This window comes from Ramlibacter sp. (assembly GCF_041916345.1).
Lineage (GTDB): Bacteria > Pseudomonadota > Gammaproteobacteria > Burkholderiales > Burkholderiaceae_C > Ramlibacter.
Genome location: NZ_JAYRZR010000006.1, coordinates 1 through 53,827, shown reverse-complemented (window position 1 = coordinate 53,827; position 53,827 = coordinate 1). Strand labels below are relative to the sequence as shown.

At 69.6% G+C, this 53,827-nt stretch carries 57 protein-coding genes and 1 pseudogene (1 of these 58 cut by a window edge); 35 read left to right on the top strand and 23 right to left on the bottom strand.

Annotated elements, in window-relative coordinates; translation table 11 throughout:
- From fusA to ACE3T5_RS03215, 4 genes are all read right to left on the bottom strand, one after another.
- Positions 1-1,427 carry the 5' portion of an elongation factor G gene (fusA, locus tag ACE3T5_RS03230; protein ID WP_374664382.1) on the bottom strand. It extends 628 nt beyond the left edge of the window, so the window shows 1,427 of its 2,055 coding nt (coding positions 1-1,427); it begins with the start codon at positions 1,425-1,427; its stop codon lies beyond the left edge, outside the window.
- 104 nt (positions 1,428-1,531) lie between these two features.
- Positions 1,532-2,197 carry a 2-C-methyl-D-erythritol 4-phosphate cytidylyltransferase gene (locus ACE3T5_RS03225; RefSeq protein WP_374664380.1) on the bottom strand — a complete coding sequence of 222 codons (666 nt, stop codon included), beginning with the start codon at positions 2,195-2,197 and terminating at the stop codon, positions 1,532-1,534.
- The gene (locus ACE3T5_RS03220; RefSeq protein ID WP_374664378.1) at positions 2,190-3,074 is read right to left on the bottom strand and encodes a hypothetical protein; all 885 of its coding nucleotides are present in this window, start codon (positions 3,072-3,074) and stop codon (positions 2,190-2,192) included. The genes ACE3T5_RS03225 and ACE3T5_RS03220 overlap by 8 nt, the downstream gene beginning before the upstream one ends.
- Before the next feature lie 135 nt (positions 3,075-3,209).
- A complete protein-coding gene (locus ACE3T5_RS03215) occupies positions 3,210-4,091 on the bottom strand; it encodes an NAD(P)-dependent oxidoreductase (RefSeq protein WP_374664376.1) in 882 nt (293 codons plus the stop codon).
- 79 nt (positions 4,092-4,170) lie between these two features.
- Between ACE3T5_RS03215 and ACE3T5_RS03210 the strand changes: the two genes are divergently transcribed.
- Entirely contained in the window at positions 4,171-4,569 is a 399-nt protein-coding gene (locus ACE3T5_RS03210; RefSeq protein WP_374664374.1) for a hypothetical protein, read from the top strand.
- Positions 4,570-4,662: 93 nt separating this feature from the next.
- Here the strand turns inward: ACE3T5_RS03210 and ACE3T5_RS03205 are convergent, their stop codons facing one another.
- The 5 genes from ACE3T5_RS03205 to ACE3T5_RS03185 are packed head-to-tail and all read right to left on the bottom strand — an operon-like array spanning position 4,663 to position 11,373.
- Positions 4,663-7,077 (bottom strand): FAD-dependent oxidoreductase, encoded by a 2,415-nt coding sequence (locus ACE3T5_RS03205; RefSeq protein WP_374664372.1) that lies wholly within the window; start codon positions 7,075-7,077, stop codon positions 4,663-4,665.
- A gap of 39 nt (positions 7,078-7,116) precedes the next feature.
- Positions 7,117-7,962 (bottom strand): EamA family transporter, encoded by an 846-nt coding sequence (locus tag ACE3T5_RS03200; RefSeq protein ID WP_374664370.1) that lies wholly within the window; start codon positions 7,960-7,962, stop codon positions 7,117-7,119.
- A gap of 4 nt (positions 7,963-7,966) precedes the next feature.
- Complete coding sequence (gene phnY / locus ACE3T5_RS03195) at positions 7,967-9,433, bottom strand: phosphonoacetaldehyde dehydrogenase (protein ID WP_374664368.1); 1,467 nt, start codon at positions 9,431-9,433, stop codon at positions 7,967-7,969.
- Between the two features lie 4 nt (positions 9,434-9,437).
- Positions 9,438-10,652: a phosphonoacetate hydrolase gene (gene phnA, locus ACE3T5_RS03190; protein WP_374664366.1), complete on the bottom strand. Its 1,215-nt coding sequence runs from the start codon at positions 10,650-10,652 to the stop codon at positions 9,438-9,440.
- Positions 10,653-10,671: 19 nt separating this feature from the next.
- On the bottom strand, positions 10,672-11,373 hold the full coding sequence (locus ACE3T5_RS03185; RefSeq protein ID WP_374664364.1) for a phosphonate utilization associated transcriptional regulator: 702 nt from the start codon (positions 11,371-11,373) through the stop codon (positions 10,672-10,674).
- 176 nt (positions 11,374-11,549) lie between these two features.
- Here ACE3T5_RS03185 and ACE3T5_RS03180 point away from each other — a divergent pair, with 176 nt between their 5' ends.
- From ACE3T5_RS03180 to ACE3T5_RS03105, 16 genes are all read left to right on the top strand, one after another.
- Entirely contained in the window at positions 11,550-12,605 is a 1,056-nt protein-coding gene (locus ACE3T5_RS03180) for a putative 2-aminoethylphosphonate ABC transporter substrate-binding protein (protein ID WP_374664362.1), read from the top strand.
- Positions 12,606-12,750: 145 nt separating this feature from the next.
- Positions 12,751-13,806: a putative 2-aminoethylphosphonate ABC transporter ATP-binding protein gene (locus ACE3T5_RS03175; protein WP_374664360.1), complete on the top strand. Its 1,056-nt coding sequence runs from the start codon at positions 12,751-12,753 to the stop codon at positions 13,804-13,806.
- A gap of 95 nt (positions 13,807-13,901) precedes the next feature.
- Positions 13,902-15,644: a putative 2-aminoethylphosphonate ABC transporter permease subunit gene (locus ACE3T5_RS03170; protein ID WP_374664358.1), complete on the top strand. Its 1,743-nt coding sequence runs from the start codon at positions 13,902-13,904 to the stop codon at positions 15,642-15,644.
- A gap of 34 nt (positions 15,645-15,678) precedes the next feature.
- The gene (locus ACE3T5_RS03165) at positions 15,679-16,797 is read left to right on the top strand and encodes a 2-aminoethylphosphonate--pyruvate transaminase (protein ID WP_374664475.1); all 1,119 of its coding nucleotides are present in this window, start codon (positions 15,679-15,681) and stop codon (positions 16,795-16,797) included.
- A 16-nt stretch (positions 16,798-16,813) separates the two neighbouring features.
- Positions 16,814-18,172: a glutamine synthetase family protein gene (locus tag ACE3T5_RS03160; RefSeq protein ID WP_374664356.1), complete on the top strand. Its 1,359-nt coding sequence runs from the start codon at positions 16,814-16,816 to the stop codon at positions 18,170-18,172.
- Positions 18,173-19,582, top strand: a complete 1,410-nt coding sequence (locus ACE3T5_RS03155) for an aspartate aminotransferase family protein (RefSeq protein WP_374664354.1) — start codon at positions 18,173-18,175, stop codon at positions 19,580-19,582. It begins immediately after the preceding gene.
- A gap of 14 nt (positions 19,583-19,596) precedes the next feature.
- On the top strand, positions 19,597-20,901 hold the full coding sequence (locus tag ACE3T5_RS03150; RefSeq protein WP_374664351.1) for a M20/M25/M40 family metallo-hydrolase: 1,305 nt from the start codon (positions 19,597-19,599) through the stop codon (positions 20,899-20,901).
- Between the two features lie 4 nt (positions 20,902-20,905).
- Entirely contained in the window at positions 20,906-21,415 is a 510-nt protein-coding gene (locus ACE3T5_RS03145; RefSeq protein ID WP_374664349.1) for an N-acetyltransferase family protein, read from the top strand.
- Complete coding sequence (locus tag ACE3T5_RS03140; RefSeq protein ID WP_374664347.1) at positions 21,412-22,545, top strand: iron-containing alcohol dehydrogenase; 1,134 nt, start codon at positions 21,412-21,414, stop codon at positions 22,543-22,545. The genes ACE3T5_RS03145 and ACE3T5_RS03140 overlap by 4 nt, the downstream gene beginning before the upstream one ends.
- A 13-nt stretch (positions 22,546-22,558) precedes the next feature.
- Positions 22,559-23,338 carry a gamma-glutamyl-gamma-aminobutyrate hydrolase family protein gene (locus tag ACE3T5_RS03135; protein ID WP_374664345.1) on the top strand — a complete coding sequence of 260 codons (780 nt, stop codon included), beginning with the start codon at positions 22,559-22,561 and terminating at the stop codon, positions 23,336-23,338.
- Positions 23,335-24,708 (top strand): aldehyde dehydrogenase family protein, encoded by a 1,374-nt coding sequence (locus ACE3T5_RS03130; RefSeq protein WP_374664343.1) that lies wholly within the window; start codon positions 23,335-23,337, stop codon positions 24,706-24,708. The genes ACE3T5_RS03135 and ACE3T5_RS03130 overlap by 4 nt, the downstream gene beginning before the upstream one ends.
- Positions 24,705-25,385, top strand: coding sequence for an HAD family hydrolase (locus ACE3T5_RS03125; protein ID WP_374664341.1), 681 nt, complete (start codon positions 24,705-24,707; stop codon positions 25,383-25,385). The genes ACE3T5_RS03130 and ACE3T5_RS03125 overlap by 4 nt, the downstream gene beginning before the upstream one ends.
- A 12-nt stretch (positions 25,386-25,397) precedes the next feature.
- Positions 25,398-25,781 (top strand): DUF1016 N-terminal domain-containing protein, encoded by a 384-nt coding sequence (locus tag ACE3T5_RS03120; protein ID WP_374664473.1) that lies wholly within the window; start codon positions 25,398-25,400, stop codon positions 25,779-25,781.
- Entirely contained in the window at positions 25,709-25,999 is a 291-nt protein-coding gene (locus ACE3T5_RS03115; RefSeq protein ID WP_374664339.1) for a DUF1778 domain-containing protein, read from the top strand. Before ACE3T5_RS03120 ends, ACE3T5_RS03115 begins: the two co-directional genes overlap by 73 nt.
- A complete protein-coding gene (locus ACE3T5_RS03110; protein ID WP_374664337.1) occupies positions 25,996-26,499 on the top strand; it encodes a GNAT family N-acetyltransferase in 504 nt (167 codons plus the stop codon). The genes ACE3T5_RS03115 and ACE3T5_RS03110 overlap by 4 nt, the downstream gene beginning before the upstream one ends.
- A 36-nt stretch (positions 26,500-26,535) precedes the next feature.
- Positions 26,536-27,849, top strand: coding sequence for a DUF2130 domain-containing protein (locus ACE3T5_RS03105; RefSeq protein WP_374664335.1), 1,314 nt, complete (start codon positions 26,536-26,538; stop codon positions 27,847-27,849).
- Here ACE3T5_RS03105 and ACE3T5_RS03100 read toward each other — a convergent pair.
- The 3 genes from ACE3T5_RS03100 to ACE3T5_RS03090 all read right to left on the bottom strand — a co-directional run bounded on the left by ACE3T5_RS03100 (position 27,846) and on the right by ACE3T5_RS03090 (position 30,020).
- Complete coding sequence (locus tag ACE3T5_RS03100) at positions 27,846-28,523, bottom strand: nitroreductase (protein ID WP_374664333.1); 678 nt, start codon at positions 28,521-28,523, stop codon at positions 27,846-27,848. The two genes, ACE3T5_RS03105 and ACE3T5_RS03100, sit on opposite strands and share 4 nt — an antisense overlap.
- Before the next feature lie 153 nt (positions 28,524-28,676).
- Entirely contained in the window at positions 28,677-29,573 is an 897-nt protein-coding gene (locus ACE3T5_RS03095) for an alpha/beta hydrolase (RefSeq protein WP_374664331.1), read from the bottom strand.
- A gap of 123 nt (positions 29,574-29,696) precedes the next feature.
- Positions 29,697-30,020, bottom strand: a complete 324-nt coding sequence (locus tag ACE3T5_RS03090; protein ID WP_374664329.1) for a DUF938 domain-containing protein — start codon at positions 30,018-30,020, stop codon at positions 29,697-29,699.
- A 101-nt stretch (positions 30,021-30,121) separates the two neighbouring features.
- On the opposite strand from ACE3T5_RS03090, the gene ACE3T5_RS03085 reads away from it, so the two are divergent.
- Together ACE3T5_RS03085 and ACE3T5_RS03080 are read left to right on the top strand one after the other, a co-directional pair.
- A complete protein-coding gene (locus tag ACE3T5_RS03085) occupies positions 30,122-30,667 on the top strand; it encodes a hypothetical protein (protein WP_374664327.1) in 546 nt (181 codons plus the stop codon).
- Positions 30,649-31,188: a hypothetical protein gene (locus ACE3T5_RS03080; protein WP_374664325.1), complete on the top strand. Its 540-nt coding sequence runs from the start codon at positions 30,649-30,651 to the stop codon at positions 31,186-31,188. Before ACE3T5_RS03085 ends, ACE3T5_RS03080 begins: the two co-directional genes overlap by 19 nt.
- Before the next feature lie 154 nt (positions 31,189-31,342).
- Here ACE3T5_RS03080 and ACE3T5_RS03075 read toward each other — a convergent pair whose 3' ends face one another.
- Positions 31,343-31,936 (bottom strand): hypothetical protein, encoded by a 594-nt coding sequence (locus ACE3T5_RS03075; RefSeq protein WP_374664323.1) that lies wholly within the window; start codon positions 31,934-31,936, stop codon positions 31,343-31,345.
- Positions 31,937-32,073: 137 nt separating this feature from the next.
- Positions 32,074-32,424 (bottom strand): RNA recognition motif domain-containing protein, encoded by a 351-nt coding sequence (locus tag ACE3T5_RS03070; protein WP_374664321.1) that lies wholly within the window; start codon positions 32,422-32,424, stop codon positions 32,074-32,076.
- A 260-nt stretch (positions 32,425-32,684) separates the two neighbouring features.
- Here ACE3T5_RS03070 and ACE3T5_RS03065 point away from each other — a divergent pair, with 260 nt between their 5' ends.
- From ACE3T5_RS03065 to ACE3T5_RS03045, 5 genes are read left to right on the top strand one after another with little or no spacing between them, the layout of a single operon-like run.
- The gene (locus ACE3T5_RS03065) at positions 32,685-33,548 is read left to right on the top strand and encodes a hypothetical protein (protein ID WP_374664319.1); all 864 of its coding nucleotides are present in this window, start codon (positions 32,685-32,687) and stop codon (positions 33,546-33,548) included.
- Between the two features lie 44 nt (positions 33,549-33,592).
- Positions 33,593-35,002 (top strand): 3-isopropylmalate dehydratase large subunit, encoded by a 1,410-nt coding sequence (locus ACE3T5_RS03060; protein ID WP_374664317.1) that lies wholly within the window; start codon positions 33,593-33,595, stop codon positions 35,000-35,002.
- Positions 35,002-35,628, top strand: a complete 627-nt coding sequence (gene leuD, locus ACE3T5_RS03055; protein WP_374664315.1) for a 3-isopropylmalate dehydratase small subunit — start codon at positions 35,002-35,004, stop codon at positions 35,626-35,628. Before ACE3T5_RS03060 ends, leuD begins: the two co-directional genes overlap by 1 nt.
- Positions 35,629-35,668: 40 nt before the next feature.
- On the top strand, positions 35,669-36,628 hold the full coding sequence (locus ACE3T5_RS03050) for a Bug family tripartite tricarboxylate transporter substrate binding protein (protein WP_374664313.1): 960 nt from the start codon (positions 35,669-35,671) through the stop codon (positions 36,626-36,628).
- Positions 36,625-37,356, top strand: a complete 732-nt coding sequence (locus ACE3T5_RS03045) for a transporter substrate-binding domain-containing protein (protein WP_374664311.1) — start codon at positions 36,625-36,627, stop codon at positions 37,354-37,356. Before ACE3T5_RS03050 ends, ACE3T5_RS03045 begins: the two co-directional genes overlap by 4 nt.
- A 97-nt stretch (positions 37,357-37,453) precedes the next feature.
- Here the strand turns inward: ACE3T5_RS03045 and ACE3T5_RS03040 are convergent, their stop codons facing one another.
- Together ACE3T5_RS03040 and ACE3T5_RS03035 are read right to left on the bottom strand one after the other, a co-directional pair.
- The gene (locus ACE3T5_RS03040) at positions 37,454-37,663 is read right to left on the bottom strand and encodes a hypothetical protein (protein ID WP_374664309.1); all 210 of its coding nucleotides are present in this window, start codon (positions 37,661-37,663) and stop codon (positions 37,454-37,456) included.
- Between the two features lie 105 nt (positions 37,664-37,768).
- On the bottom strand, positions 37,769-38,530 hold the full coding sequence (locus ACE3T5_RS03035) for an IclR family transcriptional regulator (protein ID WP_374664307.1): 762 nt from the start codon (positions 38,528-38,530) through the stop codon (positions 37,769-37,771).
- A gap of 108 nt (positions 38,531-38,638) precedes the next feature.
- Here ACE3T5_RS03035 and ACE3T5_RS03030 point away from each other — a divergent pair, with 108 nt between their 5' ends.
- The 8 genes from ACE3T5_RS03030 to ACE3T5_RS02995 all read left to right on the top strand — a co-directional run bounded on the left by ACE3T5_RS03030 (position 38,639) and on the right by ACE3T5_RS02995 (position 46,507).
- A complete protein-coding gene (locus tag ACE3T5_RS03030) occupies positions 38,639-39,607 on the top strand; it encodes a Bug family tripartite tricarboxylate transporter substrate binding protein (RefSeq protein ID WP_374664305.1) in 969 nt (322 codons plus the stop codon).
- Positions 39,608-39,704: 97 nt separating this feature from the next.
- Positions 39,705-40,385, top strand: a complete 681-nt coding sequence (locus ACE3T5_RS03025; RefSeq protein ID WP_374664303.1) for an RraA family protein — start codon at positions 39,705-39,707, stop codon at positions 40,383-40,385.
- On the top strand, positions 40,382-41,317 hold the full coding sequence (locus ACE3T5_RS03020; protein WP_374664301.1) for an NAD(P)-dependent oxidoreductase: 936 nt from the start codon (positions 40,382-40,384) through the stop codon (positions 41,315-41,317). Before ACE3T5_RS03025 ends, ACE3T5_RS03020 begins: the two co-directional genes overlap by 4 nt.
- A 13-nt stretch (positions 41,318-41,330) precedes the next feature.
- The gene (locus ACE3T5_RS03015; RefSeq protein ID WP_374664298.1) at positions 41,331-42,398 is read left to right on the top strand and encodes a cyclase family protein; all 1,068 of its coding nucleotides are present in this window, start codon (positions 41,331-41,333) and stop codon (positions 42,396-42,398) included.
- 36 nt (positions 42,399-42,434) lie between these two features.
- Entirely contained in the window at positions 42,435-43,409 is a 975-nt protein-coding gene (locus ACE3T5_RS03010; protein ID WP_374664296.1) for a Bug family tripartite tricarboxylate transporter substrate binding protein, read from the top strand.
- An 11-nt stretch (positions 43,410-43,420) separates the two neighbouring features.
- The gene (locus ACE3T5_RS03005; RefSeq protein WP_374664294.1) at positions 43,421-44,431 is read left to right on the top strand and encodes a Bug family tripartite tricarboxylate transporter substrate binding protein; all 1,011 of its coding nucleotides are present in this window, start codon (positions 43,421-43,423) and stop codon (positions 44,429-44,431) included.
- 39 nt (positions 44,432-44,470) lie between these two features.
- Positions 44,471-45,403, top strand: a complete 933-nt coding sequence (locus ACE3T5_RS03000; protein ID WP_374664292.1) for an SMP-30/gluconolactonase/LRE family protein — start codon at positions 44,471-44,473, stop codon at positions 45,401-45,403.
- 48 nt (positions 45,404-45,451) lie between these two features.
- Positions 45,452-46,507: an MBL fold metallo-hydrolase gene (locus ACE3T5_RS02995; RefSeq protein ID WP_374664290.1), complete on the top strand. Its 1,056-nt coding sequence runs from the start codon at positions 45,452-45,454 to the stop codon at positions 46,505-46,507.
- A gap of 15 nt (positions 46,508-46,522) precedes the next feature.
- On the opposite strand, the gene ACE3T5_RS02990 is transcribed toward ACE3T5_RS02995, so the two are convergent.
- Positions 46,523-46,717 (bottom strand): hypothetical protein, encoded by a 195-nt coding sequence (locus tag ACE3T5_RS02990; protein ID WP_374664288.1) that lies wholly within the window; start codon positions 46,715-46,717, stop codon positions 46,523-46,525.
- 14 nt (positions 46,718-46,731) lie between these two features.
- Entirely contained in the window at positions 46,732-46,878 is a 147-nt protein-coding gene (locus tag ACE3T5_RS02985; RefSeq protein WP_374664286.1) for a hypothetical protein, read from the bottom strand.
- Between the two features lie 194 nt (positions 46,879-47,072).
- On the opposite strand from ACE3T5_RS02985, the gene ACE3T5_RS02980 reads away from it, so the two are divergent.
- Positions 47,073-48,371 carry a UDP-N-acetylglucosamine 1-carboxyvinyltransferase gene (locus ACE3T5_RS02980; protein ID WP_374664284.1) on the top strand — a complete coding sequence of 433 codons (1,299 nt, stop codon included), beginning with the start codon at positions 47,073-47,075 and terminating at the stop codon, positions 48,369-48,371.
- A gap of 14 nt (positions 48,372-48,385) precedes the next feature.
- Here ACE3T5_RS02980 and ACE3T5_RS02975 read toward each other — a convergent pair whose 3' ends face one another.
- Genes ACE3T5_RS02975 through ACE3T5_RS02960 form a run of 4 tightly spaced genes read right to left on the bottom strand, consistent with a single transcriptional unit; the run spans position 48,386 to position 52,363 of the window.
- Positions 48,386-49,336: a tripartite tricarboxylate transporter substrate binding protein gene (locus ACE3T5_RS02975; RefSeq protein WP_374664282.1), complete on the bottom strand. Its 951-nt coding sequence runs from the start codon at positions 49,334-49,336 to the stop codon at positions 48,386-48,388.
- Positions 49,333-50,730, bottom strand: coding sequence for a sensor histidine kinase N-terminal domain-containing protein (locus tag ACE3T5_RS02970; protein WP_374664471.1), 1,398 nt, complete (start codon positions 50,728-50,730; stop codon positions 49,333-49,335). Before ACE3T5_RS02970 ends, ACE3T5_RS02975 begins: the two co-directional genes overlap by 4 nt.
- Entirely contained in the window at positions 50,711-51,376 is a 666-nt protein-coding gene (locus ACE3T5_RS02965) for a response regulator (RefSeq protein WP_374664280.1), read from the bottom strand. The genes ACE3T5_RS02970 and ACE3T5_RS02965 overlap by 20 nt, the downstream gene beginning before the upstream one ends.
- A 12-nt stretch (positions 51,377-51,388) precedes the next feature.
- On the bottom strand, positions 51,389-52,363 hold the full coding sequence (locus ACE3T5_RS02960; protein WP_374664278.1) for a Bug family tripartite tricarboxylate transporter substrate binding protein: 975 nt from the start codon (positions 52,361-52,363) through the stop codon (positions 51,389-51,391).
- Between the two features lie 127 nt (positions 52,364-52,490).
- Between ACE3T5_RS02960 and ACE3T5_RS02955 the strand changes: the two genes are divergently transcribed.
- Together ACE3T5_RS02955 and ACE3T5_RS02950 are read left to right on the top strand one after the other, a co-directional pair.
- A complete protein-coding gene (locus ACE3T5_RS02955) occupies positions 52,491-53,177 on the top strand; it encodes an ankyrin repeat domain-containing protein (protein ID WP_374664276.1) in 687 nt (228 codons plus the stop codon).
- Between the two features lie 63 nt (positions 53,178-53,240).
- A complete protein-coding gene (locus ACE3T5_RS02950; RefSeq protein WP_374664274.1) occupies positions 53,241-53,516 on the top strand; it encodes a hypothetical protein in 276 nt (91 codons plus the stop codon).
- A 207-nt stretch (positions 53,517-53,723) separates the two neighbouring features.
- On the opposite strand, the pseudogene ACE3T5_RS02945 reads toward ACE3T5_RS02950, so the two are convergent.
- Positions 53,724-53,827: pseudogene (locus ACE3T5_RS02945) on the bottom strand (electron transfer flavoprotein subunit alpha/FixB family protein); the annotation flags it as partial.

Here is a 53,827-nt window from a genome sequence, read left to right as displayed (position 1 = left end):
GGGGCGGTGATCGTCTCGCGGTAGGCAATGCGCGGCGGCCGTGTCTCCACCTGGCAGTTGTGCACGTCGGTCAGTCGTTCCAGCAGCGTGCGCAGGTGCAGCTCGCCCAGGCCGTAGACCACGGTTTCGTTGGTGTCGGCGGCGTGCTCCAGCTTCAGGCAGGGGTCTTCGCTCACCAGCTTGGCCAGGATGTCGTGCAGCCGCTGCTCATCCCCGCGCCGCTTGGGCGAGATGGCCAGGCCGTGCACGGGCACCGGAAAGGCCAGCGGCTTCAGGTGCAGGTGCGCGTCTTCCGCCGCGTCGTGCAGCACGGCATCGAAGTGCAGTTCATCCACCTTGGCGATGGCGCACAGGTCGCCGGGTACGGCGCTTGGCACCTCCTTCAGCTCCTTGCCCTGCAGCATGAACAGGTGGCCCACCTTGAAGGGCCGGCGCCCGTCGCCCACGAACAGCTGGCTGTCGCGCGTGATGGTGCCCTGGTGCACGCGGATCACGCCCATCTTGCCCACATAGGGGTCCTGCGTGATCTTGAACACGTGCGCCACCACGTGCCGCGAGGGATCCACCTCGATGGGGTGCGGCTTGGCGGCCTCGCCCTCGCCCTCCAGGAAGGCGGGTGGGTTGCTCTCGGTCGGGTCGGGCAGCAGCTTCTCGATCACGTCCAGCAGCTCGGCCACGCCGGCGCCGGTGCGCGCGGAGACGAAGCAGATGGGCACCAGATGCCCCTCGCGCAGCGCCTGCTCCAGCGGGGCGTGCAGCTCCGACGGGTCCACGTCGCCCTCGTTCAGGTAGCGCTCCACGAAGGCGGCGTCCACCTCCACCACCTGCTCCACCAGTTTGCGGTGGGCCTCCTCCACGCTGGAGAAGTCGGGCTGCGGCCCGTCGGCATGCAGCTTGTAGAAGCAGTCGAGCACGCGCTCTCGCTTCTGCGAGGGCAGGTTCACCGGCAGGCATTCCTTGCCGAAGGTGGCCTGGATCTGTTCCACCAGCGCGCCCAGGTCCACGCCCTGCGCGTCGATGCGGTTCACGATGATCAGGCGGTCGCGCTCGCGCTCCTTCGCCCACTCCATCATGCGCACCGCCATCGGCTCGATGCCGGTGGCCGCGTTGATCACGATGGCGGCCGTCTCCACCGCCTCCAGCGCGGGCAGCGACTGGCCCAGGAAATCGGGCGCGCCGGGCGTGTCGATCAGGTGGGTGCGGATGCCCAGGTGCTCAAAGTGAACGAGCGCCGCATTCAGGGAACGCAGCGCTCGTTTTTCGAGGGGGTCGAAATCGGCGACGGTGGAACCTTTCTCCACGCTGCCGGGGCTGCCGATGGCCCCGGCCCTGGCCAGCAGCGCCTCCGTCAGGCTGGTCTTGCCCGCGGCGCTGGGGCCCACGAGGGCCACCGTGCGGCGGGCGGCGATGTCACGATGTGCAGGCATGACGACCTTCCATCCCAGGTTGATGGGGCCATCCTATTCCTGGGGCGGGCACGGCGCAACTGCGTCAACCCGTCGTCCTCGCGCAGGCGGGGACCCAGGAGGTCTTACGCCCGCAAGCGATGCGTCAGCGCCTGCGCCAGCACCCAGTCATCCGCCGTGGTCAGCTTGATGTTCAGCGCCTCCCCCTCCACCCACGCCAGCGGCAGGCCGGCGCGCAGCACCATCTCGTTTGCGGATTGCGGCTGCCAGCCCTCACGCGCGGCCTGCGCGCACAGTTCGCGCAGCAGGTCCGCGCGAAAGGCCTGGGGCGTCTGCGACTGGCCGGCCTCGGTGCCGGGCAGCGCCTCGGTCACGCGGTCGCCCTCCACGCGCAGCCACCGCACCGGCGCGCGCAGGCAGGCGGTGGCCGCGCCCGTCGCTTGTGCCGCCCCGAGCACGCGCCGCGCAAGGGCCACCGAGGCGAACGGGCTGCATGCATCCCACAGCAGCACCCAGGGCCGCGTGGCGGCTGCGACCAGTTGCGTCAGCGTCGCTTGCCGCGTGGTGCCGCCCTCGACGCGCGTGCTGGCCGGCGGCGCGGCCATGCCTGGCGCGCAGCCCACAAGCACCTCGGCGCCGAGCGGACGCGCCTTCTCCACCAGCCAGTCGATCACCGGCCGGCCGGCCAGCGGCAGCAGAGCCTTCGGGCCGAGCCCCAGGCGCTCACCCAGGCCGGCGGCGGGGATGAGCACGCTCACGTCCTCGGCGACCGGGCCGGGGTCTTCAGCCATGGCCCGGCTTCGGAGGTGGCGCCACGGCCGCATCGAGCACGGCGCACCACGCATCCAGCTGCGGCTGGGCCCCGCAGCGCGCGCGGATCTGCTGCGCGAGGCGCTGCGTGCGCGGCAAGTCGCCGGTGAGCCAGCATTGGCACAGCGCCTTCCAGGCGAGGCAGGTCCAGCTCAGGTTCATGGCCACCAGCGCGCGGTTGGAGATCTGCGTGTCCCACTCCGGCTGCGGCGTGCGCCAGTCGCCATAGAACGCTTCGAGCAGCGCCTCCGCCGGATCGGGCCACCACACCAGCCCGGCCGGGCTGGGCCGCTCGCGCAGCGCGAACCATGGCAGGCGCAGCACGCGCTGATGCGAAGGCGGGCGGTCATACAGCCAGGCGCCGCCCTCGATGCAGCCGCGGGCGGGATCACGCCGCAGGCCGAACACATCGATTGAGTAGCCGGTGTCGCCATCGACATAGGTCGCCACGTTGCCGAAGGGCGGCACGTCCCGCGCGCGGCGCAGGCCCAGGCCTTGCAGCAGCCGGCCGGCCAGGCTGAAATCGTCCAGCCAGACGGCGATGTCGGCGTCCTTGTCATTCGGCAGCAGCGCGCCGTCGCGCTGCAGGCCCAGCAGCGTGCCCGCATAGGGGAAGGCGGGGCAGCCGGCCGTGCGCAGCTCCGCCAGCACGTGCCACACGAGGCGCAGCGCGCGTGGGCCGTCCCACGGCGCGGCCGGCCGCTGCTGACGCGGCACCAGGCCCTCGGCCGTCACGCGCGCCAGCGCATCCAGCGTCATCTGCAGGCGCGCCCGCAGCGTCTCGAAGTCACCCGCCAGCAGCGCCGTCTGCGCGCCGGCCAGGCCGGACTCGATCAGCGGCAGGGCGGGGTGGGTCATGCGGAGGGACTCTAGCAGCGTGGGAGCCGCTGGGGTTCCCTTCGGTCACCGCCAGCCTACGGGGTCAACCAGGGTGGGCGGGACTTCGTAGACTGGGGTGGAGCGTCAGCGCAACCCCAGCGATCCCTGCACGCCTCAGCGCCGCGCCCCACCCAGCAGCGTCACCAGCTCCGGCACCAGCGCCTCGTTCCCGCCCTGCGCCAGCGCCTGCTCCAGCGTGCCCAGCACGGCCTGCGCCACCTCACGCGCGGCGCCGGCATCGGTGGCCATGGTGGTGTAGTAGTCCAGATCCTTGCGGGCGTTCGCGATGGAGAAGCGCAGGCCGCTCGTGTCGCGCGCCAGCAGGTAGGGCTTGATGCGCTCCAGCGCGATGCCGCCGCCGCCGCCCTTGGCCAGCACGTCGACGAAGGCCTCGGGCGCCACGCCGCTGCGCTCGGCGCAGGCGCCGGCCTCGGCCAGCAGCGTGATCATGCCCAGCGATACGTAGTTGTGCAGCAGCTTCATGCTGTGCCCCGCGCTCACCGGCCCCACGTGGGTGATGTTCTCGGCGAAGCACTTCAGCAGCGGCCGCACCTCCTCCAGCAGGGCTGCATCACCGCCCACCAGCAGGTTCAGCCGGCCCTCGGCGGCCTCCTTCGGCGTGCGCGTCATCGGCACATCCAGGAAGCGCGAACCGCCCGCCTGCACCGCCTGCGCCATGCGCTGGGTGGAGGAGGGGATGGCCGTGGAGCAGTCGATCACGATGCTGCCCGGCCGCAGGCCCTCCAGCACGCCGCCGGCGCCGGTGAGCACCGCCTCCACCTGGGGCGAACCGGTGACGACGAGGATCACCACGTCGGCCCAGGCGGCGAGGTCCTTCGCAGTGGTGAAGGTGCGTGCACCGCCGGCCTTGAGCGCATCCAGCGGCTGGTTGCCGGGGTGTTCCAGCACGCCCAGCGGCCAGCCGTGCTTCTGGATATTGCTGGCGATGCCGTGGCCCATGAGGCCGATGCCGATCATGCCGATGTTCTTGTTCATGTCTTGCTCCGTCGATGCGTGTCCTGCGGTGGCTTCAAGTCTACTTGGCACGCGACGCGCGCGCCGGCATCATGGGCCCATGCTGAAGCAGGAAGTGGCCATGGGCCCGGGCGGCCGTGTGCTCATCATCGATTCCATCACCAAGGTGGACCCGCGGGACGAGGGCGCCATCGTCGTCTCGGCCTCGCACGGCGGTGTGAGTTCCGGTGAGTTCGCGCTGGCGGTGCCGCTGCGGGCCGTGTTCTTCAACGACGCCGGCGTCGGCAAGGACGATGCGGGCATCGCGGCGCTCGCCATGCTGCAGGCGCGCGGCGTGGCCGCCGGCACCGTGTCGCACACCAGCGCGCGCATCGGCGACGCGCAGGACATGTGGGACCACGGCGTGATCTCGCATGTGAATGAGGCCGCGCGGGCGATGGGGCTGGCGCCGGGGCAGCGGTTGCAGGCCGTGCTGCAGCGGCTGGTGCGGGGCGATTGAAGCGCTGGGGTTCCCTTCGGTCACCGCCAGCCTACGAGGCCACGGTCGCTGCGCTCTCGTGGGCTGGGGTGGAGCGGAGCGCAACCCCAGCGGTCAGGCCGCCACCCGCGCGGGCCACTGATCGTGCAGCGTCACCGGCACGCGCTCACCCCACAGCAGGATCTCCGCGGCCGTGCCTTCATGCGGCACCCGCGCCGCATCGCCGCGCACATAGCCCAGCGCCACGCAGGCGCCGGCCAGCGGGCTCCAGCCGACGGAACTGAGCTCGCCCACCGGCTCGCCGGCCAGCAACACCGTCTCGCCGCCCCACGCATACCGCGTCGCGTCGCCCAGCACCACGCTGACCAGCTTCTTGCGCAGCGGCAGATGCTGACTCGCCACCAGCGCATCGTGGCCGATGAAGCCGCCAGGCTTGTCCAGCTTCACGCTGAAGCCCAGGCCGGCCTGCCAAGGTGTCTCGTCCGGCCCCAGCTCGGCGCCCCAGGCGCGGCGGCCCTGCTCGATGCGAAGCGCATCCAGCGCGTAGTAGCCGGCATCGCGCAGGCCCAGGTCCTGCCCCGCCGCCATGAGCGCGAGGTAGACGTGGCGCGTCATCTCCACCGGCACATACAGCTCGAAGCCCGGCCCGCCTACGTAGCTCATGCGCGCCGCGCGCACGCGGGCATGACCCAGGTCGATCTCCTTCGTCCAGGAGAACTTCAGCCCGGCGGGGGACAGGTCATCCGGGCTCACGCGCGCCAGCAGCTCGCGCGCCTTCGGCCCCATGACCGACAGCACGCAGGTGAGCGCCGACACGTCGGTCAGCACCGCATGCTGGTCGGCCACGATGTGACGGCGGATCCAGTCGGCGTCCCGCGTGGCCTGGGCCGAGCCGGTGACGATGTGGAACTGGTCCTCGGCGAGCCGGGTGACGGTGAGGTCGCTCTCGATGCCGCCGCGCGCGTTGAGCATGGGCGTGTAGACCATGCGGCCGACCGGCACGTCCATCTCATTGCCGCACAGGCGCTGCAGCACGTGCAGCGCGTCGCGGCCCTGCAGCAGCAGCTTGGAGAACGAGGTCTGGTCGTACAGCGCCACCGCTTCCCGCGTGGCCCGCTGTTCCTCGATCATCCAGGGCAGCCAGCCGGGCGTGCCGAGGGTGTGGGCGGCGGAGGGAGTCTCGGGGCGAAAGTAATTCACCCGCTCCCACCCATTCTTGCTGCCGAACTCCGCGCCCTTGTCCTTCAGCAGGTCATACAGCGGCGAGGTGCGCAGCGGCCGCACGGTGCGCAGCTCCTGCCGGGGCCAGCGCATGGCGTAGTGCAGGCCCAGTGTCTCGCCGGTGCGCTCGGCCAGCGCGCGGCGGTTACCGGTGAAGGGTGCGAAGCGGCGGATGTCCACCTCCCACACGTCGCTGGCGGGCTCGCCGGCGGCCACCCACTCGGCGATCAGCCGGCCCGCCCCGCCGCTGTTGGCGATGCCGGCGGAATTGAAGCCGGCGCAGACAAAGTAGTTGCCCAGCTCCGGCGCCTCGCCCAGGATGAAGTTGCCGTCGGGCGTGAAGCTCTCCGGCCCGTTCAGCAGCATCTTCACCTGCGCCGTCTCCAGGCAGGGCGTGCGGTGGATCGCATTGGTCATCAGCGGCTCGAACTGGTCCCAATCCTCCCCCAGCAGCTCGAACTGGAAGGTGGAGGGAATCGGGTCCACCTGCCACGGCTTGGCTTCCAGCTCGAAGCCGCCCATCACCAGGCCGCCCACCTCTTCCTTGTAGTAGATCAGGCCGTCCGGATCACGCACCACCGGCATGTCGGGCGTGACGCCGGCGATGCGCTCGGTGACGATGTAGAAGTGCTCCGCCGAGAAGAGCGGCACGTTCACCCCGGCCAGGCGGCCGAACTGCCGGGACCACTGGCCACCGCAGTTGATGACCACGTCGCAGCTCACCGTGCCCTGCGCGGTGACGACGCCGGTGACGCGGCCGCGCGCCTGCGTCACGCCGGTCACTTCCACCCCCTCCATGATCTTCACGCCGCGGTTGCGCGCGCCCTTGGCGAGCGACATGCACAGGTCCGCCGGATTCGCTTTGCCATCGCCCGGCAGCCACAGGCCGCCTTGCAGGTCATCGGTGCGCAGCACGGGCACGCGCCGGGCAATCTCCGCCGGCGTGATCTCATGGCACTCCACGCCGAACGCGCGGGCCATCGCGAGCTGCTTGCGCAGCATCTGCATGCGCTCGGGCGTCTTGGCCACGTTCACGCTGCCGCACTGCTTCCAGCCCGTGGCGAGGCCGGTCTCGGCCTCCAGCGTGGCGTACAGCTCGATGCCGTACTTGCTCATCTGCGTCATGCTGCGGTTGGGCCGCATCTGCCCCACCAGGCCGGCGGCGTGCCAGGTGGTGCCGCTGGTGAGCCGGCCCTGTTCCAGCAGCAGCACGTCGGTCTTGCCCAGCTTCGCCAGGTGGTACGCGGTGGAGCAGCCGGCGATGCCGCCGCCGACGATGACGATTTCGGCGTGGGAGGGGAGGGTCATGGATCGTCTTTCAGGTCGGGAGGCAGGGCCGTGCAGCCCTCACCCCAGCCGCAGTGCCATCACCCCCGCCACGATGGCCGCCGTGCCGATGGCCCGGCGCGGGGTGAAGGCTTCCTTCAGGAACCAGGTGCCGATCAGCGCGGCGAACAGCACCGAGGTCTCGCGCAGGGCGGCCACCAGGGCCACTGGCGCGCGGGTCATGGCCCACAGCGCAATGCCGTAGGAGCCGAGTGAGGCGGCCGCGGCCACGCAGGCCACCGGCGCGCGGGCGCGGGCATAAACCCAGGTGGTGGCCCAGCCGCGGCGCCACAGCACGATCAGGCCGAAGGGCCAGCCGTCCAGCACGAAGAGCAGTGCCACGTACTGCAGCGCGTTGCCGGAGGCACGCACCCCCAGGCCATCCACCACGGTGTAGAGCGCGATGATCACCGCGTTGCTGAGCGCGAAGGCCACCGCGCGCGGCGAGTCGAGCGCATGGCGCGACAGGCCGAGCGAGAGCACGCCCGCGCTCACGCCCAGCACGCCTGCCCAGGCCATGGGCGAGAGCGTCTCGCCCAGGGTGAAGCTCGCCGACAGCGCCACCAGCAGCGGCGCGGTGCCGCGCATCAGCGGGTAGGTGAGGCCCAGCTCGCCATGCTTGTAGGCACCGGTCAGCGCGACGTAGTAGCCGATGTGGATGACGATGGAGCCAGCTAGGTAGGGCCATGACTCGGGTTTCGGCAGGCCCGCGATCAGCACCAGCGGAATGCCGATGAATGAGCCCACGATGTGGATCACCGCCGTGTCCAGCGCCTTGTCGGGGCTGGACTTCACCAGGGCGTTCCAGCTCGCGTGCAGCAGGGCGCCGAACAGCACCGCGAGCAGGACAGGCCATGTGATCGCCAATCGCCTACACCCAGGGCAGCGAGTAGGTCTTGAGGTTGGTGAAGCTCTTCATGGCCTCCTGCACGCCCTCCTTGTAGCCCAGGCCCGAGTCCTTGATGCCGCCGAAAGGCGTGAGCTCCAGCCGGTAGCCCGGCACCTCGCGCACGTTCACCGTGCCCACGTGCAGTTCGTTGATGAAGCGCGTGATGTAGTCCAGCCGGTTGGTGCACACCGCGCTGGACAGGCCGTAGGCCGTGCCGTTGGAGAGGCGGATGGCCTCATCGATGTCCTTGAAGCGGATGATGGGCGAGACGGGGCCGAAGGTCTCCTCCCGCACCACGGTCATGCGGGGGTCCACCTGGTCGATGACGGTGGGCGCGTACAGCGCGCCGCGCCGCTGGTTGCCCGCGAGCAGCCGCGCGCCCTGGGCCACCGCCTCGTTCACGCGCGACTCGAACAGCATGGCGGCGGGCTCATCGATCACCGTGCCCATGTCCATCGCCGGGTCGCTAGGGTCCCCGTGCTTCCACGCGAGCGTCTTCTCCACCACCAGCTCGGTGAAGCGCGCGGCCACCGACTCATGGACCAGCATGCGCTTGATGGCGGTGCAGCGCTGGCCGGAGTTCTTGTAGCTGCCCTGCACCGCGAGCGACGAGGCCTCATCCAGATCGGCATCCTCCATCACGATGATCGGGTCGTTGCCACCCAACTCCAGCACCACGCGGCGATAGCCGGCCTTGGAAGCGATGTACTTGCCGATGCTCACGCCGCCGGTGAAGGTGATGAGGTCCGCCCGCTCGTTCGTGATCAGCTCGTCGGCGATCTCGCGCGGATCGCCCGTCACCACGTGCAGCATCTCCGGTGGCAGCCCGGCCTGGTACAGCAGGTCGGCGAAGAAGATCGCCGAGAACGGCACCTTCTCCGAGGGCTTGAGCACCATGCGGTTGTTGGTGGCGACGCTGGGCACGACCTTGTGCGCCACCTGGTTCATCGGGTGGTTGAAGGGCGTGATGGCGGTGATCACGCCCAGCAGCGGCGAACGCTGCGTGTACACGCGGCGCTTCTTGCCGTGCGGCGTGAGGTCGCAGCTGAAGATCTGGCCGTCGTCCTTGAGCACCTCGTTGGCGCCGAAGAGCAGCACGTCGCTCACGCGGCCGGCTTCATAGATCGCGTCCTTGTGGCACAGGCCGGCCTCGGCGGTGATGAGCGCGGCGATGTCGGCCAGCCGATCACGCACCAGCGCCGCGGCCTTCTGCAGGATGCCGGCCCGATCAGCGCGCGTGAGCTTCGGCTGGCAGGCATGCGCCACCTCGAAGGCCTCGCGCACCTCCTCCAGCGTGGCCTTGGGCACGCTGCCGATGCGCTCGCCCGTGTAGGGGTTGAAGACCGGAATGACGCGGTCGCCCTCGCGGCCATCGCCCACGCGGCGGCCGGCGATGCGCATGCGGTCGAGCCCGTGCGCGCGGATGAATTCGGAGACAGATGCGCTCATGACATCACTGCGCGTGATTCAACGCCAGGTCGAACGCGTCGAAATTGCGGAAGCGCCGGTTGCGGTCGATGCCCGGCAACGGCCGGTTCACCACCAGCGGCACCTTCTGCTCGCTGATGCCGCCGTGCGAGCGCAGCGGTGCGTCCAGGCCCGACAGGTCATGCCGGCTGGCGGAGGTGCCGATGACGGTGAAGCGCTCCGACACGCAGACGATGTCACCGATGCGGTCGGCCGGCAGCTCGAAGCGCTCGGCCGCGCCCGCGCGGTCCAGCACCGCCTCCATGCCGCGTAGCGCGCGCAGGTCGCCGATCACCGAGGCGGCGCTCACGCCCGCCGGCAGGTACACGGTGGCGAACGAGCCCAGCGCGCCGTGGTGCACCACATACGGATCGGTGATGGGCAGGATCACGCGCGCGGCGGCCGGGCCCAGGCGCGCATCGAACCAGTCCTGCAGGTAGATCACGTCCGGCCGGCCGTCCATGCCCACCTTGGCGTTCATGCCGTGATCCGCGGTGAGCGCGATCACGCAGCCCAGGCGGTCCAGCTCGCCCAGGTAGCCGTCCATCATGGCGTAGAAGGCATTCGCCCCCGCGGTGCCGGGCGCGTGCTTGTGCTGGATGTAGTCGGTGGTGGAGAGGTACATCACATCCGGCCGGCGCGTCTGCATCAGCTTGACGCCGGCGGCGAACACGAACTCCGACAGGTCCGCGCTGTAGACACTGGGCACGGGTTTGCCTACCAGCGCCACCACGCCGGTGATGCCGTTCACCGCCTCGGTGCACTGATCCGCCTTCTCGGAGGAGAAGCAGATGCCCTTCATGCCGTGGCCCAGCAGCGCGCGCAGCTTGTCCTTGGCGGTGACCACGGCCACCGAACAGCCCGCGTCCGCCAGCGCCGCCAGCAGCGAGGGCGCGCGCAGCCACTTGGGGTCATTCATCATGACTTCGGTGCCGCTCGCGGTGTCGTACAGGTAGTTGCCGCAGATGCCGTGCACCGACGGCGGGGCGCCGGTGACGATGGACAGGTTGTTGGGGTTGGTGAAGCTGGGCACCACGCAATCGGCCACCAGGCCGGTGCCTTCAGCCAGCGCGCGCTTCAGCCAGGGCATGTGGCCGCCGGCCACGGCCTGGCCCAGGTAGTCGGGTTCGCAGCCGTCCACGCACACCACCACGGTGGGCTGGGTGGGCGCGCGGTAGCTGCGCTGGTTCACGGTGAGCATGGGCATCCTTGTGCGGGCGTCAAGCCGCTTCGGTGGCGCGCGCCTGGCGGCGCAGGTCGTTGGCGATGGTGCGTTCCTTGCTGTCCATCACGTGCTGGAACATGGCGCGGCCGGCGGCATCCGCATCACCGGCGGAGATGGCCTTCAGGATCTGCCGGTGCTCGTTGGCGGAGATGGGCAGCAGCCAGCCATCCGCCAGGTTCAGGCGGCGGAACAGCGACAGCTCCTTGATCAGCTTGCGGTAGATGGCGGTGAGCTTGCGGTTGCCCGCCATCTCCACCAGGCGGTCGTGGAACTGCAGGTTGAGCAGGTGGTAGTGGTAGGCGTCCTCGGCCTTCACAGCCTTCTCCATCGCCTCCACCAGGCCGCGGATCTCCTTCAGCTGCGCGGTGGTGATGTTCGACGCCAGCTGGCGGCCCACCAGCTCATCCATCGCGGCGCGCAGATCGAAGATCTCCACCGCCTCGTCGATCGGGATGTCGCGCACGAAGACGCCGCGGTTCTTCTCGGTGCGCACCAGGCCCGCCTCTTCGAGCATGCGGAAGGCCTCGCGCACGGGGCCGCGCGACACGCCCATCTTCTGCGCCAGCGTGGCCTCGATCAGCTTGCTGCCGGGCGCGTACTCGCCGGCGAGGATGGCGCGCTCGATCTCCTGCTGCACCACATTGGCGAGCGAACTGCTCTGCAGCAGTGCGATCGTGGCGTGCGCGATGGCAGTCATGGTGCGATTAGAGCAGCCTCCGCCGGATTGTCAACAATCTGCAAAAAACAATTGACAAGCTACGGGCTGCGTCGTCCAATGAAACCGCAACTCGCGCCGATGAGGGAGGCTGACAGCCATCGCGCGGACCGGGCTTTCGTGGCAGCCATCCGATCCACTTGTACAGGAGTTCCCGCATGCGTCTTACCCGTCGTCTCGTCTCCCGCCTGCTGCCCGCGGCGGCCGCCACCCTGCTGGCGCTCAGCGCCGGCGTGGCCGGTGCCCAGCAGAAGACCCAGGTGCTCGTCTACACCGCGCTGGAGACGGATCAGCTCAAGGCCTACCAGGAGGCCTTCAACAAGGTCGAGCCCAACATCGAGCTGAAGTGGGTGCGTGATTCCACCGGCGTCATCACCGCCAAGCTGCTGGCCGAAAAGGCCAATCCGCAGGCCGACGTGGTGATGGGGGTGGCGGCCTCCAGCCTCGCCGTGCTCGACAAGCAGGGCATGCTGGAGCCGTACGCGCCGCTGAACCTGGACGCGATCATGTCCAAGTACCGTGACAAGAAGAACCCGCCGGCCTGGTGGGGCATGGACGTGTGGGGCGCCACCGTCTGCTTCAACACGGTCGAGGCGCAGAAGAAGGGCATTCCCAAACCCGAGACCTGGAAGGACCTGACCAAGCCCGCCTACAAGGGCCAGATCGTCATGCCCAACCCGGCCTCCAGCGGCACCGGCTTCTTCGACGTCACCGCCTGGCTCACGCTGTGGGGCGACGATGGCGGCAAGGGCGGTGGCTGGAAGTACATGGATGCCCTGCACGAGAACATCGCGCAGTACACGCACTCCGGCTCCAAGCCGTGCAACATGGCGTCTTCGGGTGAGTACGTGGTGGGCATCTCCTTCGAGTACCGCGCCAACAGCAACAAGGCCAAGGGCGCGCCCATCGACCTGGTGTTCCCGAAGGAGGGCCTGGGCTGGGACCTGGAAGCCTTCGCCATCCACAAGGGCACCAAGAAGCTCGACGCCGCCAAGAAGCTCGCCAACTGGGCCGCCAGCAAGGACGCGATGATCCTGTACGGCAAGAACTTCGCCATCACCGCGCAGCCGGGCGTGGCCCCGCCGCTGGCCAACGTGCCGAAGGACTACGAGTCGCGCCTGGTGAAGATGGACTTCAGCTGGGCCGCCGAGAACCGCGAGCGCATCCTCGCCGAATGGACCAAGCGCTACAACGCCAAGTCCGAGAAGAGGTAACCCCCCGTTGACGGCCCCTCGCGGGGCCGTCATCCCCCCCAAGGGGGGCGACACCAGCGGCCTGGCGAAACCAGATCCGCGGTGTCACGCGAAGGGGCATCGCTGCGCTTGCCCACTGAACTTCCTGGCACCTCGTCCTGCTTGCATGACATCTGGCTCGTTTCTTGATCTGCGCCACGTGCGCAAGCAGTTCGCCAACGGGTTCACCGCGCTCGCGGACATCAACCTGGGCATCGCCAAGGGCGAGTTCGTCTGTTTCCTGGGGCCTTCGGGCTGCGGCAAGACCACGCTGCTGCGCATCATCGCGGGGCTGGAGGTGCAGACCGCGGGTGAGGTGTGGCAGGGCGGCCGGGACATCTCTCGCCTGCCGCCGGCCGAGCGCGACTACGGCATCGTGTTCCAGAGCTACGCGCTCTTCCCCAATCTCAGCATCGCGGACAACGTGGCCTATGGCCTGGTCAACCGCAAGGTGCCGCGGGCCGAGATCGCGCAGAAGGTCAGCGACCTGATCAAGCTGGTTGGCCTGCCGGGCAGCGAGAAGAAGTATCCGGCACAGCTCTCCGGCGGCCAGCAGCAGCGCATCGCGCTGGCGCGTGCGCTGGCCACGTCGCCCAGCCTGCTGCTGCTCGATGAGCCGCTGTCCGCGCTGGACGCGCTGGAGCGCGTGCGTCTGCGCTCGGAGATCCGGGCGCTGCAGCAGACGCTGGGCGTGACCACCATCATGGTCACGCACGACCAGGAAGAGGCGCTCTCGGTGGCGGACCGCATCGTGGTCATGAACCACGGCGTGATCGAGCAGGTGGGCACGCCGATCGACATCTACCGCGAGCCGGCCTCGCCCTTCGTGGCGGATTTCGTGGGCAAGGTCAACGTGCTGCCGGCCCGGGTGGCGGGTGGCGAGCTGCTGGTGGGCGCGCTGCGGCTGCCAGCCGAAGGGGCAGACCGTGAAGCGCGCGTCTACCTCCGGCCGGAGGACGTGCTGGCCCGGCCCATCGCCGAAGGCGACCCGCATGTGTTCGAGGCCAGCATCGAGAAGATCGAGTTCCTGGGCTCCTACTGCCACGTGCACGTGGCCACGCCCGCGCTGCAGCCGCACCGCCTGACGGTGTACCTGTCGCTCAACTACCTGTCCGAGGCGTCGCTCGCCGTGGGCTCCGCGCTCAAGCTCAAGCTGCTGCCTGAGCGCATCAAGGTGTTCTAGTGACCGGCGCCCTGAACCGCTGGGGTTTCGCTGCGCTGCCACCCCAGCCTACGAACTGCTCTCCCGGTCCCAGCGATCCACCGCTTCGCTGACCCATGTCCGCCGTCCTCCCCGCCCCCAGCGCCACCCCGGTGAAGCAGGCCGCCCACTGGAGCGACCGCATCGCCCATGCCGCGCTGCTCGTGGTGGCCGTGGCGCTGGTCGCCTTTCTCGCCTTTCCCCTGGCCGCCATCCTGATGCAGGCGGTCGAAGGCCAGGCGGGCGAGTTCGTCTTCCTGGACAACTTCATCGCCTACGCGCGCACGCCGGCCCTGCTGGAAAGCCTGTGGAACAGCCTGTGGGTCTCCGGGCTGGTCACGCTCATCACGGTGCCGCTCGCCTTCGGCTTCGCCTACGCGCTCACGCGCTCGTGCATGCCGCTCAAGCCGCTGTTCCGCGGCATCACGCTCATTCCGCTGCTCGCACCCTCGCTGCTGTCGGCCATCTCGCTCATCTACTGGTTCGGCAACCAGGGCGTGCTCAAGGGCTGGCTGCAGTCGCTGGGCATCGCCGAGATCTATGGCGCGCCGGGCATCGTCATCGGCGAGTGCTTCGCCGTCTTCCCGCATGCGCTGATGATCCTGGTGACGGCGCTGTCGCTGGCGGACGCGCGCCTGTACGAGGCGGCAGACGCCATGGGCACCACGCCCGCGCGCAAGTTCTTCACCATCACACTGCCTGGCGCCAAGTACGGCCTGATCTCCGCCGCGCTGGTGGTGTTTACCCTGGTCATCACCGACTTCGGCATCCCCAAGGTGATCGGCGGCAGCTTCAACGTGCTCGCCACCGACGTTTTCAAGCTGGTCATCGGCCAGCAGGATTTCGCCAAGGGCGCCGTCGTCGCCATCCTGCTGCTGGCGCCGGCGGTGCTGACCTTCGCCGTGGACAGTTACGTGAGCCGCCGGCAGACGGCCATGCTGACCGCGCGCGCCGTGCCCTACCGGCCCAAGCCGGCGCGCGGCTTCGACCTGGCCATGACGGCCTACTGCAGCGTCATCGCTTTCCTGGTGCTGGCCATGCTGGGCATGGCGGTGTTCGCCTCCTTCGCGAGCTTCTGGCCCTACAACCTGAGCCCCAGCCTGCGCCACTACGTGATGGGCCTGGTCGATGCCGAGGTGAGCGTCGCCTTCATCAACAGCCTGAAGATGGCCGCCGGCACCGCCTTCTTCGGCACCGTGCTGGTGTTCTGTGGTGCCTACCTGCTGGAGAAGACGCCCGGCCGCTTCGCCGACGGCAGCGGCGGCACCGGCTTCGTGCCGGCCCTGCGCGGCCTGGTGCGCATGCTGGCGATGCTGCCGATGGCGGTGCCGGGCCTGGTGCTGGGCCTGGGCTACATCTTCTTCTTCAACGCGCCGAACAATCCGATCGGCGGCCTGTACCACACGCTGACCCTGCTCACGCTGTGCACCATCGTCCACTTCTACACCACGGGCCACCTCACGGCGGTGACGGCGCTGAAGGCGCTGGATGGGGAGTTCGAAGCGGTGAGCGCTTCGCTCAAGGTGCCGTTCTACAAGACCTTCTGGCGCGTGACGCTGCCCATCTGCACGCCCGCGCTGGTGGACATCGCCCGCTACTTCTTCGTCAATGCCATGACCACCATCTCTGCGGTCGTGTTCCTGTATTCGCCCGAGACCAAGGTGGCGGCCATCGCCATCCTCAACCTCGACGAGGCCGGCGAGATGGGCGCCGCCGCCGCCATGGCGGTGCTGATCCTGCTGGCCTCTTCCACCGCCATGCTGCTGTTCATGGCGCTGGCATGGTGGGTCAACCGCCGCACCCAAGCGTGGAAGGCATGACCCACCCCATTCCGTCTTGAACCAGGACCGATCCATGGACCGCGACCGCATCCTCCTCACCCCTGGCCCTCTCACCACCACCCTGCGCACCAAGCTCGCCATGCTGCGCGACTGGGGCTCGTGGGACGCCGACTTCAATGCCGTGACGGCGCGCGTGCGCCAGAGCCTGCTGAAGATCGTGCACGGCGAAGACACGCACGTGGTGGTGCCCCTGCAGGGCAGCGGCACCTTCAGCGTGGAGGCGGCGGTGGCCACCGTGGTGCCGCGTGACGGCCACGTGCTGGTGGCCGACAACGGCGCCTACTGCAAGCGCGCCGCGAAGCTCACGACGCTGATGGGCCGGCGCGTCACCGTGCTGCCCTTCGACGAAGCGGCCGCTGTCTCCGCCGAAGCCATCGACACGAAGCTGGCCGAGGATGCCAGCATCACCCACGTCGTCCTCATCCACTGCGAGACGGGTGCCGGCGTGCTGAACCCGCTGCAGGCGGTGGCCGACGTGTGCCAGCGGCGTGGCAAAGGCCTGATCGTGGACGCCATGAGCAGCTTCGCTGCGCTCCCCATCGACGCGCGCGAGGTGCGCTTCGACGCGCTCATCGCCGCCAGCGGCAAGTGCCTGGAGGGCGTGCCCGGCATGGGCTTCGTCTTCCTGCGCAAGGCCATCCTGGACGATTGCGCCGGCCGCAGCCAGTCGCTGGCGATGGACCTGCACGACCAGTACGTCTACATGGAGAAGACGGGCCAGTGGCGCTTCACGCCGCCCACGCACGTGGTGGTGGCGCTGGCCGAGGCCATCGCACAGTTCGAGGCCGAAGGCGGCCAGCCTGCGCGGCTGGCGCGCTACACCGCCAACTACCGCACGCTGATCGACGGCATGGGCCGCATGGGCTTCATGCCCTTCCTGGACCCCGCGATCCAGGCGCCCATCATCGTCACCTTCCACGCGCCGGGCGACGCGCGCTACGACTTCAAGGCGTTCTACAACGCCGCCAAGGCGCACGGCTTCATCCTCTACCCCGGCAAGCTCACCCAGATCGAGACCTTCCGCGTCGGCTGCATCGGCGCCATCGGCCCGGTGGAGATGCAGCAGGCCGTGCATGCGGTGGAGCTTGCCTTGCAAGACCTCGGCATTGCTTCCGGCGAACCCGCGATCTGAGCCCCTGGAGACCCTCATGGCCACCAAGCCCCATCCCGCCCTCGCCGCCCTGCGCAAATTCGGCGCCACCAAGGTCAAGGTCGCCGTCAGCGACATCGACGGCATCCTGCGAGGCAAGTACCTGCACATCGGCAAATTCGAGGGCGCGGCCGAGGGTGGCTTCGGCTTCTGTGACGTGGTGTTCGGCTGGGACGCGCACGACAACTGCTACGACAACACCCAGGTCACCGGCTGGCAGCACGGCTTTCCCGATGCGCTGGCGCGGGTCGATCTCGACACCGCGCGCCACGTCCCCTGGGACAACAACGTGCCCTTCTTCCTGGGCGACTTCGTCAACGCCGACGGCTCGCCGTTCCCGGTGTGCCCGCGTCAGACACTCAAGCGTGTGCTCAAGCGCGCCGAGAAGCTCGGCTTCGCGCCCATGACGGGCATGGAGTTCGAGTGGTTCAACTTCCGCGAGACGCCGCAGACCTGGGCTGCCAAGAAGGGCGTGGGGCCTGAGCCGCTGACGCCCGGCATGTTCGGCTACTCGCTGCTGCGCATGGCCGACAACCCCGGCTTCTTCAATGCGCTGATGGACGAGATGCTCGCCTTCAACGTGCCCATCGAGGGCCTGCACACCGAGACCGGCCCGGGCGTGTACGAGGCGGCGATCGGCTTCTCCACCGCGCTGGAGCAGGCCGACCGCGCCATCCTCTTCAAGACCGGCGCGCGCGAGATCGGCAAGCGCTACGGCGTCATGCCCAGCTTCATGGCGAAGTGGAGCCAGCAGTACCCCGGCTGCAGCGGCCACATCCACCAGAGCCTGTCGGACGGCAAGACCAACCTGTTCTACGACGCGAAGAGCGGGCGCAAGATGAGCAAGCTGTTCGAGAGCTATCTCGCCGGCCAGATCGCCTGCCTGATGGAATTCGCGCCGATGTTCTGGCCCACCATCAACAGCTACAAGCGGCTGGTGGATGGCTTCTGGGCGCCGGTCAAGCCCACCTGGGGCCTGGACAACCGCACCGCCAGCTTCCGTGTGATCGCCGGCTCGCCGAAGGCGACGCGGCTGGAGACGCGCTGCCCCGGTGCCGACGTGAACCCCTACCTCGCCATGGCCGCCGTCATCGCCGCCGGCCTGCACGGCGTGGAGAAGGGCCTGAAGCTCACCGCGCCGCCCATCACGGGCACCAACCAGGGTGCGGAACACATCCCGCGCGCGCCGCGCAGCCTGATCGAGACCACCCGCATCTTCAGCGAATCGAAGATCGCGCGCGACTGGCTGGGCGACACCTTCGTCGAGCACTTCGCCGCCACCCGCGAGTGGGAGCACCGCCAGTGGCAGGACGCGGTGACCGACTGGGAATTGAAGCGCTACTTCGAGATCATCTGAATGGACCTCGCCGCCGCCAGCGGCCACGCTCCGACGCAGAGCGAGGGCGACATCAACGGCACGCCGCGCCGGCTGGCCTGGCAGCGCGAGCACCTGGATGCGCCCACGCGCGCGCTGCTGGCGCGCGACAGCGCGGCCTTCCTGCACCAGTCCGTGTCCACACCTTGTCTCAGCGCGATCCGCCGGGCGGAGGGCATCTGGATCGAGGACATGGCGGGCCGCCGCTACATGGATTTCCATGGCAACAACGTGCACCACGTGGGCTATGCGCACCCGCACGTCATCGGCGCCATCAAGGCGCAGCTCGATGACCTGTCGTTCGCGCCGCGCCGCTTTGCCAGTGACCGCGCGGTGGAGCTGGCCGAGGCCCTGGGCGCGCAGTTCCAGCGTCTCACCGGCTCGCCCGGACGCGTGCTGTTCACTACCGGCGGCTCCGACGCGGTGGAGGTCGCCATCAAGCTGGCTCGCACGGCTACTGGCCGCTTCAAGACGCTGAGCTTCTGGGACGCCTTCCACGGCGCCGGCTTCGGCGCCAGCAGCGTGGGCGGCGAGTCGCTGTTCCGCGGCGGGCGCGTCGGCCCGCTGCTGCCCGGCACCGAGCATGTGGCGCCGTTTGGCTGCTACCGTTGCGCCTACGGCCACCCGGTGGATGCGAAGGGCCAGCCCGATCTGGAGCGCTGTCGTCTCGCCTGCGCCGGCATGGTGAAGTACGTGCTGGAGCGAGAAGGCGACGTCGCCGCCGTCATCGCCGAGCCGGCCCGCGCCGTGCCCTATGTGCCGCCGCCCGGCTACTGGGCTGCCGTGCGCGAGGCCTGTACGGCGCATGGCACGCTGCTGATCTTCGACGAGATCCCCACCGGCCTGGGCAAGACCGGCCGCTTCTTTGCCGCCGAACATGACGCGGCGAAGCCCGACATCGTGGTGCTGGGCAAGGCGCTGGGTGGCGGCGTGCTGCCTATCGCGGCCTGCGTGGCGCGCGACGATCTCAATGTGGCCGGCGCCTACGCGTACGGTCACTACACGCACGAGAAGAACCCGGTCACGGCCGCCGCCGCGCTGGCCACGCTGCAGGTGATCGAGCGTGAGGACCTGGTGGCGAACGCGGCCCGCGTGGGCGCGCATGCACTGGAGCGCCTGCACGATCTGCGCGACCGCCACGCCCTGGTGGGCGACGTGCGCGGGCGCGGCCTGCTGCTGGGGCTGGAGCTGGTGACGGACCGCGCGAAGAAGACGCCGGCCGGCGACGCCGCCGAGGCAGTGCTGTACCACTGCCTCTCCCGCGGCCTGTCCTTCAAGACCACGATGGGCAGCACGCTCACGCTCACGCCGCCGCTGGTGACGACGGTGGCGCAGATGGATGCGGCGCTGGATCTCATCGACGAGGCGCTCGCCGCCGTGGCCGCGCCCTGAGGAGCGGAATCGCCATGCGTCGTCGTCCCCTCGCCCTTCTGCTCGCGCTGGTCGCCGCATGCGCGGCCTGGCCCGTGCGGGCCCAACTCAACGAGACCGAGCAGCGCATCGTGACGGCGGTCAAGGCGCGCTCGCCCGCCGCGCTGGCGCTGCTGGAGCGTTCCGTCCGCATCAACAGCGGCACGCTCAACGCCGAAGGCGTGCGTGCGGTCGGTGCGCTCTACCGCGCGGAGCTGGACGCCATGGGCTTCGCCACCCGCTGGGTCGACATGCCCGAGAGCATGCAGCGCGGTGGCCACCTCGCCGCCACGCGGCAGGGTCAGGCCGGCCAGCGCCTGCTGCTGCTGGGCCACCTGGACACGGTGTTCGAGAAAGACAGTGCTGTCGCCGCGTGGGATCGTCGCGGGGATCGCGTGCGCGGCCAGGGCGTGAACGACATGAAGGGCGGCAACGTGGTGCTGCTGGAAGCCCTGCGCGCGCTGCAGGCCGCGGGCGCGCTGGAGGGCACCACCCTCGCGGTGCTCTTCACCGGCGACGAGGAGCGCGTGGGCGCGCCGATCTCGCAGGCCCGCGCCGAGCTGGTGTCGATGGCGAAGCAGTCCGACGCCGCGCTGTCCTTCGAGGCGGCCGCGCGCATCGATGGGGTGGACCGCGCGAGCTACGCGCGCCGCTCCGCCGGCAGTTGGTCACTCACCGTGCGAGCGCGGCCCGGGCACTCCGCGGGCATGTTCTCGCCCGGCCAGAGCCTGGGCGCCATCTACGAGGCCGCGCGCATCCTCAATGCCTTCCGTGAGCAACTGCCGGAGCCGGGCCTCACCTTCAGCCCGGGTGCCGCGGCCGGCGGCACGCAGGTGCAGTGGGACGACGCCACGGCCACCGGCACGTTGTTCGGCAAGTCCAACGTGATTCCGCGCGACTTCATCGTGCGCGGCGACATCCGCTATCTCTCGCCCGAGCAGGGCGAGCGCGCCCGCCAGCGCATGCGCGAGATCGTGGCGGCCAGCCTGCCCGGCACCCGCAGCGAGATCCGCATCGGCGAGGCTTATCCGCCCATGCCGCCCACCGAGGGCGGGCGCCGCCTGCTGGAGGCCTACTCGCGCGCCAGCCAAGATGCGGGCTTCGGCCCGGTGGTGGAGATGGACCCGTCTTCGCGCGGCGCGGGCGACATCCAGTTCGCCGCACCGCATGTGCCCGGGCTCGACGGCCTGGGCGTGGCGGGCCGTGGCGCGCACACCGATGACGAAGACATGGAGATCGCGTCCATCGAGCGCGGCGCCATCCGCGCGGCGCTGCTGATCTACCGGCTCACGCGGCCCTGAAGTGATGCCTGCCGTCCGCCTGCTCACGCCTGATGACGCACCCGCGTTCCGCGCCCTGCGCCTGCGCGGCCTGCGCGAGCATCCGGATGCCTTCACCTCCAGCTATGAGGAAGATGCCGCGCACCCGCCCGAGGTGTCGGCGGCGCGCCTGGCTTCGCCGCGTGTCTCGTTCTGGGGCGCGTTTATCGACAGCGAACTGACCGGCATCGTGGGCCTGGAGCGCGAGACGCGCACCAAGAACCGCCACAAGGCGCACGTCGTCGGCATGTTCGTCGCGCCCGAGGCCGCGGGCCACGGCCTCGGCCATGCGTTGCTCCAGGCCCTGCTGGCCCAGGCCCGCGCTGAAGGGCTGCAGCTGCTGGTGCTCACCGTCACCGAAGGCAACGACAGCGCCGTCCGCCTGTATGAACGCTGCGGCTTCCGCGCCTTCGGCACCGAGCCCCGCGCCATCGTGGTGGCGGGCCGGGCCTACGGCAAGATTCACATGTTCCTTGATCTCACGACTGCATCATGAGCCTTTCGCACTTCTCCTTTCCCACCTCCATCGTCTTCGGCGCCGGCGCCCGCAAGGAGGTGGCAGGCCACCTGCGCGACCATGGCCTGAAGCGCCCGCTGATCGTGACGGACCGCGCCCTGGCCGCGCTGCCGGTGCTGGCGGAGTTCCGCAGCCATCTGCAGGGCCTGGAGGTCGCGGTCTATGACGGCGTATTCGGCAACCCGACGGCCAGCCAGGTGATGGGCGGCGCGGCTGCGTTCAAGGCGCATGGGGCCGACTGCATCATCGGCTTTGGCGGTGGCGCCGCGCTGGATGTCGCCAAGGTGGTGGGCATCGCCGCCACGCACGAGGGCGACATCATCGAGTACGTGTGGGACCACCCGCAGGTGCGCCCCATCAAGAATGCGCTGCCGCACTTCGTGGCCCTGCCCACCACCTCGGGCACCGGCTCCGAGGTGGGGCGCTCCTCGGTGGTGAGCGAGAACGACACGCACCTCAAGCGCGTGGTGTTCAGCCCGAAGATCCTGGCGAAGAAGGTGTTCGCCGACCCCGAGCTCACCTTCGCGCTGCCGCCGCATGTGACGGCCGCCACCGGCATGGACGCGCTCACGCACAACGTGGAGAGCTATCTCTCGCCCGCCTATCACCCGCTGTGCGACGGCATCGCGCTGGAGGGCACGCGCATCGCGGCGCGTGCACTGGTCACGGCCGTCAAGGAGCCGGGCAACCTCCAGGCCCGCAGCGACATGATGATGGCCTCGATGATGGGCGCCATCGCCTTCCAGAAGGACCTGGGCGCGGTGCACTCCTGCGCGCACGCCCTGGGCGCGGTGTGCGACCTGCACCACGGCCTGGCCAATGCGCTGATGATCGACACCGTGATGACGTGGAACCGCGAGGTGGTGCCGGCGAAGTTTGATGAGCTGGCGCATGTGTGCGGCGTGGCCGGCGGCGGCGCGGCCTTCGTGCCGTGGCTGCAGCAGCTCAAGGCCACGGTGGGCATCACCGGCCGGCTGGCGGACCATGGCGTGAAGCCCGATCACATGGCGCGCCTGGTGCAGATCGCCACCGCCGACATCTGCCACCAGACCAACCCCCGCCCGTGCACCGCGGCGGATTTCGAGCGGCTCTTCGCCGCGGCGATGTGAGGGGCCGCCAGGGATGAGTCACACCACCCGCCTGAAGATCGGCATCTCCGCCTGCTTCTTCCACCCGGATGGCGAGCGCAAGGCGGCGCCTTCCAAGACGCTGCTGTGGATCGAGCAATCCACCGCGCACTGGGTCATGTCCGAAGGGGCGCTGCCGGTGATGGTGCCCTCGCTGGCCGGCGACACCTTCCGCGGCGACGTGAGCGTGGCCGAGTACGCCCACTGGCTGGACGGCATCGTCATGCATGGCGGCGCGGATGTGTGGCCCGGCAGCTATGGCGAGCAGCCGCTGCGCCCCGAGTGGCACGGCGACCGCGTGCGCGACGCGTATGAAGTGGCGCTGGTGCAGGCCTTCGTGGCCGCCGGCAAGCCGGTGTTCGGCATCTGCCGCGGCCTGCAGCTGATCAACGTGGCGCATGGCGGCACGCTGTACCAGGACATCAGCACGCAGAAGCCCGGCGCGCTGGTGCACCGCGATGCGGCCGCCTACGACCTGAACTTCCATGAGGTGGAGGTGCTGCCCGACACGCGCCTGAGCGAGCTGGTGCCACCCGGCCGCCACAAGATCAACAGCGTGCACCACCAGGGCATCAAGGACCTCGCGCCCGGCTTCCGGGTGGAGGCCGTGTCACCCGAAGACGGCGTGATCGAAGCCATCCGTCACACCGGCGGCCCCTGGGTGGCCGCCGTGCAATGGCACCCCGAGTTCCACCGGCCCGAGTTGGGTGTGGTGGACGATACCCCACTGTTGCGCGATTTCCTGGAGGCCGCCCGCGCGGCCCGCAAAGCATGAGCACCCTCTCCATCCACAACCCCGCCAACGGCGAACGCATCACCACCCTGGAGGCCGACGACGCGGCCTCCGTCGCCAGCAAGGCCGCCGTGGCGCGCGCGGCGCAACCGCTGTGGGCCGCGCGCCCGCTGGCCGAGCGGCGTGCGTGCGTGCAGGCCTTCCGCGCGGGCGTGGTGCGCGATCTGGAGGCACTGGCCCAGGTCATGACGTGCGAGACCGGCAAGCCCATCAAGATGTCGCGCAACGAGCTGAACGGCCTGCTGCCGCGCATCGACTTCTTCCTGGCGCAGGCGGAAGCCAGCATCGCGCCCGAGACGGTGTTCGACGAAGGCGGCATGCGCGAGCGCATCGAGCACGAGCCGCTGGGCGTGGTGGCCAACATCTCGGCCTGGAACTACCCGTGGTTCGTGGGCTGCAACGTGATCCTGCCCGCGCTTCTGACCGGCAACGCGGTGCTGTACAAGCCCTCGGAATACGCCACGCTCACCGGTCTGGAGATCACGCGCCTGCTGCATGAGGCGGGCGTGCCGAAGGACGTGCTGTTCTGCCTGGTCGGCGCTGGCGAAGTGGGCGCGGCCCTGCTGGCGCAGCCGGTGGATGGCGTGTTCTTCACCGGCTCGCATGCCACCGGCCAGCGCATCGCCGCCGCCGTGGGCCAGCGCTTCGTGAAGCTGCAGCTGGAGCTGGGGGGCAAGGACCCCACCTACGTGTGCGACGACGCGGACCCGAAGGCGGCCGCCGAATCACTGGCCGATGGCGCCATGTACAACACGGGGCAAAGCTGCTGCTCGGTCGAGCGCATCTACGTGCACGAGAAGATCCACGATGCCTTCGTCGATCACTTCGTGGCCACGGTCAAGGGCTACCGCATGGGCGACCCGATGAGCGAGGACACGTACATCGGCGCCATCACCCGTGCACCGCAGCTCGCGGTGCTGCAGGCCCAGGTGGCCGACGCCAAGGCCAAGGGCGCAAGGCTGCTGCTGGGTGGCGCGCGCGGCGAGGGGCCGGGCAACTGGTTCCAGCCCACCGTGTTCAGCCACGTGAACCACAGCATGGAGCTGATGCGCGAAGAGAGCTTCGGCCCCATCATCGGCATCCAGAAGGTGAGCGGCGATGACGAAGCCGTGCGCCTGATGAACGACACGCGCTACGGTCTCACGGCCGGCGTGTACACGCCCGACGAGGCGCGCGCCCATGCGCTGCTGGCGCAGGTGCGCGCGGGCAGCGTGTACTGGAACTGCTGCGACCGCGTGAGCCCGCGCCTGCCCTGGAGCGGCGTGGGCGACTCCGGCGTGGGCCTCACGCTCTCCACCTACGGCATCCAGACCTTCACCCGGCCGAAGGCCTGGCATCTGAGGAAGGCATGAGCGCCGCGGGCAAGAAGCCCAGGCTCACGCTCTTCGACCTGGACCACACGCTGCTGACCGCCGACAGCGACGTGCTGTGGTGCGAATTCCTCATGGCGCATGGCGTGCTGGAACGCGAAAGCTTCGCCGCCCGCAATGCCGACATGGAGGCGCGCTACAAGGCCGGCACCGTGGGCGTGGCGGAATTCGCGGGCTTCTACGTCAGCACGCTGGCTGGCCGCTCTCCCGCGCAGTGGCAGCCGCTGCGGGAGCAGTTCCTGCACGAAGTCATCGTGCCCTGTGTGGCGCCGCGCGCGCCGGCGCTGGTGCGCGAGCACCTGGACGCCGGTGACCTGGTGGTGCTGACCACCGCCACCAACCGATTCATCACCGAACTCACCGCGCAGCACTTCGGCATCGAGCACCTGCTGGCCACCGAGTGCGAGGTGGTGGATGGCGTGTTCACCGGCCGCACCGAGGGCGTGCACAACATGCGCGAGGGCAAGGTCACGCGGCTGCAGGCGTGGTTGGCCGGGCGAGGCTTTTCACTGCCTGATCTGCATTCCACCGCCTACAGCGATTCGATCAATGATCTGGCGCTGTTGAGCGCCGCGGACGTGGCCGTGGCGGTGGATCCGGAGCCGCGGCTGAAGGCGGCGGCGCAGGAGCGGGGCTGGCGGGTGGTCACGCTGCGATGATCGGGATGGGCAATTGGGATTGCCGAGGAAAGGCCGCGAAGGCGGCTGGCACAAGAGCAGGTGAATAGTGTCAGTGCCACCTGCGGAAAGCAGATTCTTGTGACAGTGTCACGAGAATTGACCGCCGAATACGGGGCTGGATTCAGCGACACCGAACTTAACCGGACGATCAGGTTCGCCGAGGCTTTCCCGGTCGAAGCAATTGACGTGACAAGTGGCTCCGGGGCAAGCCCCTCGGTAACCGCCCCTTGCAAATCCTTTCCGGCGCGGAGCGACGCTGCGGATGTGTTGACATTGTCCCCACGCCGGCGTATGGTCATTGGATGGAAGACCTCTCCTTGCGGCAAGAAGCCGTCACCATCAACATCCGGGCCAAGGCGCGCCAGCGCGACCTGATCGATCTGGCCGCGGATCGCCTCGGCCGCAGCCGGTCTGACTTCATGCTCGAAGCGGCCTGCAAGGCCGCGGAAGATGTTCTGCTCGACCAGACGTACTTCGGCCTGAGCGAGAACGGCTTCGCCGAACTCCAGGCCATGCTTGACGCGCCCCCGCGCGCTTCTGACCGCTTGCGCCGCACGCTTCGGGCCCGGGCCCCCTGGGACGCCAAGCCGTGAGGCCGCCGCAGCCGCTGGCCGCCGGCCACCGGCTGGACGCCTTCACCAGTGGCGAACCATCTCTGGATGCATGGCTGCGGCAGCGCGCGTTGCGCAATCAGGGCAATGGATCATCGCGCACCTACGTCGTGTGCGACGACGACGATCACGTCATCGCCTACTACTGCCTGGCCGCCGGGGCCATTGCCCAGGCCGATGCGCCGGGGAACCTTAGGCGCAATCGGCCCGACCCCATCCCGGTGATCGTGCTGGGGCGCCTGGCCGTGCACGCCGAGCATCATCAGAGCGGTCTGGGAACCGCATTGCTGCGCGACGCGATCCTGCGGACCCTGCAGGCCGCTGAAGTGGCGGGCATCGCCGCGTTGCTGGTGCACGCCTTGTCAGAGCCTGCGCGCCGTTTCTACCTCTCCCGGGGCTTTCTTGAATCCCCGATCCAGCCGATGACGCTGTGCCTGCCGCTCACCACCGTTCGCAAGACCCTGGAAGAGCTGGACCGCTGAGCCGCCAGCCGCAGCCACCAATGAACCCGCAAGCCCATGCACGACATCATCTGCCCCCACTGCGGCAAGGCCTTCCAGATCGACGAGGCCGGCTACGCCGACATCTTGAAGCAGGTCCGCGACAGCGCGTTCGAGAAGGATCTGCACGAGCGGCTGGAACTCGCCGAACGCGACAAGCAGGCGGCCCTGGCGCTCGCCCGGGCCCAGGCGGCCAGCGAGCAGCAGCGGGCGGCCGCAGCCAAGGACGCGGCGATCCAGGAGCTGAAAGGCAAGCTCGACGCGGCGGAGGTGGCCCGGCAGCTCGCCGTGACCCAGGCCCTGGCCGCCCTGGAGAAGGAGCGCGACGCGCTTGCCGCGCAGCTGGCCCAGGCGAAGCAGGATCAACAGGCCGCCGCGCGGCTGGCCGAGGCGAAGCGGGCCACCGAGGTGCTGCAGGCAGCCGCGGCCAAAGACGCCGAGATCCAGGCGCTCAAGCTCAACCTGGAACGCGCCGCGCTGGACAAGCAGGTGGCCGAGCAAGCGCTGAAGGAAAAGTACGAGACCGTTCTGAAAGGCCGGGACGTCGAGATCGGCCTCTTGCGTGACATGAAGGCCCGCCTCTCCACCAAGATGGTCGGTGAGACGCTGGAGCAGCACTGCGAGACCGAGTTCAACCGCATCCGCGCCACCGCCTTCCCGCGCGCCTACTTCGAGAAGGACAACGACGCGCGCACCGGCAGCAAGGGCGACTACATCTTCAGGGACCACGACGAAGCTGGCACCGAGATCGTCTCCATCATGTTCGAGATGAAGAACGAGAGCGACGGCACCGCCACGAAGAAGGCGAACGAGGATTTCCTGAAGGAGCTGGACAAGGACCGCAACGAGAAGGGCTGCGAATACGCCGTACTCGTCTCATTGCTGGAGCCCGAGAGCGAGCTGTACAACACCGGCATCGTCGACGTGTTCCACCGCTTCCCCAAGATGTACGTGGTGCGGCCGCAGTTCTTCATCCCCATCATCACGCTGCTGCGCAACGCGGCGATGAATTCGCTGAAGTACAAGACCGAGCTGGCGCTGGTGAAGGCGCAGAACATCGACATCACGAAGTTCGAGTCGGAGCTGGAGACCTTCAAGGCGGCGTTCGCCCGCAACTACGAGCTCGCCTCCGGCCACTTCCAGAAGGCCATCGCCGAGATCGACAAGTCCATCGACCACCTGCAGAAGACCAAGGATGCGCTGCTGGGCACCGACCGCAACCTGCGCCTGGCCAACGACAAGGCGCAGGACGTGACGATCAAGAAACTGACCAAGGGCAACCCCACGATGGCGGCGAAGTTCGCCGACCTCAAGGGCCAGGGGCCAGGCTAGCCGTCGAACCCCACGAACACCGACGCCTCCGCCACGCTCTTGCGCGTGGACACCACCGCGTTGGCCGGAAAGGTCTCGTCCGGCCAGCCGAGCGCGATGCTCTTCATGATCACCTGGTCATCGGCAATGCCTGCGTGCTCCCGCACCACGGGCGACTGCATGATGCCCTGGCTGTTGATCACGCAGCCCAGGCCCCGCGACCACGCGGCGTTGACCAGCGCCGTGGTCACCGCGCCGCAATCGAAAGGCGTGTCGTCGCTGCCATCGAGCACGCGGTCATACGTGACGATGATGCACACCGGTGCATCGAACTGGCGGAAGCCGCGCATTACCCAATCCTGCCGCTTCGCCTGATCATCCCGCGCGATGCCCATGGCCGCGAACAGCTGCTTGGCCACGCCGATCTGCCGCTCGCGATGCGGGCCCGCGAAAGGCGGGCCGATGCGGAACTCCCGCGACTGGGGCACGCCCGCGGCCATGCGCTCCGTATTGCCCTGGCGGATGCGCGCCAGCGGCTCGCCCGTGACCACGTAGAAGTTCCACGGTTGCGTGTTCATGGACGACGGCGCGCGCATGGCGAGTGCCAGGATCTCCTCGATCAGTGCGCGCGGAACGGGATCGGGCTTGTAGCCGCGGATGCTGCGGCGGCCGAGGATGACGTCGTCGAATTCCATGGGGTGGACGCGTGAGAAACGGGCGATCTTAGGCGGAGCGGGGCCTGAGTGCTGTCGCCTGTGCGCATGGGCGGCGCAGTGCCTGGGGTCGCAGCGGACGTGCCAAACGTCATTCCCGCGGAGGCGGGAATCCAGGGTCTGCCAATGTCTCCTTCAGCGTGCTCCGCGCATGAAGGCCAGCATCAGATCCGTCAGTGATCGGTCTTCCGTATTGATCGAATACACCTCGGACATGTGGCTTTGCCCCAGCAGCCAATGGATGCGCGGGCAGCGGTTCGCGGCGCACAGGGCGTCCTCCAGCAGCTTCGCCTGCGCCGGAAACTCAGGCGGATCCAGCTCGGCGAACGCGAACAGCAGTGGCACCCGCGTCGAAGCCAGTCCGGGCAGCGCGGATTGCGCGGCATGGTGCGAGCGGTCGTTGCCGAAATAGGCATTGATCGGCGTGTTCGTCGCGCCGGGGGGTACCTCGAACAGGCCCGAGACGATCATCGCGCCGGCGATGCCACCCCCTGGCTGCACGTGGAAGCGCGGATGGGCCACATAGTGCGCGACGTGCGCAGCGCCGGCCGAGTGGCCCATCAGGTAGATCCGCGCCGGATCACCGTCATGGCTGCGCACGTTGCCATGCACCCACCGCAGGGCCGCCGCAATGTCCTCCTGCGCCGCGGGCCAGGGGTGCTGCGGCGCCAGTCGGTACGTCATGTTGACGCCGACCATGCCGTTGGCGACGGCCCACAGCATGATGTTGTCGTAGAAGGGGCTGGTGCCGGTGCGCTTGTTGCCGGCCGTGAAGCCGCCCCCATGCACGAACACCAGCACGGGGCGCGCCCCTGACTGTGTCGCCGGTTCGAAGACGTCCAGACGGTGGCGCGCATCCGGTCCGTAGGCGATGTCGCGTGTGGTCTTCACGCCCGCGTAGGGTTCCTTGCGGGCGAGCGGCGCATAGAGTTCGGCCGTTCGCGGCGGATCGACCACGCGGCCCAGCTGCTGCAGCCGGGCCGCGATCGCCGGCGGCACCTGACTCGCTACGTGGTTGGGCTGGGGCGGCATGGCGGTACAGGAAGCGTGGAGGAGGCCAGTGACGAGGGCAAGGACAAGTCGCACGATGATCCTTTCGCAAGCAGGCAGCAAGTCTTGGGAATGGAGTGCCCGTTTGCCAAGAGGAGCCTATCCTCAGCCGTGCCAGAAAGCCAGCATCAAGTTGTTCGCCGGCATCGCAATCCGGCGCCCCAGCACAAGCCCCCGGTCACCGGCCACCTGCACCACATCCTCCACCCGCCGAATCCCCCAAGCCGGATCCCGCGCGCGCAAGCTCTGATCAAGCGCCAGATTCCCCGCCGCCGCAGGCCCGCTCGATTCGAAATACGGCCCGTCGTTCACCAGCACGCCCCCCCCGGCGCCAGGTGCCGTGCCGCGCTCGCCCACGATGGCTTGCAACTGCGCGAGGATGGGCGCCTTGTGGTGGTCGGCGGCGGGACTGTGGGGCAGGTTGCACATGGCGGTGATTCTGGCCGCCTCCGGCCAAGCGCCGGGGCAGCCGAGTTCCCGGAGCGCACAATCGTCTTCCCAGGGTCGACAGCGCGCAGGCAAGAAGCAGCATGACAGTCATCGACAAGCGATCCGCAACGGCACCGCCGATCAGCCGCCGCACGGCGGGCTTGCTCGCCTTGGGCGCCGCGCTCAGTGCCTGCGGGGGCGGCGACAACAGCGAAGCGGCGCTGGGCCGCATTGCGGCCTCCGACTGGTCAGACACGCTTCCTGCATCCGTCCCGACCAGCCCGGTCCAGATGGGGATCATTGGCGTCGGCGCCAGTGGCCTGGTCTACGCGACTTCGCTGGAGGGGAGCGAGACCGTGCTCACGCGCTACCGGCTGTCAGGAGCAGTGGCCAGTCAGTTCCGCCTTCCGCGCGGGCCCAGTCCCTACACGCAGATCGACGTCGTCGAAGACACGGCCACCGGCGACATCCTGATGGCCCGAAGCGCGATCACGGGCGTCTTCATCAACACCTACACGGCCGTGGGCGGCGGCATCTACCGCCTGAATCCGGCGTCGGGCCAACTCACGGCGATCTTGGAGTCGAGCACCTCACCCCCAGTGGCTTGGCGCGCGATGCGACGGGCAACTTGTACACGCTGGATCTGAAGACGGGCGACGTCTTGAAGCTGGCAGCAGGCAGCAACCAGGCCACGGTGCTCTACCGCGTGACGAGTGAGCCGGTGGCGCCCATCGGCGGAAGCGCCCATGACTTCGTCTTGAGTGCCAAGGGCGTGATCGCGGTGACGAGCGAGGGCACCCTCTATGCCACGCTGGTGGCCGGGGGGCATCGCGCTGGCGCCGTGTATGGGCAGTACGGTGCCAAGGCCGTGCGGCTGCGCAATGGCCAGGCGGACTTGCTCGACGCGCCAGGCGGCGCGTTTGGCGCCTGGGGCACCAGCCTGTACTACCTGTCCAACGCCTTGGTGCGCAGGTTGGACGCCGCCGGGGTTGTCACCACGGTGGCCGGCACATCCGGCGTGAGTGAAAGAACGCAGTTCGGCTCACCGGGCACGCTGAGCAGCAGCGCCGCCTGGATCGGCCTCACCCCGGATGGTCGGATCCACCTGGAGAGCCGGGGCGGAGCGGGGCCGAGGTTCTTCGATGTGGTTCTGGCGGCTGAAGACTAGCGCGCCGGAGTCCTGGCAACGGCGGGGTACGACGTGCGCTTGCGGCGCCAGAAGCAGCCACGCCACGAACAGCCCGCCAGACTCTTGACGAGGCTTGCAGCCCATGGAGAGCGGCAACGCGTGGCTGCGGATGGCTCGTGCCGCTGCACCCGCGTCAGGCCACCAGCCCGAGATACGCCTGTCGCGTCTGCGGCGAGACGGCGCCGACGACTTGCTCGTAGGGCGTGCTGTGGCTGGCCAGCATGCGGGCCGACGCCACGGACTTCGACCGGCAATACCAGTCGCAGGTGTGCTGCAGCAGGAGCATCTCGGCCAGGATGACGAAGGCGCGGTCCTTCGCCGAGGCGCCCTGTTCTTCAACGGCACGGCAGATGCCGCGGGCGTGCATGCGCAGCGCTTCCCGCATGTCGAAGGACCTGTCGAACGCGGGCGAGAGGGGCAACCAGTACGGAAACTTGCTCACGCGCGTGGCCGTAGGCGCGACGCCCGCGAAGTCCTCCGCGAGTGCGTGGACCTGCCGGCACAGCACTTCCTCAGTTCCGCGCAGCACGCCCCAGACCTGCTCGCTGCGGGCGGGGTCCGATTCGCCCAGCGCGCGCGAGTAGCCCTGCGAAAGCGTCTCGATGTTCTTTTCGATGTCGTGGCCTTGCAGGTAGCGGGCCAGGATGGCGATGCGCCGTTGCTGCTGCCGGGCCCTGAGGATCCACAACGCGACCAGTGCCAACGGCAGGAAAAGAAGGAAGTCCACCGGTCGATGGTACATACGGAACTGGCTGGTGGAGGTGACATCACCAGCGACATCTCACCAACCAATCGAACCGTTCAGCGCCGGGTCCGAACGCAAAAAAGCCGGCAAAGCCGGCTTTCCCATGGAAGCGTCAAGGATCAGTAACGACCGCCGCCGTAGCCGCCATTGCCATAGCCCACGTCCGCCCGGTTGCTGGCCTTGAAGCCGTTGGCACCGTAGCCGCCCGGGCCGCGGCCTTCCTCACGAGGACGGGCCAGGTTCACGGTGATCGAGCGTCCATCGACGGACACGCCGTTGAGCGCCTTGATGGCAGCCTCGGCAGCCTCCGCAGACGCCATCTCGACAAAGCCGAATCCCTTGGAGCGGCCGGTCTCACGGTCCATCATGACCTTGGCGGAGGCAACGCTGCCGAACTCGGCAAAGTTCGATTCCAGGGTGGAGTGGGTCACGGAATAGGGCAGGTTGCCCACGTAGATCTTGCTGCTCATGACGAGCCTTTCTCAATCGTGGCGCCCGACAGGCGCACAGGTGCCGCACGGCGACCTGCCGCGCGGTGCGCAACGTCAATAGACATCTGGAGGGATTCGGGCAACGACGCGGCGGATTGCAAGTTCGCCGGAGGGAGACAGTAATACCTTGAAGAGCGATGAACTGCTCAACGTTCAGCAGCTTGGAGCTTACCACGTCGCGTACTTTCGCGCAGAGCCTATCCCGTGCGTTCGATGCCTCAGCGGACAATTCCGCCACCATGCCCAGCGCCCATCGCGTTTTCCCCGCGGGTGATCACCGCGTGCCTGCACCGTTCCGCAGCTTCGCGGTGCGGAGCGAAGAAGCTCAGCACGCCTTCGACGCCCGCGCGCCTTACGAGCGTGTGCATGTCGTGGATTGCCGTGACTTCCTGAGCGCCGAGGCACGCGCCAGCCTGGCGGCCGAGGGGTATGGCCGCGTGCGCATCGAGAACTTCTCCGATGTCGACTACGCCAGCACCACGCTGGCGGATCTGTGCGCGGCGGCGCCGGGCGTGGCGGATTGGCTGGGGAGCATCGCCGGGGCGTTGCAATGCACCGGCGTGCTGGGCGCGGAGGCTGATGCGCAGGACTACCGCCGCTGCGTGGCCACGCGCATCGACTATCTCGCCGCGCGCGGCGCGGAGTTTCACAACGACGTGCGGGGCCACTGGTCCCGCTGCCTGTTCTGGATTCTCGCCATCGATGTGCCTGACGTGGCTTTCGTCATGCCGCATGCGGGCGTGCACTGGCCGCTGGCCCCGGGCGAGCTCGTGGTGTTCGATCCGGCGCTGGCGCATGGGCTGTGCCGGCCGGCCGATGGCGCGCAGGTGCTGGAGGCTTCGTTCGCGCATGGCGACGGCGGGCGCCAGCTCTTCCTGACCGGTGAGATTCCGCTGAGTGATGCGCAGTGGGCGGCGCTGGGCGTGCCCTGGCTGCCGGTGGAGGCGCACGCGCAGCGCGGCGCGCTGGATCTCACCGTGGCGGAGTTCGACGGGCGCACCGGCGCCATCCGGCGCCCGGGGGATCTGCAGGGCTGCATGGCGCGCAGCGTCTGCTACGTGGGCGCCGCGGAGCCGGCCTTCGGCGACACCCACGGGACTTGATCGGCCCCCTGGCACGGCGCGCCTTGCCGCGCTAAGCTGTTGGCATGCCACCCCCGCCGCGCACCGCCTTCGAGAAGATCTGGGACGAGCACGTCATCGCTGACCTGGGCGATGGCGCCTGCCTGCTGCAGCTCGATCGCCTGCTGCTGCACGACGTGACCGGCTCGGTGGTGATGCGGGAGTTGACGGCCGCCGGGCATCGCCCGGACAGCCCGGCGCAGGTGTTCACCGTCATCGACCACCTGCTGGTCACGCGGCCGCAGGCCGCGCCGCGCACCGGCTGGAACACGGGGGCGGTGCAGATGATCGATGAGGCGCGCTGGCGCGCGCGCGACCTCGGCCTCACCCTCATCGATGTCGACGACGCGCGGCACGGCATCACGCACGTGATCGCGCCCGAGCTGGGGCTGGCCCTGCCCGGCCTCACCATCGCCTGCGGCGACAGCCACACCTGCACGCTGGGCGGCGTCGGCGCCATCGGCTGGGGCATCGGCACCTCGGAGGGCACCCATGCGCTGGCCACGCAGACGGTGGTGGAGACGCGGCCGAAGCGGATGCGGGTGCGCTTCGAAGGGCGCCTGCCGCGCGGCGTGACGGCCAAGGACATGGTGCTGCGCCTCATCGGCGAGATCGGCGCCGGCGGCGGCGCGGGTCATGCCATCGAGTTCGCGGGCGAGGCCGTGCGGGCGCTCGGCGTGGAGGCGCGGCTCACACTGTGCAACATGGCGGTGGAATGCAGCGCCAAGTACGGCTTCGTGGCGGCCGGCGACACCGTGTTCGACTACCTCCGAGGCAAGCCCTGGGCGCCGCAGGGCGCGCAGTGGGATGCGGCCGTGGCGCACTGGCGCAGCCTGGCCACCGACGCGGGCGCGCGCTTCGACCGCGAGGTCACCATCGACGTGTCCACCCTCGCGCCGCAGGTCACCTGGGGTACCAGCCCGCAGCACGTGGCGCCGGTCAGCGGGCACGTACCCCCCGTGGCTGACGCGGGCGATGCCCAGGCGCAGGCCCTGGCCGAGCGCGCCCTGGGCTACCAGCGGCTGGCGCCCGGGACCGCTCTGGCCGATGTGGCGATCGACGTGGCCTACATCGGCACCTGCACCAATGCGCGCCTGTCGGACCTGCGCGAGGCGGCTGCCTTCCTGCGCGGCCGGCACGTGGCCCCGGGTGTCACGGCGATCTGCATTCCGGGCTCGGCGGAGGTCAAGCGCGAGGCCGAGGCCGAGGGCTTGCACGAGGTCTTCCAGGCGGCGGGCTTCGAATGGCACGAGCCCGGGTGCGGCATGTGCGGCAGCGGGCGCGGCCGGCTCGAAGACGTGCGCGTGATCAGCACCAGCAACCGCAATTTCGAGAACCGCCAGGGCAAGCGCACCCGCACGCACCTGGCCAGCCCGCTGACCGTGGCCGCATCGGCCGTGGCGGGACGCATCGCCGACCCGCGGGAGGCATCCTGATGGAAGCGCTGCGCGAGCACACCGGCATCGCGGCACCGCTGCTGCAGGCCAACATCGACACCGACCAGATCATTCCCACGCGTTTCCTCGCCCGCGTGTCGGAAGAGGGGCTGGGCGAGGGGCTGTTCGCCGAGTGGGCCGTGCGCCCCGACGGCAGCCCGGAACCCGGCTTCGTGCTGAACCGCGCGCCGTGGAACACGGCCAGCATCCTCGTCGCCGGGCCCATGTTCGGCTGCGGTTCCTCGCGTGAGGCCGCGCCACGTGCGCTGCGCCAGCGCGGCTTCCGCGCCGTGATCGCACCGAGCTTCGGCGACACGTTCTTCAACAACTGCTTCCGCAACGGCATCGCGCCGGTGCGGCTGCCGCTGGAGGTGGTGGAAGCCGTGGGCCGGCACCTGCATGCGCATCAACAGGACGCATCGGCGTGCCAGCTCACGGTCGATCTCGCGCAGTGCCAGCTGCGTGTGGCAGCCACCGGCGAGACCCATCACTTCCAGATGCCGCCCCTGCTGCATCGCATGCTGCTCGAAGGCCTGGACGAGATCGCGCTCACGCGCACGCGGCAGGCCGACATCGAGGCCTTCCGCGCGCAGGACCGCCGCCGCCGGCCCTGGGCCTACCGTTGACCGCACCGCTTTGCCCCAGAAGAACCAGGAGACTTGCCCCATGAGACTCTTCACCCTCGCCGCCACCGCCTTGCTGGCGCTCGCCGGTACCGCCGCGACGGCACAGACCGACTACCCCGCACGCCGCATCACGCTGGTGGTCTCCGCCTCCACCGGTGGCGGGCTCGACGGCATTGCGCGCCTGCTCTCCAAGCGCATGCAGGAGGCCTGGGGCCAGCCCGCCATCGTGGAGAACCAGGGCGGCGCCGACGGCCTGATCGCCACCCAGCGCGTGGCGCAGTCGCCGCCCGATGGGTACACGCTGCTGCTGACCATTCCCTCGCTGCTGCTGCTCAAGCACAACAGCAAGGACCTCGGCTTCGACCCGGTGGCCTCGCTCGCGCCCGTCTCCGAGCTGGCCCGCACGCCATCAGCCATCGCCGTCAACGTGAAGAGCGGCATCCAGTCGTTCAAGGATCTGGTGGCCTTCTGCAACCGTGCGCCCAAGCCCTGCACCTGGGGAACGGGCCAGCAGCTCTCCTACCTGTACGGCCGGCGCACCTTTGCACTCAGCGGCATCACGGACACGGTCAACGTGCCCTACAAGGGCACCGGCCCGGTGGTGACCGACTTGCTGGGTGGCCACATCGACATCGGCGTCACCAGCATCGCCGCGCCGCTGCCGCACCACCAGAAGGGCGCGCTGCGCATCCTGGCCATCAACGCCGAGAAGCGCGCGCCGCAGGCGCCCGATGTGCCGACCTTCCAGGAGGTGGGGCTCAACGTGCCGGCGCGCGGCTCGTGGTACGGCCTTTTCGCGCCACGCAACACGCCGCCGGAGGTGATCGCGAGGATCGAGGCACTGATGCGCACGCTGGGCACCGAGCCGGCGTCACAGGACGTGGTGCGCACGCTCGGCGCGGATCCCGTGTTCGGCGGCACGCGCGAGTTTGCGGCCGCGATCCGCGAGGAAGAGACCTTTCTCGATGGCCTGATCAAGCAGTACCCGTTGAAGAAATGACCGCAAGCCAAGACCTCGCCGCGCAGATCGCGCCCACCGGCCGCCTGCGCGTGGCGCTGAACATGGGCAACCCGGTGCTGGCGCGCAGCCAGACTGCCACCGAGCGCCCTGCGGGCGTCACCATCGATCTGGGCCGGCGCTTCGCGGCACTGCTGGGCGTGCCCGCGGACTTCACCGAGTGCGCGTCGGCCGGCGTGGCTGGCGCCGCCATCGCGGCCGGCGAGGCCGACGTGGGCTTCATGGCGATCGATCCGCAGCGAGCCGAGACGCTGCACTTCAGCGCGCCCTACGTGCAGATCGAGGGCTGGTATGTGGTGCGGGCGGGTTCGCCGCTGCGCGAGCCCGCCGAGGTGGACCGGCCCAACATCCGCGTGGTGGCGGGCAAGGGCAGCGCCTATGGCCTCTTCCTGCATCGTGAGCTGCGGCAGGCGACGATGGTGGACGTGCCCACCTCCGAGGAGGTGGTGGATGCCTTGCTGGCGGACCCCACGCTCGATGTGGCCGCAGGCGTGTTGCAGCAGCTGCAGGCCGACGTGGCGCGCCACCCCGGCCTGCGTCTGCTGCCCGGCGCCTTCATGACCATCCGCCAGGCCATGACGCTGGCCCGTCGCCACTCCGACGCGGTCAAGACCTGCATGGAGGACTTCATGCGCGAGCAGCGCGCCACCGGCTTCATCCGCGAGGCGTTGGCGCGGCATGGGATGGATGGGGTGACGGTGCTCGACTGAGCGGCTTCAGGCATGCAGAGTGGGTACGCAGGCGTCGGCGTTGCCTTCGCGTACTGGTAGGAGGCACTCGACAACGATGCTCGGCTGGCCCACCCAGCTACTTGCGCCGGCGCAGCACCTTGCCGGCCATGCCCAGAACGGGCTCGTCAATGCGACGCAGCACGGTGATGCTGCCACTGGCGCTCTTCTCGACCAGGTCGGCGCCGATCACCATGGTGACCTTGCCGCGAATCTGCAGGGCCCGCTCATGCGCGGCTCGTCCCGCACGAGCAGCCAACTCTGGCACCCGAGCGTCGGCCAGCTCCATTTGGACGTCGTCCAATACGAACGGGGCACCGGGGCAAGACATGTCGTTGATTCTAGACACTCAGTCTGTGCCTCCGCACGTTTGGCATGACGCCAACTACCCCCCTCACGGATGCCACCGCGACACCGCTTTCGGCGTCGCCGCGGACCGCCCACCCGCCAGCGCATACGACAACTGGTTGGCCGCCCGCACCACTGCCTTGGCGTGCTTCTCCAGCTTCGCTCGGGTCAGGCGTGAGCTGGGGCCCGAGATGCACATGGAGCCGAGCAGGCGCCAGTTGGTGGAGAACACCGGCGCCGCCACGCTGGAGACCTCGGCTTCGCGTTCGCCCAGGCTCAGGTGGTAGCCGCGCTCGCGGATCGCCTCGTACGGCGCGCCGGCGGCGCCGCTGAAGGCCAGGATCACGCGGCCCGGTGCGCCCCGGTCGAGTGGCAAGCGTTCGCCCACGCGAACATGGTGCCGCACGGAGTGCGGCCCTTCCACTCGGGCGACGCAGGCGCGGATGTCGCCCTCGCGCACATAGAACGAAGCGCTTTCGCCGGTTTCCTGCACCAGTTCACGCAGCACAGGCTCCACCACGTTGTTGACGTCGAATCCGGCCTGGTAGCGCATGCCCAGCCAGCCCGCAGCGGGGCCCAGGCGCCACTGGCCGTCGTCGGTCTGCACCATGTAGTGCGACAGAGCCAGTGTGCGCGCCAGGCGCAGCACGGTGGTCTTGTGCATGCCGCTGCGGCGGCTCAGCTCCGCGAGCGACAGCCTGGGCTCGTCCACGTCGAACGCCTCCATCAGGCTCAGCGCGCGCGTGACGGCGGCTACGCCACCTGAAGACGTGGCGTCGGAATCGGGTTCGGCAGGGGCATTGCGCATCGTGCACCTCGGTTCATTCAGTGCAACGCCATTGTATGGATCGGAACGGTCTTCTACAGTCCGTCGCATCGAGCCCGAGCCCAGGGCCGCTCATCCGGAGACAAGACCATGACCCTTTCCCGTCGTCACGCGCTGGCCCTGGCCGCCGCCCTGTTCACGGCCGCCGGCGTCCACGCGCAGGCCTGGCCGGCCAAGCCCGTTCGTCTGGTCGTGCCGTTCCCGGCCGGCGGCGGCACTGACACGATCGCCCGCGAGGTGACCAACAAGCTCGCCGGTTCGGGCTACACCTTCGTCATCGACAACAAGCCCGGCTCCGGCGGCAACCTGGGCGTGGACGCGGCTGCCAAGTCGCCAGCCGACGGCTACACGCTGGTGCTGGGCCAGACGAGCAACCTGGCCATCAACCCCACGCTGTACAGCAAGCTGCCCTATGACCCGGTGAAGGACCTCACGCCCGTGAGCCTAGTGGCCAGCTCGGCGCTGGTGATCGTGGCCAGCGCGGTGTCGCCCTTCCAGACGCTCGAAGACGTGGTGAAGGAAGCCAAGGCCAAGCCCGGCAGCATCAACTACGCCTCCTCCGGCAATGGCACGGTGGCGCACCTCGCGGCGGAGCTGTTCCAGCGCCAGGCCGGCGTGAAGCTCACGCACATTCCGTACAAGGGTGCGGCGCAAGGGGCCACCGATGTGATCAGCGGGCAGGTGCAGCTGTATGTCTCCTCGGTACCCACGCTCATCGGCCACATCAAGAGCGGCAAGATGCGCCCGATCGCCGTGACCTCGCTCAAGCGCGTGGATGACCTGCCGCAGGTGCCCACCATCGCCGAGTCCGGCTACAAGGGCTTCGACGCCGTCACCTGGTTTGGCATCCTCGGCCCCGCCAACCTGCCGAAGGAGGTGGTGGCGAAGCTCAATGCCGACATCAACAAGGCCCTCAAGGACACCGCCCTGCAGAAGAAGCTGGGCGACCAGGGCGCCGACGTGGCCGGCAGCACGCCCGAGGCCTTCGGCCAGCTGATCCGCGACGACATCGCCCGCTGGGGAAAGATCGTCAAGGAATCGGGCGCCAAGGTCGACTGATCCACCGCCCGGCACCGCCGCGCCACACCCACCGTGCAACCGCCCGCGCCGCACCGGCGCGCGGCCGGGCCGCGGCATGCCCAAATCAAGGAACCCCATGATCCCCGACATCCTGCGCGACACCCCGCGCCTTGATCCCGCCCTGGTGCGCCAGGCCGCCGAGTTCCAGGCCGCCATCCTGGCGGACGTGAATGGTCGCCGCGGCGCGCTGCACGGCCGCATCGCGCCGCTGCGCCCGCGCATGAAGCTGGCCGGCTCCGCCCTCACCGTCGAGGTGCGCCCCGGTGACAACCTGATGATCCACGCGGCCATCGCCATGGCGCAGCCGGGTGACGTGCTGGTGATCGACGGCAAGGGCGACCAGACCGCCGCGCTCATGGGCACGATCATGATGACCGCGTGCCAGAAGATCGGCGTGGCCGGCGTGGTGATCGATGGCGCCGCGCGTGACAGCGTGGAGATCGACGAGATGGACTATCCCGTCTTCTCCGTCGGCACCAATCCCAACGGTCCCACCAAGAACGTACCCGGCCGCGTGGGCCATCCCATCACCTGCGGTGGCGTGACGGTGCGCTCGGGCGATCTCGTGGTGGCCGATGCGGATGGCGTGGTGGTCATCGATCGTGAGCGCGTCGAGGCGCTGCTGCCGCTGGCCCGCAAGAAGGTGCAGGACGAAGCGAAACGCATCGCGCAGATCCAGCAGGGCGACGTGGCTGCGCCCTGGCTCGCGGCGGCCCTGCGCGCGGCCGGGGTACTGAAGGAAGGGGAGACGCTGTGAGCACGCGCGGCTGCGTCATCGTGACCGGGGCCGATCTGGCGTCGCAAGCACTCGATCTTCTGACGGGCTTCGACGTCGTCTACGCGGGCAAGACCCCGCAAGAGGCGGACTTGATCGCGCTGTGCCGCCGGCACGACCCAGTCGCCATCATCGTGCGCTATGGCCAGGTGGGCGCGGCCGTGATGGACGCGGCGCCTTCGCTGCGCGTGATCTCCAAGCATGGCAGCGGCACCGACACCATTGACAAGGTGGCCGCTGCGACACGCGGCATCGAGGTGCGCGCGGCCGTCGGTGCCAACGCCGCAGCAGTGGCGGAACAGGCGCTGGCGCTGCTGCTCGCCTGCGCGAAATCGGTCGTACATCTCAACGAGCGCATGCACGCCGGCCACTGGGACAAGGCCACGCACAAGAGCGTGGAGCTGAACGGCCGCACCATCGGCCTGGTGGGCCTGGGCGCCATCGGCCAGCGCTTCGCGCGCATGTGTGATGCGATGGGCATGCGGGTGCTGGGACATGACCCGTTCGCGCAGAACCTGCCGACCTTTATCGAGACCGTGGACCTGCCCACGCTCTGGCGCGAGTCTGACGCGATCTCGCTGCACTGCCCGCTGACCGCGGAGAACCGTCACCTGGTGAATGCGCAGACCCTTGCCGCGTGCAAGCGCGGCGTGATCCTGGTGAACACGGCGCGCGGCGGCCTGATCGACGAGGCCGCGCTGCTGCAGGCCGTGCACAGCGGCCAGGTGGCCAGCGCCGGCCTGGACAGCTTCGCGGTGGAGCCGATGACGGCGCCGCACCCCTTCCATGGCGAGCCGCGCATCATCCTGAGCCCGCACATCGGCGGCGTGACCGCCGACGCCTACATCCACATGGGCGTGGGCGCGGCGAGGAACGTGCTCGCGGTGCTGAACCCGGCGGCGCAGCCGGCCTGATCGCAGGCAAGCCATGACGCAGCGCTGGACGCACGCACCCGAGGGCAGCCACTGGGGCGAGTTCGGCCCCGATGACCGCCTGGGCCGCATGAACCTGGTCGATCCCGCCAAGGTGCGCCAGGGCGTGGCCGAGGTGCGCGAGGGCCGCACCTTCTGCCTCTCGCTGCCGCTCGACGTGCCGGGAGGCCGCGCGCTGAACGGCCGCCGCATGCCGCCGCGCCTGTACAGCACGCTGCGTGACGGGGCCAGTGCGGGCGTGCAGGGCTTCTGCTGGTCGTATGCATCCGAAGACCCTTTGCTGACCGATGTGGTCTGCGACGAGGTGCTGCTGATGAACACGCAGTACTCCACCCAGTGGGACGGCCTGGCGCACATCGGCAGCCGCTTCGACGCCGATGGCGATGGCGTGCCCGAGGCCGTGTTCTACAACGGCTTTCGCGCCGGTGACGACGTGCGGGCCGGCCCGCGCGACGACACGGCGCCGCAGGACTGGGCGCGCTATCCCGATCCGGACGCCAGTGCACTCGGGGTCGCCAACCTGGCCGTACATGGCGTGCAGGGCCGCGGCGTGCTGATCGACCTGGAGCACCACCTCGGCCGCCGCCGGCATGCCGTGGGCTACGACGACCTGATGCGCATCCTGGAGACGGACCAGGTGACAGTCGAACCCGGTGACATGGTGTGCCTGCACACGGGCTTTGCCGACACCCTGCTCGCCATGCAGCGCCAACCCGACGTGAAGCGTCTGCACGAAACGGGCAGCGGCCTCGATGGGGCGGATGCGAAGCTGCTGAACTGGATCACCGACGTGCGCCTGGCCTGCCTGGTGGCCGACAACCCCGCGGTCGAACTCGTGGCATCGGCCCCATTGGGCGGCGCCGCACCGATGCGTCGCCCGCGTCTGCCGCTGCACGAGCACTGCCTGTTCAAGAACGGCATCCACCTGGGTGAGTTGTGGTGGCTGACGCCGCTGGCGCAATGGCTGCGCGCGACAGGCCGCAGCCGCTTCCTGCTCACCGCGCCGCCGCTGCGCCTGCCGGGCGCGGCGGGTTCGCCCGTCACGCCGATCGCCACTGTCTGACATCCGCCAAGAACCCGCCCTCCTGAGGAAGACAACATGACCCGCAGACGCTTCAACACCCTCCTGGCCGCAGCCGCCCTGGGGCTGGCCGTCACGAGCCCCGCCGCCCTGGCGGCCTGGCCCGACGGCAAGCCGATCAGCATCGTCGTGCCCTATGCGCCGGGCGGCACCGCCGACGCGCTGGCCCGCCTGCTGGCCCAGCACCTCGGCCCCAAGCTCGGCACCTCCGCCATCGTCGTCAACAAGGCGGGCGCGAGCGGCATCATCGGCGAGCAGGCGGTGGCCCAGGCCGCGCCCGACGGACTGACCGTGCTGTACGACGCCACGCCGATGTCGATCAATCCGCACCTGCAGAAGCTGCCCTTCGACCCGGATAAGGACTTGCTGCCCGTCACCATGGTTGCTGTCACGCCGATGCTGCTGACGGTGCCGAAGAACTCGCCCCATGCCTCGGCACAGGACCTCGTGAAGGCCGCGAAGCAGGCGCCGGGCAAGCTCACCTTCGGCTCTGGCGGCCAGGGCACGGTGCAGTACATGGCGCCCGAGCTGTTCAACCAGGCGGCGGGCATCCAGATGCTGCACATCCCCTACAAGAGCGGCGGCCTCGCGATCACCGCGGCGATCGCGGGTGAGATTGACATGGGCTTCTTCAACTTGCCGGCCGCCAGCGGGCACGTGAAGGGCGGCACGCTGCGGCCCCTGGCCATTACCTCCGCCCAGCGCAACCCGCTGTTCCCCGATGTGCCCACCATCGCTGAAGTGATCGGCAAGCCCTATGAGGCCTACGAGTGGAACGGCGTGTTCGTGCCCAAGGGCACGTCGCCGGAGATCGTGAACCGGCTGTACACCCCGCTGCGCGACGTGCTGGCCCTGCCGGACGTGAAGGCGAAGTTTGACGGACTCGGCTCGCGCATCGTCGCCTCGCAGCCGGAGGAGTTCCGCAAGCACCTGGCCGCCGAGTCCGCGCGCTGGGCCGCGACGGTGAAGGCGGCGGGCATCAAGAAGGAATGAAGGAGACGGCCATGATCGATACCGTTGCATTCCATCGCGCTCTGCGTCGCCGGCTCGTTCCCGTGCTGGCCGCCGTGGCCTGCTGCGCAACGTTGCCCGCGGCGGCGCAGAACACCGCGGCCCCCTGGCCGGCGAAACCCATTCGTCTCGTCGTTGGCTTCGCGGCGGGCGGCCCGACCGACGTGGTGGCGCGGGCCTTCGCGGAGCATGCCGCCCGCGCGCTGGGGCAGCCCGTCATCGTCGACAACAAGCCCGGCGCCAACACCATCCTGGCGGCCGAGGCGGTGGCCCAGGCGCCGGCCGACGGCCACACGCTGCTGCTGGGCGCCACCAACCACACCATGATCCCGGCGCTGTACGCGGCGCGCGTGAAGTTCGACGCGGTGAAGTCGTTTGCGCCGGTGTGCACGCTGGCCAGCAGCCCCACCGTGCTGGTGGTCGGCCCGGCGATGCAGGCCCGCACCCTGGGCGCCTTCGTGCAGGCCGTGCGGGCCCAGCCGGGTGCGCGCACCTATGGCACGCCGGGCGTCGGCAGCTCGGGGCACTTCGCGACGGAGGAGTTCCTGCGCAGCCAGGGCCTCAGCATGAACCACGTGCCCTACAAGGGCGCGGCGCCCGTGGTCACGGACCTGATGGGCGGGCAGCTGGACAGCTCGCTCGCCACCCTGGGCTCCGTGCTCGCGCAGGTGGAGGCGGGCAAGCTGACGGCGCTGGCCATCGGCTCCAGCAAGCGCTCGGCGCTGCTGCCGCAGGTACCCACCTTCGCCGAGGCGGGCGTGCCCGGCTTCACGGCCGAGGCCTGGTACGGCCTGCTCGCGCCGGCCGGCACGCCCCCGGCGGTGCTGGATGCCCTGGAGAAGGTGGCGCGCCAGTTCGCGCAGTCGCCTGCCCTTACCAGCCGCCTGCAATCGCTCGGCCTGGAGCCGCAGTCCACCTGCCGTGATGCCTTCGGCGCGGGCATGGCGCGCGAGGTGGCCACGTACGGCCGCTTGGCGCAGGCGCTGCAGCTGAAGGTGGAATAGGCTTCCTGCCTGCGGACCACCCGGCCAGGACCCATCGCCATGTACTTCACCGAACCGCCCCGTGTGCGTGAACTTGAACTGTTCACCTCCATGCCCGATGCGTTCCGCCGCACCGGCGTGCGCAGCGCCTGGGCCGACGTGAACCAGGGCGGGCGGCTCGCCGACTCGTTCCTGGAAGGACCGGTGTTCGACGACGCCGGCCATCTGTACGTGACCGACATTCCCTTCGGGCGCGTGTTCCGCATCGATCCACAAGGCGCGTGGAGCCTCGTGTCTGAATGGGACGGCGAGCCGAACGGCATGAAGTTCCTCGCGCCAGGGCAGTTGCTCGTCACGGACTACAAGAACGGCCTGATGCTGCTGGACGTGGCGCGCGGCACGGTGCGCCCTTTCCTGGACCGCCGCAATGGCGAGCGGTTCAAGGGCGTGAACGACCTGGTGTTTGATTCGCGCGGCAACCTCTACTTCACCGACCAGGGACAGACGGGCCTGCACGATCCCACGGGCCGCGTGTACCGGCTCGCGCCCGATGGCCGGCTGGATCTGCTGCTGGCCAACATGCCCAGCCCCAACGGCATCGTGCTGTCGAACGACGAGCGCTTCCTGTTCGTCGCCGCCACGCCCGGCAACTGCGTGTGGCGCATGCCCTTGCTGCCTGATGGCAGCGTGTCGAAGGCCGGCCAGTTCTTCACGTCGCATGGGCCCAGCGGCCCGGACGGCCTGGCGATGGACGAGGCCGGCCGGCTGCTCGTGGCCAACCCGGGTCTGGGCGTCGTGTGGGTGCTGGACCGGCTTGCCGAGCCGGAGGTGGTGCTGCGCGGGCCACGTGGTGCCTCGCTCACCAACCTGGCGTTCGGCGGCGCGGACCGGCAGACGCTGTACTGCACGGATTCGACGCATGGCCAGGTGCTGATGGCCCGCATGGACGTGCCGGGCACGCGCCTGCACGCGGGCGCGTCATCCCAGGCGTGACGCCACGGCTCGCCCTCGAATGCTGGACATTTCACAGGAGACAAGACCATGAACACCTCGCATCGGGCCGTCCCATCCCGACTTGCCCGGTACCTGCTGCCAGCTGCCGCCGCGCTGGCGGCGCTGGGCTGCGCGCAGATGGCTGTGCAGCCTGCCGCATCGGAAGCCACGGTCGCGGCGCACGTCGCCGCGGCCACCACGGCGGCCGGCACTGACCTGAAGGCGCTGATCCGTCTGTGCCAGCCCGCGCCGTTGACGCGGCCCTCGTCGAACGATGCGGGTGCGCAGATCCGCGCCCTGATCGCGCGGCCCGCACCCGCGCCGGGCCGCGCGTTCGACAACCTGTACTACGTGGGTGGCGCGTGGGCCAGCGCCTGGGCGCTGAAGACCAGCGACGGGATCATCCTGCTGGACGCCCTGAACAACACGGCGGAGGCCCAGGCGCTGATCGAGGGCGGCATGCGCAAGCTGGGGCTGGACCCGGCGCAGATCCGCATCATCATCGTCACGCACGGGCACGGCGACCACTACGGCGGCGCGGCCTACCTGGCGCAGAAGTACGGCGCCCGCGTTGTGATGAGTGAGATCGACTGGCGCATGATGGAGACGAAGCTGGAGTTCGACTCGCCCGCCTGGGACCCGCCGCCGAAGCGCGGTCCGCGCGACATGGCCGTGAAGGATGGGGACGAGGTGAAGCTGGGCGACACCACGGTGTCGCTCCACCTGGCGCCAGGCCACACCTGGGGCACGCTGTCGCCGGTGTTCGATGTCACGAACAACGGCCAGCGTCACCGCGCGATGCTCTGGGGCGGCACGTCCTTCAACTTCGGCAACGACGTGCCGCGGATGCAGGCCTATGTGGACGCGACCGTCCGGCTGGACCAGCTGGCGCAGCAGCGCGGCGTGGATGTCATGCTGTCCAACCATCCCTCGTTCGACGGCACCATCACCAAGCTGCAACCGGCCGCAGCGGCCGGTCAGGGCCTGCCGGCGGACAACCGCTTCGTGATCGGCCCCGCCGCCGTGCGGCGCAGCCTGGCCGTGATGAACGGTTGCGCCCAGGCGCAGCGTGACCGGTATGTGCTGGCGGGGCGGGCGAAGTAGCGTGTAGGGCGCCCCTCAGCACCCATCCTTGCAACGGTACTGCAGCCCGGTGGCCATGCGAAAGGCCACCAGCCGGGTGCGCGGCACATGCCGCCCGCAGACGAAGCAGCTCATGGTGCCGCCATAGGGGCCGGGGAACTCGGTGCCGGCGGACTTGGATTCGTAACGCAGGCCGTTGGCCCGCACCTTGGTCTTGACGTCGCCGTTCATGGCGGGGCCCGGGCCTAGTTGGTGGGTTGCGGTGCCGCCGGCTCGGCAGGCACCGCGGGGGTATTGCGCAACGCCACCTTGCGGTCCTCCTTCTCCTGCTTCTTGCGCTTCTTCTCCAGTTCGCGCTGTCGCTTCTCGAAGGAGTAGTTGGGTTTGGCCATGGGGTGCTCTCCGGTTGTACAGGCCTGATGGCACCTGTGTTCGTGAGGCCCATGGTAGCCGATGCGGGCGGGGCCGCAAGTGGGGGCGCCGGCCGTCCGTCCGGGCGTGCCCGGCGGGCGGCGCGGAGACTTTCTTCCGCCCCCGGAACGAAGTCTCCCTGGCCTTCGGGCCGCGTGCTGCGCACCATGCGCGCATGTCCCATCTCATCGTCCACGGCGGCACGCCCCTGCGCGGCCGCATCACGCCCTCGGCCAACAAGAACGCGGTGCTGCCCATCCTGTGCGCGACCCTGCTCACCCGCGAGCCGGTGCGCCTGCATCGCGTGCCCGACATCACCGACGTGCGCCGCATCCTCGATCTGTTCCGGCAGATGGGCAGCCGGGTGGATGCCGACTTCGCCACCGGCACGCTGCTCGTGCAGCACCCGCTGCCGGCGGATCTGGACGCGGGGCCGCCCACCCTGCCCGAGGCCATGCGCAGCGGCATCCTGCTGGTGCCCGGCTTGCTGGCGCGCTTCGGCGCCGCGCGCATCGCGGGGGACGTGAAGGGCTGCACGCTCGGCGCGCGCGAGATCGATCCGCATGTGGATGTGTTCCAGTGCTTCGGCGCGGAGGTGAAGCGCTCGCCGTCCGAGGTGTGGCTGCAGGCGCCGAGGCCGCTGCACGCGTGCGACCACTGGACGGACTACGCCTCCGTCACCACCACCGAGAACTTCGTGCTGTGCGCCGCGCTGGCACGCGGCACCTCCACGCTCACCAACGCCGCGAGCGAGCCGCATGTGCAGGAGTTCTGCGCGTTCATGCAGCTGCTGGGCGCGCACATCCAGGGCGCCGGCACCTCGCGCCTCACCATCGAGGGCGTGGCCGCGCTGGGCGGCGGCGAGTTCACCTTCACCGAGGACTTCCATGAAGTGGTGACCTATCTCGCGCTGGGCGCCATCACCGGCGGGCAGGTGCGCGTGCGCAACGCGCAGCCGGCGCACTTTCCGCTGATCGACCGCACGTTTGCGCGCTTCGGCGTGCGGGTGATGCACGACGATGGCTGGTCCTGGACGGCTGCCGACGCGGGCCCCCTGCGCGTGCAGCCGCCCTTCACGCCGAACATGCTGCCCAAGGTGGAGGCCGCGCCCTGGCCCTACCTGCCAGCGGACCTGCTGCCCATCTTCGTGGCGCTGGGCGTGCGCGCCGAAGGCAGCATGCTGTTCTGGAACAAGGTGTACGACGGCGCGTTGGGCTGGACCTCGGAGCTGTCGAAGTTCGGTGCGCATGCGTTCCAGTCGGATCCGCACCGCGTGGTCACCTTCGGCGGCCGGCCGCTGCACGCGGCGGAGGTGGAGAGCCCCTACATCATCCGCGTGGCCATCGCGTTGCTGATGGTGGCGGCCAGCACGCCGGGCCGATCCGTCATCCGCAACGCCGACCCCGTGCGACGCGCGCATCCGCGCTTCGCGGAGAACCTGGTGAGCCTGGGGGCGGGCGTGGAGTGGGGGTAGCGCCTTGCGCGCGGCTATCGCACCCGCAGGTGCAGCCCCTTGGCCAGCTCACGCAGGTCGTTCACCTGCTGCTCGATGTGGGCGGTCAATGCCGGTCCGGCCAGGAAGTCGGGCGTCAGGCCTTCGCGCTGCAGCAGGGCCTGCGCCTGCGGTGAGGCCATGGCCCGCGTGAGCGCACGTGCCATTTCCGCATGGTCCCTGTCGCTCACGCCGGGGCCCATGTACAGGCCGCGCTGCGTACGCCAGACGAGATCGACTCCCTGTTCGCGCGCCGTCGGCAGCGCCGCGAGCGGCCCCTTCAGCCGCTGCGGCGCCAGCACCGCCAGCACGCGCAGGTGGCCGGCGTCGATGTCGGCGCGCGCCTCGCCCGCGTCGCCGCAGAACACGTCGACATGGCCGCCCCTGAGAGCCGCCAGCGCCTGGCCGCCGCCTTCGAAGGCCACGAAGCGCATGGCGCGATGATCGCTGCCCGCGGCCTTGACGAGCAGTGCGGCCTTCACCCAGTCCTGGCTGCCCACCGTGCCGCCCGCACCGAACACGGCCCCGGCGGCATTGCGGCGCAGCGCGCCGACCAGGTCGCCCAGGGTGCGCAGGCGCGAGTCGCGGCGCACGGCGATGACGCCCGGCTCCGCGCCCAGCACCGCGAGCCAGCGCACGTCACCCGCGCCATGCGGGCCGAACTTGCCCTGCGCCAGGTTCAGCAGCGAGCCGGTGGAGAACGCGACCACGGTCGCGGGGTCCGCCAGCCGCTGGGTGACGGCGCGGTCGAAGGCCACGGCGCCGATGCCGCCGGGCAGGTACTGGGTGCGCACGGGCGTGGGCCTCAGCAGCTCCTGCGTCACGCGGCAGGTGAGGTCGAACCCGCCACCCGGCTTGGCGGGCGCGATGCAGTCGATGGCGGGTGGCAGCGCCCAGGCGGCCGTTGCCGTCAGCCAGGCCGCGATCCAGATGCCCAGTGCCTTCATGCAAGTGTCTCCTCGGGCGGCCGGTGATCGGGCCACCAGATCGTCGCGCGCAGGCCGGTGCCGGTGTCAGGCCGTTCCAGGCGCAGCACGCCGCCGTGCCGCGCCGCCACCGAGCGCGCGATCGCCAGGCCCAGCCCGGAACCAGCGCCGCGCACGAACCGCGTGCCGGCCGCCGCGGCCACCTGGTCGGAAACGCCCGGGCCATCGTCCAGCACGGTCATGCTGGTCCCCATGGCGTCGCCAGCGCAGGACAGCGTGACGGTGCCGCCTTCGGGCACGTAGGCGATCGCATTCGCCAACAGGTTGACCAGCGCTTCATGCAGCAGCCCGCGGTCGCCGTGCGCGACGCAAGGCCCGCCCTCCACGCCCAGATCGATGCCCCTGGCGCGCGCGGACGCCACGAACGAGCGGGCGCACTCCTGCAGCAGGGCCAGGGCATCGAAGCGCTCGGCCGCCAGGGCGGCGCTGTCGCTGCGCGCCAGGCTCAGCAGCTGGTTGGTGCTGCGGGCGGCGCGCTGCAGTTCGATGCGCAGCGCCTCTACGGCCGCGCGCACGCGCCCGGCATCTTCCTCCGCGGCCGCGTAGTCGGCCTGCATGCGCAGCGTGGTGAGGTGCGTGCGCAGCTGGTGCGACGCATCGTCCAGGAACTGGCGCTGGTGCTGGGTCAGCTGCTCGACGCGCAGCATGTGCTGGTTCACGGCCTCCACCAGCGGCCGCACGTCGCCCGGCACGGCGTCGGTGGCGATGGGTTGCAGCTGCGCGGCGGCGCGACCCGACAGCTCGGCCGACAGCGTGCCGAGGGGGCGCAGCACGTAGGCGATGACGGCGGCGGCCGTGGCCAGCGTGAGCACCAGGAACAGCAGGTTGCCGATGGCCGCGCGGCGCACGAAGACACGGGTGAACTCCTGGCGCGACTGGTAGCTCTCGGCCACCTGGATCACCACCTGCCGGCGCGGCGCCTCCGGGCTGCGCGTCTCCAGCTCGCGCAGGTAGGCGGCCACGCGCACCGGCTCGCCGAAGTAGCTGCCGTCATAGATCTGCGGCACCTGCAGCTGCAGCGGCTGCGCGGGCCGCGGCAGATCCGCGCTGCCCAGCTCCACCAGGCCGTCGGCCGTGGCCACGCGAAAGTGCACCGGACCGCTGGCGGTGAGCTCGAAGAACTCGAACAGGCGATAGGGCAGCTCCACCGACAGCCCGCCCGACTCCGCGGAGATGCTGGCATCCACCGCCTTGAGCGCGCCGAGCAGGGAGCGGTCGTACGCGGCATTGGCGGCGCGATGCACGTCCTGCGTGGTGAGCAGATGCTCGATGCCGGCCAGCAGCAGCAGCGCCGGCACCAGCAGCAGGCCCAGGGCCCGCGCGAGCGACAGCCGCCTAAGCCTGGGCCAGCGCATAGCCAAGCCCGCGCAGTGTCTCGATGCGCACGCCGCTGCCGTCGAGCCGCTTGCGCAGGCGATGCACGATGACCTCCACCGCTTCGGGATGCACATCCTTCTCGTCGGCGACGACGCGGTCCAGGATCTGCTGCTTGGAGAGCGGTTCGCCCGCGTGCTCCAGCAGCACCTTCAGCACGCCGGCCTCGCGCGGGGACAGGGCGAGCGGCGCGCCGCCCAGGGTGAAGCGCCGGCTCGCGGGGTCGTGCTGCAGGGCGCCGCAGGCCAGGCGCGAGGCCGCGGTGCCATGGGCCCGCCGCACCAGGGCGTGCAGCCGTGCCTCCAGCTCGGCGAGCTCGAAGGGCTTGACCAGGAAGTCGTCTGCGCCGGCATGAAAGGCGCGCACCTTCTCGCCCACCGCGTCACGGGCCGTCAGCACCAGGGCCGGCGTGCGGCGGTCGCGGTCGCGCAGCTTGCGAAGCAGGTCCTGGCCGTCGATGTCGGGCAGGCCCAGGTCCAGCACCACGGCGTCATGCACCGCAGCGTCGAGCGAGGCGAGCGCCATCGCGGCGTTGTCGACCCAGTCCACCAGGATGCCGGCGCGCTCCAGCGCGCGCGCCAGCCAGGTGGCGAGCGCGCTCTCGTCTTCGACCAGCAGGATGCGCATGCTGCGCGCAGCTTACTCCGCCCGGATCTTCGCGCGGTCTACCACTGCCTTCCAGCGCTTCTGCTCGGCCGCGATGAACTGGGCGAACTGCGCGGGGCTGCTGCCCACCGCCTCGGCGGCGTCATGGGTGAGGCGTTCCATCGCGCTCGCGTTCTTCATGCCCTTGCTGGTCTCTGCCGCGAGCTTGTCGATGTGGGCCTGCGCCATGGACGAAGGCGCCAGCATGCCGTACCACTGCGTCATCTCGAAGCCGGGGAAGCCCTGTTCGGCGACGGTCGGCACGTCGGGCAGCTGCGGCAGCCGCTGGGTGGAGCCGGTGGCGATGCAGCGCAGCTTGCCGGCCTTGATGTGCGGCAGGATGGCCGAGGCACCGACGGAGGCCGCTTCCAGCCGGCCGGCCAGCAGGTCCGTGAGTTGCGGGCCCGTGCCGCGGTAGGGGATGTGCGTGATGAAGATGCCGCTGGCCATCTTGAGGTATTCCATCGCCAGGTGGCCGGCGCTGCCGTTGCCGGCAGAGCCGTAGTTCATCTGCGCCGGCTTCGCCTTCACCAGGGCCAAGAACTCCTTCAGGTCCTTCGCGGGCACGTTGGGGTGCACCACGTAGAGGCTCGGCACCTTGGCCAGCAGGCTGATGGGCTTGAAGTCCTTGTTGGCGTCGTACGGCAGCTTCGCGTACATATAGGGGTTGACGGCCAGCGTCCCGATGTGCCCCAGGATCAGCGTGTGCTGGTCGTCCGCGCGCGCCACTTCCTGCATGGCGATGTTGCCGGAGGCGCCCGGCTTGTTGTCCACGAAGACGTTCTGGCCGAGCGACTTGGTCAGCTCGCCCGCCGCCGAGCGGGCGATGATCTCCGAACTGCCGCCCGGCGCGAAGGGCACGACGAAGCGGATCGGCTTGTTCGGCCAGGCCTGGGCGCGGGCGGTGAAGGGCGCGGCGGCCAGCGCGGCCGTGCCGGCCACGAACTGCCGGCGTGAGAGTGCGGTCATGGTTGTCTCCTTGAGGTGCCGCACGGTACCGGCCGGGCGCTTTCAGATCGCTTTCAGTGGCGGCGGGTGTGCAGCCTAGGGTGAACGCGGAGCCGCCTGCGCGCCTGGGTGGGGCACCATCACCGACATGGGCCCTCTATCGTCACGCCGCTGGCTGCTGCTGGCGGCCTCCACCGCTTTCACCGTACCCGCCCGGTCGCAAGGCGCGGCGCCGCTGGTGGAGGCGGCGGGCGGTGGGCGCCTGGACGCGGCTCGGGCGCTGCTGCGGGCAGGCGCCGACATCGAGCAGCGGGATGCCAGCGGCCGGACTGCGGTGCTGGCCGCCACGGCGGGCCAGCATCTGGAGGTGGTGCGCGAGCTCATCGCGCGCGGCGCCAACGTGAACGCGCAGGACCACCAGCGCGACAGCGCCTTCCTGCTGGCCGGCGCGCGCGGCTACACCGAGATCGTGCGTGCCACGCTGGCGGCCGGCGCCGACCTGAAGAGCACCGACCGCTACGGCGGCACCGCGCTGATCCCGGCCTGCCACTACGGCCATGTGGAGACGGTACGCCTGCTGCTGACCACTGCCATCGACGTGAACCACGTCAACAACCTGGGCTGGACGGCGCTGCTGGAGGCGGTGATCCTGGGTGATGGCGGGCCGGCGCACACCGAGATCGTGCGGCTCCTGCTCGCGCGCGGGGCTGATGCGTCCATTGCGGACCGGGATGGCGTGACGCCGCTGGCGCATGCGCAGCGGCGCGGGCAGCGGGCGGTGGCGGAGTTGCTGGTCGCGCACGCCGGCGCAGCGGCTTCGCCTGTGCGCCGGTGATGCAGGCTCTGGCGTTGTCCAGGATGGACAGCTACGCTCTCCCATCAATACGCACTCTTCCACATGTCCGACCCTGAACCAGGCTTGCTGCTCCAGTTCCCCGCGCGCGACACGCAGCATGGCGTGACGCGGAAGACGGTCAAAGCCATGGCCAAGCGCTTCGACCTCTCGGAGACCGAGATCGTGCACATCGCACTGGCGCGCCTAGCAGAGGAGGGGCTGCCCGCCTATGCACCCGATCACGGGCCACTGACGGCGCGACAGGTGCGGCGTGTGCAGAAAGTGGCCGCCGCCGCAATGCCCAAGGGCAAGGTGCAGGGCAAGCAGTCCTTGCTCTGACTAGCAGGTGCGACTCTGGCGCCGGCGAGGGTCAGGGTGCTGCCAGGCGCAGCAGATCGAGCGCCCGAAGGGCGCCCTACGCGATGGCTTCCGTTGGAAGCACCCAAGCGCATGGGCCAGCACTTGCGGCGTGGTCTCGGCGCCTGCCTCTCCGTAGGCTGGGGTGGAGCGACGGCGCAACCCCAGCGATCACAGCGCTCGCGCGCCTCAGAGCTTCTCGATCAGCTCCGGCACGGCCGTGAACAGATCCGCCTCCAGCCCGTAGTCGGCCACGCTGAAGATCGGCGCTTCCGGATCCTTGTTGATCGCCA

Excerpts from the sequence above, each read along its gene's own strand:
- ACE3T5_RS02995 (WP_374664290.1), top strand. The coding sequence starts at position 45,452 with ATGAACACCTCGCATCGGGCCGTCCCATCCCGACTTGCCCGGTACCTG.
- ACE3T5_RS03135 (WP_374664345.1), top strand. The coding sequence starts at position 22,559 with ATGAGTCACACCACCCGCCTGAAGATCGGCATCTCCGCCTGCTTCTTC.
- ACE3T5_RS03005 (WP_374664294.1), top strand. The coding sequence starts at position 43,421 with ATGATCGATACCGTTGCATTCCATCGCGCTCTGCGTCGCCGGCTCGTT.
- ACE3T5_RS03185 (WP_374664364.1), bottom strand. The coding sequence starts at position 11,373 with ATGACTGCCATCGCGCACGCCACGATCGCACTGCTGCAGAGCAGTTCG.
- ACE3T5_RS02955 (WP_374664276.1), top strand. The coding sequence starts at position 52,491 with ATGGGCCCTCTATCGTCACGCCGCTGGCTGCTGCTGGCGGCCTCCACC.
- ACE3T5_RS03095 (WP_374664331.1), bottom strand. The coding sequence starts at position 29,573 with ATGCCGCCCCAGCCCAACCACGTAGCGAGTCAGGTGCCGCCGGCGATC.
- ACE3T5_RS03225 (WP_374664380.1), bottom strand. The coding sequence starts at position 2,197 with ATGGCTGAAGACCCCGGCCCGGTCGCCGAGGACGTGAGCGTGCTCATC.
- ACE3T5_RS03180 (WP_374664362.1), top strand. The coding sequence starts at position 11,550 with ATGCGTCTTACCCGTCGTCTCGTCTCCCGCCTGCTGCCCGCGGCGGCC.
- ACE3T5_RS03210 (WP_374664374.1), top strand. The coding sequence starts at position 4,171 with ATGCTGAAGCAGGAAGTGGCCATGGGCCCGGGCGGCCGTGTGCTCATC.
- ACE3T5_RS02950 (WP_374664274.1), top strand. The coding sequence starts at position 53,241 with ATGTCCGACCCTGAACCAGGCTTGCTGCTCCAGTTCCCCGCGCGCGAC.
- ACE3T5_RS03150 (WP_374664351.1), top strand. The coding sequence starts at position 19,597 with ATGCGTCGTCGTCCCCTCGCCCTTCTGCTCGCGCTGGTCGCCGCATGC.
- ACE3T5_RS03010 (WP_374664296.1), top strand. The coding sequence starts at position 42,435 with ATGACCCGCAGACGCTTCAACACCCTCCTGGCCGCAGCCGCCCTGGGG.
- ACE3T5_RS03140 (WP_374664347.1), top strand. The coding sequence starts at position 21,412 with ATGAGCCTTTCGCACTTCTCCTTTCCCACCTCCATCGTCTTCGGCGCC.
- phnY (WP_374664368.1), bottom strand. The coding sequence starts at position 9,433 with ATGAGCGCATCTGTCTCCGAATTCATCCGCGCGCACGGGCTCGACCGC.
- ACE3T5_RS03130 (WP_374664343.1), top strand. The coding sequence starts at position 23,335 with ATGAGCACCCTCTCCATCCACAACCCCGCCAACGGCGAACGCATCACC.
- ACE3T5_RS03030 (WP_374664305.1), top strand. The coding sequence starts at position 38,639 with ATGACCCTTTCCCGTCGTCACGCGCTGGCCCTGGCCGCCGCCCTGTTC.
- ACE3T5_RS03100 (WP_374664333.1), bottom strand. The coding sequence starts at position 28,523 with ATGGAATTCGACGACGTCATCCTCGGCCGCCGCAGCATCCGCGGCTAC.
- ACE3T5_RS03160 (WP_374664356.1), top strand. The coding sequence starts at position 16,814 with ATGGCCACCAAGCCCCATCCCGCCCTCGCCGCCCTGCGCAAATTCGGC.
- ACE3T5_RS03205 (WP_374664372.1), bottom strand. The coding sequence starts at position 7,077 with ATGACCCTCCCCTCCCACGCCGAAATCGTCATCGTCGGCGGCGGCATC.
- ACE3T5_RS03220 (WP_374664378.1), bottom strand. The coding sequence starts at position 3,074 with ATGACCCACCCCGCCCTGCCGCTGATCGAGTCCGGCCTGGCCGGCGCG.
- ACE3T5_RS03040 (WP_374664309.1), bottom strand. The coding sequence starts at position 37,663 with ATGGAGCTGGCCGACGCTCGGGTGCCAGAGTTGGCTGCTCGTGCGGGA.
- ACE3T5_RS03050 (WP_374664313.1), top strand. The coding sequence starts at position 35,669 with ATGAGACTCTTCACCCTCGCCGCCACCGCCTTGCTGGCGCTCGCCGGT.
- ACE3T5_RS03145 (WP_374664349.1), top strand. The coding sequence starts at position 20,906 with ATGCCTGCCGTCCGCCTGCTCACGCCTGATGACGCACCCGCGTTCCGC.
- ACE3T5_RS03035 (WP_374664307.1), bottom strand. The coding sequence starts at position 38,530 with ATGCGCAATGCCCCTGCCGAACCCGATTCCGACGCCACGTCTTCAGGT.
- ACE3T5_RS03060 (WP_374664317.1), top strand. The coding sequence starts at position 33,593 with ATGCCACCCCCGCCGCGCACCGCCTTCGAGAAGATCTGGGACGAGCAC.
- ACE3T5_RS03000 (WP_374664292.1), top strand. The coding sequence starts at position 44,471 with ATGTACTTCACCGAACCGCCCCGTGTGCGTGAACTTGAACTGTTCACC.
- ACE3T5_RS02970 (WP_374664471.1), bottom strand. The coding sequence starts at position 50,730 with ATGCGCTGGCCCAGGCTTAGGCGGCTGTCGCTCGCGCGGGCCCTGGGC.
- ACE3T5_RS03155 (WP_374664354.1), top strand. The coding sequence starts at position 18,173 with ATGGACCTCGCCGCCGCCAGCGGCCACGCTCCGACGCAGAGCGAGGGC.
- ACE3T5_RS03170 (WP_374664358.1), top strand. The coding sequence starts at position 13,902 with ATGTCCGCCGTCCTCCCCGCCCCCAGCGCCACCCCGGTGAAGCAGGCC.
- ACE3T5_RS02965 (WP_374664280.1), bottom strand. The coding sequence starts at position 51,376 with ATGCGCATCCTGCTGGTCGAAGACGAGAGCGCGCTCGCCACCTGGCTG.
- ACE3T5_RS03065 (WP_374664319.1), top strand. The coding sequence starts at position 32,685 with ATGCCCAGCGCCCATCGCGTTTTCCCCGCGGGTGATCACCGCGTGCCT.
- phnA (WP_374664366.1), bottom strand. The coding sequence starts at position 10,652 with ATGCTCACCGTGAACCAGCGCAGCTACCGCGCGCCCACCCAGCCCACC.
- ACE3T5_RS02990 (WP_374664288.1), bottom strand. The coding sequence starts at position 46,717 with ATGAACGGCGACGTCAAGACCAAGGTGCGGGCCAACGGCCTGCGTTAC.
- leuD (WP_374664315.1), top strand. The coding sequence starts at position 35,002 with ATGGAAGCGCTGCGCGAGCACACCGGCATCGCGGCACCGCTGCTGCAG.
- ACE3T5_RS03025 (WP_374664303.1), top strand. The coding sequence starts at position 39,705 with ATGATCCCCGACATCCTGCGCGACACCCCGCGCCTTGATCCCGCCCTG.
- ACE3T5_RS03015 (WP_374664298.1), top strand. The coding sequence starts at position 41,331 with ATGACGCAGCGCTGGACGCACGCACCCGAGGGCAGCCACTGGGGCGAG.
- ACE3T5_RS02985 (WP_374664286.1), bottom strand. The coding sequence starts at position 46,878 with ATGGCCAAACCCAACTACTCCTTCGAGAAGCGACAGCGCGAACTGGAG.
- ACE3T5_RS03215 (WP_374664376.1), bottom strand. The coding sequence starts at position 4,091 with ATGAACAAGAACATCGGCATGATCGGCATCGGCCTCATGGGCCACGGC.
- ACE3T5_RS02980 (WP_374664284.1), top strand. The coding sequence starts at position 47,073 with ATGTCCCATCTCATCGTCCACGGCGGCACGCCCCTGCGCGGCCGCATC.
- ACE3T5_RS03175 (WP_374664360.1), top strand. The coding sequence starts at position 12,751 with ATGACATCTGGCTCGTTTCTTGATCTGCGCCACGTGCGCAAGCAGTTC.
- ACE3T5_RS03045 (WP_374664311.1), top strand. The coding sequence starts at position 36,625 with ATGACCGCAAGCCAAGACCTCGCCGCGCAGATCGCGCCCACCGGCCGC.
- ACE3T5_RS02975 (WP_374664282.1), bottom strand. The coding sequence starts at position 49,336 with ATGAAGGCACTGGGCATCTGGATCGCGGCCTGGCTGACGGCAACGGCC.
- ACE3T5_RS03070 (WP_374664321.1), bottom strand. The coding sequence starts at position 32,424 with ATGAGCAGCAAGATCTACGTGGGCAACCTGCCCTATTCCGTGACCCAC.
- ACE3T5_RS03125 (WP_374664341.1), top strand. The coding sequence starts at position 24,705 with ATGAGCGCCGCGGGCAAGAAGCCCAGGCTCACGCTCTTCGACCTGGAC.
- ACE3T5_RS03105 (WP_374664335.1), top strand. The coding sequence starts at position 26,536 with ATGCACGACATCATCTGCCCCCACTGCGGCAAGGCCTTCCAGATCGAC.
- ACE3T5_RS03090 (WP_374664329.1), bottom strand. The coding sequence starts at position 30,020 with ATGTGCAACCTGCCCCACAGTCCCGCCGCCGACCACCACAAGGCGCCC.
- ACE3T5_RS02960 (WP_374664278.1), bottom strand. The coding sequence starts at position 52,363 with ATGACCGCACTCTCACGCCGGCAGTTCGTGGCCGGCACGGCCGCGCTG.
- ACE3T5_RS03085 (WP_374664327.1), top strand. The coding sequence starts at position 30,122 with ATGACAGTCATCGACAAGCGATCCGCAACGGCACCGCCGATCAGCCGC.
- ACE3T5_RS03115 (WP_374664339.1), top strand. The coding sequence starts at position 25,709 with ATGGAAGACCTCTCCTTGCGGCAAGAAGCCGTCACCATCAACATCCGG.
- ACE3T5_RS03165 (WP_374664475.1), top strand. The coding sequence starts at position 15,679 with ATGGACCGCGACCGCATCCTCCTCACCCCTGGCCCTCTCACCACCACC.